The sequence below is a fragment of the Pantoea sp. SGAir0180 genome (assembly GCF_043546245.1).
Map to the genome: position 1 here is coordinate 3,039,029 of NZ_CP028071.1, position 57,671 is coordinate 3,096,699.

44 protein-coding genes and 1 riboswitch (1 of these 45 cut by a window edge) are annotated in these 57,671 nt (G+C 54.4%); of the genes, 18 read left to right on the forward strand and 26 right to left on the reverse strand.

Annotated features, from left to right (window positions below):
• The 8 genes from murE to ilvI all read right to left on the reverse strand — a co-directional run.
• Positions 1-1,349, reverse strand: the 5' portion of a protein-coding gene (murE, locus tag C1N58_RS14395; RefSeq protein ID WP_054634504.1) for a UDP-N-acetylmuramoyl-L-alanyl-D-glutamate--2,6-diaminopimelate ligase. Its footprint begins 139 nt before the window's first position; the window shows 1,349 of its 1,488 coding nt (coding positions 1-1,349); it begins with the start codon at positions 1,347-1,349; its stop codon lies off the left edge, out of view.
• Positions 1,336-3,102, reverse strand: coding sequence for a peptidoglycan glycosyltransferase FtsI (locus C1N58_RS14400; protein WP_394564267.1), 1,767 nt, complete (start codon positions 3,100-3,102; stop codon positions 1,336-1,338). Before C1N58_RS14400 ends, murE begins: the two co-directional genes overlap by 14 nt.
• A gap of 16 nt (positions 3,103-3,118) precedes the next feature.
• The gene (gene ftsL, locus C1N58_RS14405) at positions 3,119-3,439 is read right to left on the reverse strand and encodes a cell division protein FtsL (RefSeq protein WP_006117670.1); all 321 of its coding nucleotides are present in this window, start codon (positions 3,437-3,439) and stop codon (positions 3,119-3,121) included.
• Positions 3,436-4,377, reverse strand: coding sequence for a 16S rRNA (cytosine(1402)-N(4))-methyltransferase RsmH (gene rsmH, locus C1N58_RS14410; RefSeq protein ID WP_054688155.1), 942 nt, complete (start codon positions 4,375-4,377; stop codon positions 3,436-3,438). Before rsmH ends, ftsL begins: the two co-directional genes overlap by 4 nt.
• 2 nt (positions 4,378-4,379) lie before the next feature.
• Entirely contained in the window at positions 4,380-4,838 is a 459-nt protein-coding gene (gene mraZ / locus C1N58_RS14415) for a division/cell wall cluster transcriptional repressor MraZ (protein ID WP_006117668.1), read from the reverse strand.
• Positions 4,839-5,331: 493 nt separating this feature from the next.
• Positions 5,332-6,342 carry a catabolite repressor/activator gene (gene cra, locus C1N58_RS14420; RefSeq protein WP_006117666.1) on the reverse strand — a complete coding sequence of 337 codons (1,011 nt, stop codon included), beginning with the start codon at positions 6,340-6,342 and terminating at the stop codon, positions 5,332-5,334.
• Positions 6,343-6,528: 186 nt separating this feature from the next.
• Positions 6,529-7,020, reverse strand: a complete 492-nt coding sequence (gene ilvN, locus C1N58_RS14425; protein ID WP_006117664.1) for an acetolactate synthase small subunit — start codon at positions 7,018-7,020, stop codon at positions 6,529-6,531.
• Positions 7,021-7,022: 2 nt separating this feature from the next.
• Positions 7,023-8,747: an acetolactate synthase 3 large subunit gene (gene ilvI / locus C1N58_RS14430; protein WP_006117663.1), complete on the reverse strand. Its 1,725-nt coding sequence runs from the start codon at positions 8,745-8,747 to the stop codon at positions 7,023-7,025.
• A gap of 903 nt (positions 8,748-9,650) precedes the next feature.
• Here ilvI and leuA point away from each other — a divergent pair.
• From leuA to leuD, 4 genes are read left to right on the forward strand one after another with little or no spacing between them, the layout of a single operon-like run.
• Positions 9,651-11,213 (forward strand): 2-isopropylmalate synthase, encoded by a 1,563-nt coding sequence (leuA, locus tag C1N58_RS14435; protein WP_394564268.1) that lies wholly within the window; start codon positions 9,651-9,653, stop codon positions 11,211-11,213.
• Between the two features lie 2 nt (positions 11,214-11,215).
• The gene (gene leuB, locus C1N58_RS14440; protein ID WP_394564269.1) at positions 11,216-12,307 is read left to right on the forward strand and encodes a 3-isopropylmalate dehydrogenase; all 1,092 of its coding nucleotides are present in this window, start codon (positions 11,216-11,218) and stop codon (positions 12,305-12,307) included.
• A gap of 4 nt (positions 12,308-12,311) precedes the next feature.
• Positions 12,312-13,709 (forward strand): 3-isopropylmalate dehydratase large subunit, encoded by a 1,398-nt coding sequence (gene leuC / locus C1N58_RS14445; protein WP_006117660.1) that lies wholly within the window; start codon positions 12,312-12,314, stop codon positions 13,707-13,709.
• 10 nt (positions 13,710-13,719) lie between these two features.
• Positions 13,720-14,325, forward strand: coding sequence for a 3-isopropylmalate dehydratase small subunit (gene leuD, locus C1N58_RS14450; protein WP_033740246.1), 606 nt, complete (start codon positions 13,720-13,722; stop codon positions 14,323-14,325).
• Positions 14,326-14,398: 73 nt separating this feature from the next.
• On the opposite strand, the gene C1N58_RS14455 is transcribed toward leuD, so the two are convergent.
• Positions 14,399-15,577: an MFS transporter gene (locus tag C1N58_RS14455; RefSeq protein WP_033740244.1), complete on the reverse strand. Its 1,179-nt coding sequence runs from the start codon at positions 15,575-15,577 to the stop codon at positions 14,399-14,401.
• A 253-nt stretch (positions 15,578-15,830) separates the two neighbouring features.
• On the opposite strand from C1N58_RS14455, the gene sgrR reads away from it, so the two are divergent.
• From sgrR to thiQ, 4 genes are all read left to right on the forward strand, one after another.
• Complete coding sequence (gene sgrR, locus C1N58_RS14460) at positions 15,831-17,492, forward strand: HTH-type transcriptional regulator SgrR (protein ID WP_033740242.1); 1,662 nt, start codon at positions 15,831-15,833, stop codon at positions 17,490-17,492.
• Positions 17,493-17,527: 35 nt separating this feature from the next.
• Positions 17,528-17,632: riboswitch (TPP riboswitch) on the forward strand.
• Positions 17,633-17,675: 43 nt separating this feature from the next.
• A complete protein-coding gene (gene thiB, locus C1N58_RS14465; RefSeq protein ID WP_054634688.1) occupies positions 17,676-18,662 on the forward strand; it encodes a thiamine ABC transporter substrate binding subunit in 987 nt (328 codons plus the stop codon).
• Positions 18,638-20,248, forward strand: coding sequence for a thiamine/thiamine pyrophosphate ABC transporter permease ThiP (gene thiP / locus C1N58_RS14470; RefSeq protein WP_054634506.1), 1,611 nt, complete (start codon positions 18,638-18,640; stop codon positions 20,246-20,248). Before thiB ends, thiP begins: the two co-directional genes overlap by 25 nt.
• A complete protein-coding gene (gene thiQ, locus C1N58_RS14475; RefSeq protein ID WP_006117655.1) occupies positions 20,232-20,933 on the forward strand; it encodes a thiamine ABC transporter ATP-binding protein ThiQ in 702 nt (233 codons plus the stop codon). The genes thiP and thiQ overlap by 17 nt, the downstream gene beginning before the upstream one ends.
• Here the strand turns inward: thiQ and C1N58_RS14480 are convergent.
• Positions 20,930-21,694: a DedA family protein gene (locus tag C1N58_RS14480; protein WP_006117654.1), complete on the reverse strand. Its 765-nt coding sequence runs from the start codon at positions 21,692-21,694 to the stop codon at positions 20,930-20,932. The genes thiQ and C1N58_RS14480 overlap by 4 nt on opposite strands.
• 167 nt (positions 21,695-21,861) lie before the next feature.
• Here C1N58_RS14480 and polB point away from each other — a divergent pair, with 167 nt between their 5' ends.
• The 3 genes from polB to rluA all read left to right on the forward strand — a co-directional run bounded on the left by polB (position 21,862) and on the right by rluA (position 27,975).
• Positions 21,862-24,222 carry a DNA polymerase II gene (gene polB / locus C1N58_RS14485; RefSeq protein ID WP_164482943.1) on the forward strand — a complete coding sequence of 787 codons (2,361 nt, stop codon included), beginning with the start codon at positions 21,862-21,864 and terminating at the stop codon, positions 24,220-24,222.
• 155 nt (positions 24,223-24,377) lie between these two features.
• The gene (gene rapA / locus C1N58_RS14490) at positions 24,378-27,284 is read left to right on the forward strand and encodes an RNA polymerase-associated protein RapA (protein WP_394564270.1); all 2,907 of its coding nucleotides are present in this window, start codon (positions 24,378-24,380) and stop codon (positions 27,282-27,284) included.
• A 37-nt stretch (positions 27,285-27,321) separates the two neighbouring features.
• Positions 27,322-27,975 (forward strand): bifunctional tRNA pseudouridine(32) synthase/23S rRNA pseudouridine(746) synthase RluA, encoded by a 654-nt coding sequence (rluA, locus tag C1N58_RS14495; protein WP_394549906.1) that lies wholly within the window; start codon positions 27,322-27,324, stop codon positions 27,973-27,975.
• A 55-nt stretch (positions 27,976-28,030) separates the two neighbouring features.
• On the opposite strand, the gene djlA is transcribed toward rluA, so the two are convergent.
• Entirely contained in the window at positions 28,031-28,843 is an 813-nt protein-coding gene (gene djlA / locus C1N58_RS14500) for a co-chaperone DjlA (RefSeq protein ID WP_394564271.1), read from the reverse strand.
• A 182-nt stretch (positions 28,844-29,025) separates the two neighbouring features.
• On the opposite strand from djlA, the gene lptD reads away from it, so the two are divergent.
• The 6 genes from lptD to apaH are packed head-to-tail and all read left to right on the forward strand — an operon-like array spanning position 29,026 to position 35,838.
• Positions 29,026-31,398 carry an LPS assembly protein LptD gene (gene lptD, locus C1N58_RS14505; protein WP_277285029.1) on the forward strand — a complete coding sequence of 791 codons (2,373 nt, stop codon included), beginning with the start codon at positions 29,026-29,028 and terminating at the stop codon, positions 31,396-31,398.
• 54 nt (positions 31,399-31,452) lie between these two features.
• A complete protein-coding gene (gene surA / locus C1N58_RS14510; RefSeq protein WP_162286070.1) occupies positions 31,453-32,748 on the forward strand; it encodes a peptidylprolyl isomerase SurA in 1,296 nt (431 codons plus the stop codon).
• The gene (gene pdxA / locus C1N58_RS14515; protein WP_054634510.1) at positions 32,738-33,730 is read left to right on the forward strand and encodes a 4-hydroxythreonine-4-phosphate dehydrogenase PdxA; all 993 of its coding nucleotides are present in this window, start codon (positions 32,738-32,740) and stop codon (positions 33,728-33,730) included. The genes surA and pdxA overlap by 11 nt, the downstream gene beginning before the upstream one ends.
• Positions 33,723-34,544, forward strand: a complete 822-nt coding sequence (gene rsmA, locus C1N58_RS14520) for a 16S rRNA (adenine(1518)-N(6)/adenine(1519)-N(6))-dimethyltransferase RsmA (RefSeq protein ID WP_033740232.1) — start codon at positions 33,723-33,725, stop codon at positions 34,542-34,544. The genes pdxA and rsmA overlap by 8 nt, the downstream gene beginning before the upstream one ends.
• A gap of 3 nt (positions 34,545-34,547) precedes the next feature.
• On the forward strand, positions 34,548-34,925 hold the full coding sequence (gene apaG, locus C1N58_RS14525; RefSeq protein WP_006117645.1) for a Co2+/Mg2+ efflux protein ApaG: 378 nt from the start codon (positions 34,548-34,550) through the stop codon (positions 34,923-34,925).
• A 55-nt stretch (positions 34,926-34,980) separates the two neighbouring features.
• On the forward strand, positions 34,981-35,838 hold the full coding sequence (gene apaH / locus C1N58_RS14530) for a bis(5'-nucleosyl)-tetraphosphatase (symmetrical) ApaH (RefSeq protein WP_033740231.1): 858 nt from the start codon (positions 34,981-34,983) through the stop codon (positions 35,836-35,838).
• A gap of 53 nt (positions 35,839-35,891) precedes the next feature.
• On the opposite strand, the gene folA is transcribed toward apaH, so the two are convergent.
• From folA to ribF, 10 genes are all read right to left on the reverse strand, one after another.
• Positions 35,892-36,374 carry a type 3 dihydrofolate reductase gene (folA, locus tag C1N58_RS14535; RefSeq protein ID WP_006117643.1) on the reverse strand — a complete coding sequence of 161 codons (483 nt, stop codon included), beginning with the start codon at positions 36,372-36,374 and terminating at the stop codon, positions 35,892-35,894.
• A 230-nt stretch (positions 36,375-36,604) separates the two neighbouring features.
• On the reverse strand, positions 36,605-37,744 hold the full coding sequence (locus C1N58_RS14540) for a porin (RefSeq protein WP_033740230.1): 1,140 nt from the start codon (positions 37,742-37,744) through the stop codon (positions 36,605-36,607).
• Positions 37,745-38,115: 371 nt separating this feature from the next.
• Positions 38,116-41,346: a carbamoyl-phosphate synthase large subunit gene (gene carB, locus C1N58_RS14545; RefSeq protein ID WP_006117641.1), complete on the reverse strand. Its 3,231-nt coding sequence runs from the start codon at positions 41,344-41,346 to the stop codon at positions 38,116-38,118.
• A 13-nt stretch (positions 41,347-41,359) separates the two neighbouring features.
• Entirely contained in the window at positions 41,360-42,508 is a 1,149-nt protein-coding gene (gene carA / locus C1N58_RS14550; protein ID WP_006117640.1) for a glutamine-hydrolyzing carbamoyl-phosphate synthase small subunit, read from the reverse strand.
• 468 nt (positions 42,509-42,976) lie between these two features.
• A complete protein-coding gene (gene dapB, locus C1N58_RS14555) occupies positions 42,977-43,792 on the reverse strand; it encodes a 4-hydroxy-tetrahydrodipicolinate reductase (RefSeq protein ID WP_033740228.1) in 816 nt (271 codons plus the stop codon).
• 212 nt (positions 43,793-44,004) lie between these two features.
• Positions 44,005-44,955 carry a 4-hydroxy-3-methylbut-2-enyl diphosphate reductase gene (gene ispH / locus C1N58_RS14560; RefSeq protein ID WP_054634514.1) on the reverse strand — a complete coding sequence of 317 codons (951 nt, stop codon included), beginning with the start codon at positions 44,953-44,955 and terminating at the stop codon, positions 44,005-44,007.
• Positions 44,936-45,406 (reverse strand): FKBP-type peptidyl-prolyl cis-trans isomerase, encoded by a 471-nt coding sequence (gene fkpB, locus C1N58_RS14565; protein WP_033740226.1) that lies wholly within the window; start codon positions 45,404-45,406, stop codon positions 44,936-44,938. The genes ispH and fkpB overlap by 20 nt, the downstream gene beginning before the upstream one ends.
• Positions 45,407-45,409: 3 nt before the next feature.
• The gene (gene lspA / locus C1N58_RS14570; RefSeq protein WP_006117636.1) at positions 45,410-45,913 is read right to left on the reverse strand and encodes a signal peptidase II; all 504 of its coding nucleotides are present in this window, start codon (positions 45,911-45,913) and stop codon (positions 45,410-45,412) included.
• Positions 45,913-48,732: an isoleucine--tRNA ligase gene (gene ileS, locus C1N58_RS14575; protein WP_394564272.1), complete on the reverse strand. Its 2,820-nt coding sequence runs from the start codon at positions 48,730-48,732 to the stop codon at positions 45,913-45,915. Before ileS ends, lspA begins: the two co-directional genes overlap by 1 nt.
• A 29-nt stretch (positions 48,733-48,761) precedes the next feature.
• Positions 48,762-49,688: a bifunctional riboflavin kinase/FAD synthetase gene (gene ribF / locus C1N58_RS14580; protein ID WP_394549910.1), complete on the reverse strand. Its 927-nt coding sequence runs from the start codon at positions 49,686-49,688 to the stop codon at positions 48,762-48,764.
• A 317-nt stretch (positions 49,689-50,005) separates the two neighbouring features.
• On the opposite strand from ribF, the gene rpsT reads away from it, so the two are divergent.
• On the forward strand, positions 50,006-50,269 hold the full coding sequence (gene rpsT / locus C1N58_RS14585) for a 30S ribosomal protein S20 (protein WP_006117633.1): 264 nt from the start codon (positions 50,006-50,008) through the stop codon (positions 50,267-50,269).
• Positions 50,270-50,613: 344 nt separating this feature from the next.
• Here the strand turns inward: rpsT and nhaA are convergent, their stop codons facing one another.
• From nhaA to mog, 5 genes are all read right to left on the reverse strand, one after another.
• Positions 50,614-51,792: a Na+/H+ antiporter NhaA gene (nhaA, locus tag C1N58_RS14590; protein WP_006117632.1), complete on the reverse strand. Its 1,179-nt coding sequence runs from the start codon at positions 51,790-51,792 to the stop codon at positions 50,614-50,616.
• A gap of 236 nt (positions 51,793-52,028) precedes the next feature.
• On the reverse strand, positions 52,029-53,171 hold the full coding sequence (gene dnaJ / locus C1N58_RS14595) for a molecular chaperone DnaJ (protein WP_006117631.1): 1,143 nt from the start codon (positions 53,169-53,171) through the stop codon (positions 52,029-52,031).
• Positions 53,172-53,273: 102 nt separating this feature from the next.
• The gene (gene dnaK / locus C1N58_RS14600) at positions 53,274-55,184 is read right to left on the reverse strand and encodes a molecular chaperone DnaK (protein WP_039338776.1); all 1,911 of its coding nucleotides are present in this window, start codon (positions 55,182-55,184) and stop codon (positions 53,274-53,276) included.
• A gap of 408 nt (positions 55,185-55,592) precedes the next feature.
• Complete coding sequence (locus C1N58_RS14605) at positions 55,593-56,900, reverse strand: MFS transporter (protein WP_394564273.1); 1,308 nt, start codon at positions 56,898-56,900, stop codon at positions 55,593-55,595.
• A 104-nt stretch (positions 56,901-57,004) separates the two neighbouring features.
• Complete coding sequence (gene mog, locus C1N58_RS14610; protein ID WP_006117627.1) at positions 57,005-57,592, reverse strand: molybdopterin adenylyltransferase; 588 nt, start codon at positions 57,590-57,592, stop codon at positions 57,005-57,007.
• Positions 57,593-57,671 lie beyond the last annotated feature (79 nt).

A 57,671-nucleotide genomic window follows, 5' to 3' on the forward strand; every position in this document is an offset into this window, starting at 1 on the left:
CTGGTGACTGCCTGTGCACGGCCCGCAACAACGCGAGCGCGGCCCGGATCAAGAAGGCCGCTCAGAATGTCCTGCACAATCGCCGCAGGATCTTCGCTGCGCGGATTATCGTCAGTAATCACGACCACATCGGCAAACTGTTCCGCAATGGCACCCATAAGTGGGCGCTTACCTTTGTCACGATCGCCGCCACAGCCGAACAGGCACCATAGTTTACCTTTACAATGCAGGCGGGCGGCGGCCAGTGCTTTCTCTAATGCGTCGGGCGTGTGGGCATAATCCACCACGACAGTGGGTTTGCCCGGCGCGGTGAAGACTTCCATCCGTCCGGTAACCGGCTGCAGTTTTGCGGCAACGCGCAGTAAATCATCCAGTGCATAACCCAGCGCCAGCAGTGTGGCCAGCGCCAGCAACACGTTACTGACGTTAAAAGCCCCCATCAGACGACTGTCCAGTTCGCCATCGCCCCAACTGGAGCGGAAACGAATGTGGGCACCATTGTCGTGATAGTTCACCTCGGTTGCGCGAAGCCAGCGACCGTGGCAGCCAGGCTGCAGGTTATTTTCCATCGAGACAGCAACCGCATCAGGCAGGTTTGCCAGCCAGCGGCGTCCGACTTCATCGTCGGCATTCAGGATGGCCACGCCCACCTGATGTTCAGAAAACAGCAGCCATTTAGCTGACTCGTACTGTTGCATATCGCCGTGATAATCCAGGTGATCACGACTGAGGTTGGTAAAGACAGCAGCAGCGAACGGCAAGGCTGCGACACGATGCTGCACCAGACCGTGGGAGGAGATTTCCATGGCGGTCAGCGACGCGCCCTTGCTGGCCAGTTCATCCAGAGTATGCTGGACGTCCACAGCGGAGCCGGTGGTGTTTTCGGCAGGCACGAGCTGGCCGACCAGACCATTTCCCACCGTCCCCATCACCGCGCTGGTTTCACCCAGCAGCTCAGCCCACTGGGCCAGCAGCTGACTCGTGGTCGTTTTGCCATTAGTGCCGGTGATGCCAATCAGTTTTTGTCTTTCGCCCGGCTGTTGGTAAAAACGCCCCGCCAGAGCGGAAAGACGCTGGGGCAACTGTGCAAGATAGATAACCGGCACGCCGTGCATTTCGCGTATTTCACCATCGCTCGCTTCCCCTTCGGCTTCCGCAATCACGGCGGCCACACCCTGGGCAATGGCCTGAGGAATGAAGCGGCGCCCATCAACCTGATGGCCGGCGATAGCGACAAACAGATCACCCGCAGCCGCCACGCGACTGTCCAGCGTCATGTCACGCAACGGGCGCGCAGGTGCACCGGGCACCCACGGTCCGAGTAAGTCGCGCAGGTTACGATCTGTCACTTGTTTCCTCACTTCTGTTTGTCACCAACTCGTTCTTGTCATTGGTCGGCAGCGCATCCGGCTCGATGTTCATGGTGCGCAGTACGCCGCCCATGATGGCACCAAACACCGGTGCAGAAACCGCACCACCATAATATTTACCGGCCTGAGGATCGTTGATGACCACAACAAGCGCAAAACGAGGACGGCTGGCAGGTGCCACGCCTGCGGTATAGGCGATGTATTTGTTCACATAACGCCCGTCCGGTCCGACTTTTTTCGCCGTACCGGTTTTAATGGCGACGCGATAACCTTTAATGGCGGCTTTGACGCCGCCCCCGCCCGGCAATGCAACGCTTTCCATCATATGCACCACGGTTTTCACCAGAGCTTCAGGAAATACGCGCTCACCGCCCACCGGCGGATCCACTTTGGTGATTGAGAGCGGGCGGGCGATACCAAAGCTGCCAATCGTTGCGTAGACTCGCGCTAACTGTAACGGCGTTACCATTAGCCCGTAGCCGAAAGAGAAGGTGGCCCTCTCTATGTCAGACCACCGTTGTTTTTTAGGGTATAAGCCACTGCTTTCCCCGACCAGCCCCAAATTGGTCGGTTTACCCAGACCAAAGCGCGAGTAAGTTTCTACCAGCGCTGAGGAGGGCATCGCTAACGCCAGTCGGGAAACACCGACGTTACTCGATTTCTGTAGTACGCCAGTCAGCGTGAGTTCGTTATAGCGCGCTACGTCTTTAATCTCATGACCATTTACGCGATACGGCACGGTGTTCAAAACGCTGTTCTCTTTCACCACGCCGCGTTGCAGCGCGGTCATCACCACCATCGGTTTTACCGTCGAGCCGGGTTCGAAAATGTCGGTGATGGCCCGGTTGCGCATCAGATCTTTTGGCGTGTCGCTGAGGTTATTGGGGTTATAGGCAGGGCTGTTCGCCATCGCCAGGACCTCACCGGTATTCACATCCACCAGAACCGCCGTTCCCGATTCGGCTTTGTTAAAGGCGACCGCATTATTCAGCTCACGGTACACCAGCGCCTGTAAACGCTCGTCAATGCTCAGCGTGAGGTTATGTGCCGCACGACTGTCCACCGATGAAATGTCTTCGATAACGCGCCCATAGCGATCTTTACGCACGGTACGCTCGCCGGGCTCACCCGTCAGCCATTTGTCAAAGCTCTTTTCGATGCCTTCGATTCCCTGACCATCGATATTGGTGAAGCCAATCAGATGTGAGGTGACCTGTCCGGCAGGGTAATAACGGCGTGATTCTTCGCGCAGATGGATACCGGGCAGCTTGAGTTTTTTGACGTATTCACCAATGGCGGGATTGACCTGGCGGGCCAGATAGATGAACCGGCCTTTAGGATTGGCATTTACGCGGGCGGCCAGTTGATCAATAGACACAGAAAGCGCATCTGAGAGCGCACGCCAGCGACTGTCGAGCGTGACACCGCCCGCATCATGCAGCTCTTTGGGATCGGCCCAGATGGCGTTAACCGGCACGCTGACCGCCAGCGGACGCCCGCCGCGGTCGCTGATCATCCCCCGCGAGGTGGGCACGGCCTGAACGCGCAGTGAACGTAAATCGCCCTCTTTAACCAGTTTGTCCGGATTAATCACCTGCAGCCAGGCCACGCGTGATAACAGCCCACCTAAGGCCAGTAAAATGCAACCGCATAACAACGCAAAACGCCAGCTTACAAAGCTGGCTTTATCTTCTGGTTTTTTTAACTTCAGCGTTCTTTTTACGCCGCTCATTAGCAGTAACAGGTCCTTATTTTTGCACCACGATGTTTTCCTGCGAAGGATCAACGTGCTGCATCTGCAGCTTCTCGGTGGCGATCCGCTCAACGCGGCTGTGATCGCCAAGGGCATTCTCTTCCAGAATCAAGTTGCGCCACTCAATGTCCAGCGCATCACGCTCAAGCACCAGTTGCTCTCGCTGGGCAGTCAGCAAGCGTGTTTTGTGCGTCGTTGTCACGACCAGCACGGCAGAAACCAGCACAGCAATCAGCAACAGAAAAGGGAGTTTCCCTTTACGCATAATGTCGCCCGCGATGACCGCGGGTAAGCTGTGCCGTTCGTTGCCAATCATGCGTCAGTTCGCTCCGCAATTCGTAAAACGGAACTGCGCGCACGGGGGTTCTCTTTCACCTCCGTGTCGCCAGGTACCATTTTGCCCAGCAGCTTCAACTGACGCCCACCCAGTGCATTCAGTTGCTGCTCGGTCATGGGTAAGCCATGGGGCACCTGCGGCCCGCGGCTCTGATCGCGCATAAACCGCTTCACCAACCGGTCTTCCAGCGAATGGAAGCTGATGACAGACAAACGCCCTTGCGGAGCCAGCACATCGACTGCACCTTTTAATGCGGTGTCGATCTCTTCCAGTTCGCTGTTGATCCAGATGCGAATGGCCTGGAAACTACGGGTCGCCGGGTGTTTGAACTTGTCTTTGACCGGTGTTGCTGCGGCAATCACCTCTGCCAGTTCTTTCGTGCGCGTCATCGGTTCATCCCGGTTGCGTTCCACAATCGCCCGCGCAATCCGCTTCGCAAATCGTTCTTCACCATAGGTTTTCAGCACAAAGGCGATATCGGCCTCTTCTGCCTGCATCAACCATTCGGCGGCAGAGTGGCCGCGCGTGGGATCCATGCGCATATCCAGCGGCCCGTCACGCATAAATGAAAACCCGCGTTCGGCATCATCCAACTGCGGGGATGACACGCCCAGATCCAGTAATATGCCGTCAATCTGACCTGCCAGTTCACGCTCTGCCACATACTCCGCCAGCGCGGAAAAGGGGCCATGAACAATGGAAAAACGCGGATCCTTTATTTCAGCGGCCGCGGCGATAGCTTGCGGATCACGGTCAATGGCGATGAGCTTTCCGTTGGCGCCAAGCTGCGCCAGAATCAAGCGTGAGTGACCGCCACGACCAAAGGTGCCGTCAATATAGATTCCGTCTTCCTTGATGTTGAGGCCATTCACTGCCTCATCCAACAGCACGGTGGTGTGTTTATAATTTTCCTGCATAGCTATAGCGATAAATCCTGCAACCGCTCAGATAAAGGCGACTGAGCTGACTGTTCTGCGTCAATATCATCCCTGACTTGTTGATACCAGGTCTGTTCATCCCACAGTTCAAACTTGTTGAACTGCCCAACCAGCATCACTTCTTTGCTTAAATTTGCATGCTGGCGAAGGGTATTCGCCAGCAATAAGCGGCCCGCATTATCCATCTGACACTCACTGGCATGTCCCAACAGTAAACGCTGCACGCGGCGCTCCATCGGATTCATGCTGGACAGACTCGCCAGTTTTTTCTCAATGATTTCCCATGCGGGTAAGGTGTAAAGCAACAGGCATGGCTGATGGAGGTCGATGGTACAAACCATCTGCCCCTGCGATTCCTCGTTCAGCAAATTACGGTAACGGGTTGGTACCGCCAGTCGTCCTTTGCTGTCGAGATTGACTAACGTTGCTCCACGGAACATGTCAGTCTCACCCCTCAGTTACCCATTTGCACCACTTTATCCCACTTTTTACCACAAAACGAGTTTAAGGATCGTAGGAAATCATTGTCAAGCCGGAGCGGCAGTAGAATATGATTATTTACCGAGGCGGGAATTAACACTGAAAAGGTTTCAAAACGCCGGAAGATGATTAATCAAAATTAAACTAATGAATAATTGAATAAAAAATTCAGCTCTGAAAAAAAACGGCGAAAATTAACACGTTTATTACGGTTGAATAATCCGATGCCGTTTTGAGACAGGGGACGCATTTTAGGGGATTTCTTAACGGAAGCCTAGCCACTCGCCTGATGTTAAGGGGCTAAACCAGCGTTAAGTTGTAAGTAAACAAGAATGGTCTGTTAACTTAATTTGTTAGAATGAATGTTAAACGCTTACGCTTTTTTACTTTGGACAAGAAAGAGTTTAAAAACAGCATTTAAACATCGGGGCAGACAAATCGCTGCCCGTATTATTAATTAGAAATTCTGCTTAATTGTCCGCGACGTAATAAATTGCGGCGAATACGCGTTAATCCAGGCTTGGGTTTACGCGGTTCATCGAGAGACGCTAATACCAATTCCAGTACCCGTTCGGCTACATCACGATGACGCTGGCCTACCGATAACACCGGGCACTCCAGGAAGTCCAGCAGCTCATGATCGCCAAAGGTGGCAATCGCCAGATTGGACGGCAGGCGGCCGTTACGCTTCAGAGTCACATCCATCACGCCCTGTAACAGGCCGAATGACGTGGTGAACAGCGCGTCTGGCATTGAGTGATCCTGCAAATACTTTTCGAACACGGCGGCCGACGCCGTGCGCTCAAAACTATTGCAATAGAGGAAGTCGATGGGACGCTCATCCCCTTTCCAGGCTTCTCTGAATCCCAGTTCACGCAGAAAGCTGACCGATAATTCTGGTAACGCGCCCATGAACAGAACGTTGCTGACCTTAAGCTGACGCAGTTCAGCCGCCAGGGCATACGCATCGTCCTGGTCAGCACCGACCACGCTGGTAAAGTGTTCACGATCCAGCGCGCGGTCCAGTGCGATGATGGGCAGGGGATTGTTAATCCAGCGCTGATAAAAAGGATGCTCAGGAGGAAGTGAAGTGGATACGATAATGGCGTCCACCTGGCGTTGCAGCAGATGCTCAATACAGCGCATTTCATTGTCAGGCTGATCTTCAGAACAGGCGATCAATAACTGGTAGCCACGCTGGCGGGCCTGACGCTCAAGATAGTTAGCAATACGTGTATAACTGGTGTTTTCCAGATCGGGAATCACCAGACCGATCGAGCGCGTGCGCCCGGCGCGCAGCCCTGCCGCCACAGCATTAGGATGATAGTTATGCTCGCGGACCACCGCCATGACTTTCTCAACGGTTTTATCGCTGACACGATACTGCCGTGCCTTTCCATTAATGACGTAACTGGCCGTGGTGCGCGATACACCCGCCAGGCGCGCAATTTCATCCAGTTTCACTGTAACCCCACCGTTAAGCGGGTCTGATAACCCGCAGATAAGCTATGGACATTCTTTTATCACATCTAACAGCAGAAAAGTGCGCGGAGCAACCGCTTTTCTGATGGTAAACCTTGTTCTGCACAAAAAAGAAAAAACCCGGCATTTCGCCGGGTTACATTCGTTTTAGATCGTTACGGCGCGTGATTAACGCATTATCCGTTCGCCACGTGAAACACCAACGATGCCGGAGCGCGCGACTTCTACAATTTCAGCCACTTCGCGTACCGTGCTTAAGAATGCATCCAGCTTATCACTGGTGCCTGCCAGCTGAACCGTGTAAAGCGAAGGCGTCACATCAATAATCTGGCCCCGGAAAATTTCTGCGCTGCGCTTTACCTCTTCGCGGCCATAACCTGTCGCCTGAATTTTCACCAGCATAATTTCACGTTCGACGTAAGCGCCCTGCCCTAACTCGGTCACACGCAAAACATCGACCAGTTTGTGCAGCTGTTTCTCAATCTGCTCCAGGACTTTCTGGTCGCCAACAGTCTGAATCGTCATGCGTGACAGCGTAGGATCGTCCGTGGGCGCAACCGTCAGGCTCTCAATGTTGTAGCCACGCTGTGAAAACAGGCCAACAACACGAGACAATGCGCCGGATTCGTTTTCCAGCAAAACCGATAAAATGCGACGCATAATTAAGTCCTCTCCGTTTTGCTCAACCACATCTCATCCATACTGCCACCGCGAATCTGCATCGGGTAAACATGCTCACTGCCGTCAACGTTAACATCAACAAACACCAGTCGTCCTTTTGCCAGAGTTTCCAGTGCCAGCGTCAGCTTCTCTTCCAGCTCCGCAGGATGACTGATGGCAATGCCTACGTGACCATAGGCCTCCGCCAGGCGAACGAAATCAGGCAATGATTCCATATAAGACTGAGAATGGCGGCCAGAGTAAATCATGTCCTGCCACTGTTTCACCATGCCCAGGAAACGGTTGTTCAGGTTCAGCACTAATACCGGCAGATCATACTGGAGCGCGGTCGAAAGCTCCTGAATGTTCATCTGAATACTGCCATCGCCCGTCACGCAAATCACGGTTTCGTCAGGCAGCGCCATTTTGACACCCAGCGCGGCAGGCAGGCCGAAGCCCATGGTGCCGAGGCCACCAGAGTTAATCCAGCGACGGGGTTTATCAAAGGTGTAGTAGAGCGCGGCAAACATCTGATGCTGCCCTACGTCCGATGTCACGTAAGCATCACCATTAGTAAGACGGCAGATGGTTTCGATCACGGCCTGGGGTTTGATTTTGTCACTGGTACGATCGTAGGCAAGGCACTGACGCCCGCGCCAGGTCTCAATCGACTGCCACCAGTCACGCAGACTGTCTAACTGCTGCTTCGCCTCCGTGTGATCAAGCAGTTCCAGCATCTGCTGTAACGTCTGTTTTGCATCGCCCACAATCGGAATATCCGCGGAAACCGTTTTGGAAATCGACGTCGGATCGATATCAATATGCATCACGGTGGCGTTCGGGCAGTATTTTGCCAGATTGTTGGTGGTGCGATCGTCAAAACGTACACCAACGCCGAAGATCAAATCGGCATTGTGCATCGTCATATTCGCTTCGTAGGTGCCGTGCATACCGAGCATACCTACGCACTGGCGATGGCTGCCAGGGAACGCACCCAGCCCCATCAGTGAAGTCGTGACCGGAATATTCAGGCGCTCAGCCAGCTGCAACAGCTCGGCTTCACACGACGACGTAATGGCACCGCCGCCGGCATAGATAACCGGCTTATGCGCCGCCAGTAAGGTTTGTAACGCACGCTTAATCTGGCCTTTATGGCCCTGAATTGTCGGATTATACGAGCGCATGCTCACTTCCTGCGGATAGTGATAAGGCAGCTTATTCGCAGGATTAAGGATATCTTTTGGCAGATCGATAACCACCGGTCCCGGGCGACCGCTGGATGCCAGCCAGAAAGCTTTTTTCAGTACCGTCGGGATCTCTTCGGTGTTTTTCACCAGAAAACTGTGTTTCACCACCGGGCGGGAAATCCCCACCATGTCACATTCCTGGAAGGCATCATAACCAATCAGCGAAGACGGCACCTGACCCGACAGAATGACTAACGGAATAGAATCCATATAGGCGGTCGCGATACCGGTGATCGCATTGGTTGCACCCGGCCCGGACGTCACCAGCACCACACCGACTTCACCGGTTGCGCGTGCCAGACCATCGGCCATGTGGACCGCACCCTGCTCGTGGCGGACCAGAACATGGTCGATGCCCCCCACAGTTTGCAGTGCATCATAGATATCGAGTACTGCGCCACCCGGATAACCGAACACTTGCTTCACGCCCTGGTCGATCAACGACCGGACGACCATTTCGGCTCCTGACAACATCTCCATTTTCTGCCTCCCGGCTTGAGGAACTGAATCCACTGGCGACGGCTTTTCCGCTAGCCATATGCATCCTGCCCTGTTTCGCCAATTAAAATCAAAACCTTATGTTTTTGCTAAGACCGCAGAACTCATTTCTGCGATCCAGATACAGAGAATTCTGCTGGGTTAATTTTTCTAAGAGTAGGTCGATTACCATAACCGTAGAAAAACGGGCTGGCAAACGCCAAACGCATTTGATGAAAGGCGGCGGGATTCAAAGCCTCTGCCCGCCAACTTTTGCCTGCGATTATTAAACTAAATAGGTTCAATAATGGCAGAGGAAAATGCTGTGAATGATATTTTTTGTAGCCATATCTAAGAAATAAAAAAAACCTATGACGAACGGACTCAGCCAGCCATCTTTTCCTCATGCGTTTTTATGGCGTAATTATCTTATAAAAATTTAAAGCGCATGAGATTATGCTGCCTGAGATGGCCTGATTATGGATAAAGCGATACTGGAATATTAATTTGTCATTATATTTCATCACCTTAAAAAGCAGCCTTTCTTCTGTAACCCCGTATCAGCAGTAATGAACGTCATGGGTTCTGTCCGCCTCGTTTAATACTCTGTGAGCGTCAAAAATATCAGAACATTTTTCTTTGTGGCGGCTGAAAATAACCCTTCGCTTATGGTTGACATCGATTGTTGATTCCAGTACCAATAGATGCAGCAAAAAATTCACGGGGTTTGAAACATGTCACGTTCTTTTCGTCTATCAGGTCTACTACTTATCGCAAATTCTCTGCGCGGTAGACTTGTGGGCGAAATCAAACACTGATTCGAACCTGCTAAAAGTTAAAAACCCGCGCCTGTCGCGGGTTTTTTTATGCTCGTTGCAAGGCAAGAAACGCAAAAGGATGAACACGATGAGCCAGCAAGTTATTATTTTCGATACCACTCTGCGTGATGGTGAACAGGCCTTACAGGCCAGCCTGAGTGTGAAAGAAAAACTGCAGATTGCGTTAGCGCTGGAACGTATGGGCATTGATGTGATGGAAGTCGGCTTCCCCGTCTCGTCACCAGGTGATTTTGAATCCGTACAAACCATTGCGCGTACTATTAAAAACAGTCGGGTTTGCGGCCTGGCGCGCTGCGTTGAGCAGGACATTGATGCCGCCTACGAATCATTGCGGGTTGCCGAGGCCTTCCGAATCCATACCTTTATTGCCACCTCGCCGATGCATATCGCCACGAAACTGCGCAGCACCTTACCCGAGGTAATTGAGCGGGCGGTGCGCATGGTAAAACGTGCCCGTAACTATACGGACGATGTTGAATTCTCCTGTGAAGACGGTGGTCGTACGCCCATTGACGACCTGTGCCGCATGGTCGAAGCCGCCATAAATGCGGGCGCAACCACCATCAATATCCCTGATACCGTTGGCTATACCCTGCCGAATGAATACGCCAACATTATCAGCCAGTTAATCAATCGCGTACCGAATATCGACAAAGCGATTCTGTCTGTGCACACACACGACGATTTAGGCATGGCCACCGGTAATGCGATTGCAGCGGTGCAGGCCGGGGCGCGTCAGGTGGAAGGGACATTGAACGGCCTGGGCGAACGTGCCGGTAACTGTGCGCTGGAAGAAGTGATCATGGCGATTAAAACCCGCCAGCAGATCATGAATGTTCATACTAACATTCACCATCATGAAATTTATCGTACCAGCCAGATGATTAGCCAGATCTGCAATATGCCGATTCCGGCCAACAAAGCGGTTGTCGGATCGAACGCGTTTGCCCACTCGTCGGGCATTCATCAGGACGGCGTGATTAAGAATCGTGAAAACTATGAAATCCTGACGCCAGAATCCATTGGCCTGCATAAAATTCAGCTTAATCTGACATCCCGTTCCGGTCGTGCAGCGGTAAAACATCGCATGGAAGAGATGGGCTACACAGAGAGCGAATACAATCTGGATTCCCTGTATGACGCTTTCCTGAAACTGGCGGACAAGAAAGGTCAGGTTTTTGACTACGACCTGGAAGCGCTGGCTTTCATCGACAAACAAAACGAAGAGCCTGAATTTTTCCAACTGAATGATTTCACTGTGCAGTCAGGCTCCAGTATTACGGCGACCGCGTCGGTTAATCTGGGCTGTGGCGAACAGACGAAATCAGAAGCGGCGACCGGGAACGGTCCGGTTGATGCGGTTTATCAGGCCATTAACCGAATTACCCAGTTCAATGCCGAGCTGGTTAATTACAAGCTGACGGCAAAAGGCCACGGCGAAAATGCCCTGGGCCAGGTCGATATTGTGGTGAGCTACAACAACCGCAAATTCCACGGCGTTGGCCTGGCAACAGATATCGTCGAATCGTCTGCCAAAGCGATGGTGAACGCCTTAAACAACATCTGGCGAGCCAAACAGGTCGAGAAAGAGTTACAGCGCAAGTCTAAAGATCAGAAGGAAACGGTGTAATCATGTCAAACTCTTCACATATCGCAGTACTGGCGGGCGACGGTATCGGCCCGGAAGTGATGGCGCAGGCTATAAAGGTATTAGATGCCGTTCGTCAGCGCTTTAATCTGCGTATTACCACCAGCGAATACGATGTGGGCGGCATCGCCATTGACCGCCATGGTGAACCGCTCCCCCCGGCCACTGTAGCCGGTTGTGAGCAGGCTAATGCGATTCTGTTCGGTTCCGTGGGCGGGCCAAAATGGGAGCACCTGCCCCCGGCTTCCCAGCCCGAACGTGGCGCGCTGCTTCCCCTGCGTAAGCATTTTAAACTGTTCAGTAACCTGCGCCCGGCGGCGCTGTACAGCGGTCTCGAAGCGTTTTGTCCACTGCGCAGCGATATCGCGGCACGCGGTTTCGACATTCTGTGTGTCCGTGAACTGACCGGCGGCATCTATTTTGGTCAGCCGAAAGGACGTGAAGGCAGCGGTCCGCATGAACGCGCGTTTGATACCGAAGTCTACCATCGCTTTGAAATCGAACGTATTGCACGTCAGGCTTTCGAGTCCGCCCGCAAGCGCCTCAACAAAGTGACCTCCGTGGATAAAGCCAACGTACTGCAAACCTCGGTCATGTGGCGCGAGATCGTCAACGAGATCGCGAAAGATTATCCCGATGTGCAGTTGAGCCATATGTACATCGACAATGCCACCATGCAGCTGATTAAAGATCCTTCTCAGTTCGACGTGCTGCTGTGCTCAAACCTGTTTGGCGACATTCTGTCAGACGAGTGCGCGATGATCACCGGTTCTATGGGCATGCTGCCCTCAGCCAGCCTGAGCGAAGACGGCTTTGGCCTCTACGAACCGGCTGGCGGCTCCGCACCGGATATCGCCGGGCAGAACATTGCCAACCCGATTGCTCAGATTTTGTCGCTGTCACTGCTGCTGCGCTACAGCCTGAACGCCGATGAGGCCGCTGCCAGTATTGAACGCGCCATCAGCCGTGCGTTAGCCGAAGGTTACCGCACCAAAGATTTAGCCGGTGATGGCCCTGCGATTAGCACCGATGAGATGGGCAGCATCATTGCTCGCTTTGTCGCCGAGGAAAAATAATAAAATGAAAACTTTATACCAGAAGTTATTTGATGCACATGTCGTTCACGAAGCGCCGAATGAAACGCCGCTGCTCTATATTGACCGTCACCTGATTCATGAGGTGACCTCACCGCAGGCGTTTGATGGCTTGCGGGCGCACGGTCGTAAAGTGCGCCAGCCGTCGAAAACCTTCGCCACCATGGATCACAACGTTTCTACCCAGACCAAAGATATTCATGCCTCGGGTGAAATGGCCCGTATTCAGATGCAGGAGCTGATCAAGAACTGTGCGGAATTTGGCGTGCAGTTATATGACCTGAATCACCCGTTCCAGGGCATCGTGCACGTCATCGGTCCGGAACAAGGCATGACCTTACCGGGCATGACCATTGTCTGCGGTGACTCGCACACGGCTACACACGGCGCTTTTGGCTCGCTGGCCTTCGGTATCGGTACCTCTGAAGTCGAGCACGTTTTTGCCACTCAAACCCTGAAACAGGGCCGTGCTAAAACCATGAAGATTGAAGTGACAGGTACGGTTGCGCCGGGCATTACGGCGAAAGATATCGTGCTGGCCATTATCGGCAAAACCGGCAGCGCGGGCGGTACCGGCCATGTTGTCGAATTCTGTGGTTCCGCGATCGAAGCGCTGAGCATGGAAGGCCGCATGACGCTGTGTAACATGGCTATCGAGATGGGCGCAAAAGCCGGTCTGGTGGCCCCCGATGAAACCACCTTCGCCTACCTGAAAGGACGCCAGTTTTCACCGGAAGGTGAGAAATGGGCGCAGGCCGTTGAATACTGGCGCACGCTGAAATCCGATCCGGACGCGAAATTTGACCGCGTCGTGACGCTGCGTGCAGAAGAGATCGCCCCGCAGGTTACCTGGGGAACGAACCCTGGGCAGGTTATCGCGGTGGATGCGCAGATTCCCGACCCGGCCTCGTTTGCGGATCCCGTGGAGCGGGCATCCGCAGAGAAGGCGCTGGCTTATATGAACCTGCAACCCGGTATCAAACTGACCGACGTCAGCATCGATAAAGTCTTTATTGGTTCCTGCACTAACTCGCGCATTGAAGATCTGCGCGCCGCCGCCGCGATTGCCAAAGGGCGTAAAGTTGCGCCGGGCGTTCAGGCTCTGGTGGTGCCAGGTTCAGGCCCGGTTAAAGCCCAGGCCGAAGCCGAAGGGCTGGATAAGATCTTTATTGAGGCCGGATTTGAATGGCGCCTGCCTGGCTGCTCCATGTGTCTGGCGATGAATAACGACCGCCTGAATCCCGGCGAGCGTTGTGCTTCAACCAGTAACCGTAACTTCGAAGGCCGCCAGGGCCGTGGCGGACGGACACATTTGGTCAGCCCGGCGATGGCCGCTGCTGCTGCCGTTAATGGCCATTTCGCTGATATTCGCAGCCTGACATAAGGACGCCATCATGGCAGAAAAATTTACGCAACATACGGGTTTGGTGGTGCCACTGGATGCCGCTAACGTCGACACCGACGCCATCATTCCAAAGCAGTTTTTGCAGAAAGTGACGCGTGTTGGTTTCGGTGCGCATCTGTTTAACGACTGGCGTTTCCTGGACGATCACGGCCTGGAGCCTAATCCGGATTTCGTGCTCAACTTCCCGGAGTACAAAGGGGCATCCATCCTGCTGGCACGTGAAAACTTTGGCTGTGGTTCGTCACGTGAGCATGCGCCATGGGCACTGACCGATTACGGTTTTAAAGTCGTCATCGCGCCGAGCTTTGCCGATATTTTTTATGGCAACAGCTTTAATAACCAACTGCTGCCGGTCACGTTGACTGAGGAGCAGGTAGACGAATTGTTTACCCTGGTAAAAGCCCGTCCGGGCATCCGCTTCGAAGTGGATCTGGAAGCGCAGGTGGTTAAAGCCGGCGACAAGACCTACAGCTTTAAGATTGATGATTTCCGTCGCCACTGCATGCTGAATGGACTGGACAGCATCGGCCTGACGCTGCAGCACGAAAGCGCGATTTCAGCTTACGAAAATAACCAGCCCGCCTTTATGCGCTAAGCTTCGTTATCACCGTACGGCCCGGTCTGCTGACCGGGCTTTTTTTTTGCCCTGCGCATCTCACAGGCGCGGATCACGCCTCTTTGACTCTTCTGATCATCACCAACGTAACCAGCGAAATCGCTGCAATCACCCAGTACACACTGCCGTGCCCAAAATGTTCAACCAGCGCACCCTGACATAGCCCCGCCAGGATAATCCCGGTCGAAATGCTGTTAGTAAACAGGGTGGTGGCCGCGCCCGCCCGTCCAGGCATCAGATCCTGAAACCACAACATGCCAATGCCTGCGACCACGCCGATAAACAGGGCGTTAAACACCTGCAGGATCAGCAGCGCCAGATGGCTGTGAAACAGGATAAGGCCGCTGTAGAACACGACGGCAGCAGCCACGGCGGCGGCCATCATATTCCGCTTGCCCCATCGTTTGGCGTAAAAGCCCGCCACGATCATGACCGGGATCTCCAGCCCGGCAGCCGTGCCCATTAAGATTCCGGCCAGATTTTCAGGTAAGCCCAGATCCGTACTGATCCATAACGGCATGTCGATGATATACATGGTGTTGCAGGTCCACATCAGCGTCGATGCGGCAAACAAAATACGCACATCACGAATACGCCAGCCACTCAGCGGAATTCCGCCTGACTGCATCAGGGACGCGGTGCGCGGCACCGAGGGCACCGTGAACCAGATCAGCAGAAAACAGAGAAAAAACAGCCCGGCGGCCACGCTGAACAACGTGACAAAGCCAAAATTCAGCGCCAGCGCAAATGACAATGGCGGGCCAATCACCCAGGCCAGCGAGACCTGAGCACGCATGACAGAGCTGAACATCACCACTTCGCGCGAAGCACTGTCGGCATATTCACGCGCCAGGGCAAAAAGCTGCGGCATGGCGACATTCGCCAGCGACGACAGCAGTACGCCCAGCGTTATCAGCGTCAGATAATGGCGGGTAAAGGCGAACAGGAGCGCGTTTGCCAATGCCAGCATGCAGCACAGCAAGATGATATTGCGGCGATCGCCGACCCGGTCAGAACGTTTTGCGATCATCATGCTCACCACAATCCCGGCAACGGCATTGAGGGTAAAAAACAGCCCAACCCACAGCGGCGGCACCTGCACTTCTCGCGATAAAAACAGGCTCAGCGTCGGTGCCTGAAGCGCGCCCGCTACGCCGAGGATAAAGGCGGTCACCATAAAAGCGAAAAACACCGGATTGAAACGGCGCGAGAATGCTAACAAAGATTTCATGCCTTATCCCTGACAGAACAACAATAGAAACGGGAAGCGTGTCCCCCGACCATAACCTGCAACGTAAAAAAAACCAGCAGAATAACTCTGCTGGCAAAATCGTAGCACACTACTCAGAAGGGACGGGCATCGCTGCCGTCCATGTCAGAGCGCCATCCATCGCTGAATGCCTCCCGCTCTTCCAATGCGAGAAAGTTTGCCTCTAAAATAGGGCAGGAAAAACAGAGCAGGTTTCAGAGGGAGTTCCTCTTTTATGTCGTCATCACGTCTGAAGCAGCAGTTCATTCGTCTGTGGCAGAGCTGTCAGGGGCAATCGCAGGAAACCACCCTGGGTGAGCTGGCCGACGCCCTGCACTGTTCACGTCGCCATATGCGGAACCTGCTTAACAGGATGCAGGAAGCCGGCTGGCTCACCTGGCAGGCGGAGGCCGGACGGGGCAAGCGATCCGTGCTCACCTTCTGCTACACCGGACTAACCTTGCAGCAGCAGCGCGCTGAAGACCTGCTGGAACAGGATCGTATTGATCAACTGGTGCAGCTTGTCGGCGATAAAGATCAGGTCAGACAGATGATCAGCGCGCATCTGGGCCGCAGTTTCCGGCAGGGAAAACATATTCTGCGCGTCCTCTACTATCGCCCTCTGCTCAATCTGCTGCCTGGATCGCCCCTGCGTCGGTCAGAAACCCATATCGCTCGTCAGATTTTTAGCGGTCTGACACGCATAAATGAGGAAAAAGGGGAAATCGAAGCCGATATCGCTCATCACTGGCAGCAACATTCGGATCGACACTGGCGCTTTTATTTACGTCCGGCTATCCGTTTCCATCATGGCCGGGAACTCGACATGGACGATGTGATTGCCAGCCTTGAGCGCCTGCGCCAGCATCCGCTGTTTTGCCATCTTCAGCGACTTGACTCCCCTGCCCCCTGGACGCTGGATATCTATTTAGATCAGCCCGACAGCTGGCTACCCTGGCTGTTGGGCAGCGTCAGCGCCATGATTCTGCCGCGCGAGTGGCCCGATATGCGCGATTTTGCCCGTCAGCCCATAGGGACAGGGCCCTATCGGGTCATCCGCAATCAGCAAAGTCAGCTGAAGATCGAAGCCTTCGACGACTACTTTGGCTATCGCGCCTTGATCGATGACGTGTCGGTATGGGTGCTGCCCGAGATCAGTGACGAAGTGGTTTATGCCGGTGTTCGCCTGCAGGGCGAACAGGCCGATGAGAAACAGGAAGAGAGTCGGCTTGAAGAGGGCTGCTACTTTTTACTGTTTGACCAGCGCTCCGCGAAGGCAGGCGAACCGGGCATTCGACGCTGGCTTAGCTTCCTGCTTAACCCCATCGCCTTACTGAACAATGCGGATCTGGGCTACCAGCGTTACTGGTTTCCTGCTTACGGCCTGCTGCCCCGCTGGCACCACCGGCGTGATTTGACACCGGTAGAAAAACCCGCAGGCCTGACACACCTGACGCTGACCGTTTATAACCAGCACATTGAGCACGTCAGTATCACCGATGCCTTGCGTCCACTACTGGCGCAACACGACGTGACGCTGGACGTGCGTGAGGTCAGTTATGAATCCTGGCATCAGGGCACAGGTGAAAGCGATATCTGGCTCGGCAGCGTCAACTTTACCCTGCCCCTGGACTATTCTCTGTTTGCGCTGTTATACGAAGTCCCGTTGTTGCAGCACTGCCTGCCGGTGAACTGGCAGCAGGATGCTGCGCGCTGGCGTGAGAAAACGCTCCCCCTTGCTGAATGGGCGAAACAGCTGGTTGAAAGCAACTGGCTTCATCCGTTGTTTCATCACTGGCTGCTGCTGGAAGGCCAGCGCAGTATGCGCGGAGTACGGATGAATACGCTGGGGTGGTTTGACTTTAAATCCGCCTGGTTTGCACCGCCCACGCTGTGATCCTTTCCCGGCGGGCATTAAATGACTAGAATGTGACGTTCTCAACGGGGTGCCTCTTTCCATCATGCCAGAGCGCTGAGATATACCCGTCGAACCTGAATCGGTTAATGCCGACGTAGGGATTTGAGAGGCAACTTTGCTCAGATCCTTTGCGACTCAACCCTGCCGCTATAGGAGCGCAAAGTGTTAAAAAACGTCCTGCCCGTGCTGCTGTTACTCTCTGCCCCGGTCTTCGCGGCCAAACCTGTCCTGACGGTTTACACCTATGATTCGTTTTCCGCTGACTGGGGACCGGGTCCGGCCGTTAAAAAAGCCTTTGAAGCCCAGTGCGGTTGCGAACTGAAATATGTGGCCCTGGAAGACGGGGTTTCGCTGCTGAATCGCGTCCGTCTGGAAGGCAAGAACAGCAAGGCCGATGTGGTCTTAGGGCTGGATAACAACCTCCTGCAGGCCGCGCAACAAACCGGGCTGTTTGCCAAAAGCGACGTTGATACCGGTAAATTGCAGGTTCCCGGCGGCTGGAAGGACACCACCTTTGTGCCCTTCGATTACGGCTACTTCGCGTTCGTCTATAACAAAAACACGCTGAAAAACCCACCAAAGAGCCTCAAAGAACTGGTCGAAAGCCCCGAAAAATGGCGCGTGATTTATGAAGATCCCCGCACCAGCACGCCGGGCCTTGGCCTGCTGCTGTGGATGCAAAAAGTCTACGGAGACAAGGCGCCTGAAGCCTGGCAAAAGCTGGCAAAGAAAACCGTCACGGTGACCAAAGGGTGGAGTGAAGCCTACGGTCTGTTTCTGAAAGGCGAGAGCGATCTGGTGTTGAGCTATACCACGTCGCCGGCTTATCACATTATTGAAGAGAAGAAAGATAACTATGCCGCGGCACCGTTTGCCGAAGGCAACTATCTGCAGGTGGAAGTGGCAGCCCGCCTGGCTAACAGCAAACAACCAAAACTGGCAGAGCAGTTTATGCAGTTCATGGTCACGCCCGCTTTCCAGAATACGATTCCAACCGGCAACTGGATGTACCCGGTGATCAAAACCGACCTGCCTGCAGGCTTTGCTTCACTCAGCGTGCCGAAGACGGCATTACAGTTTTCGCCTGAAGCCGTCGCCAGCCACCGTTCACAATGGGTCAGCCAATGGCAACGCGCCGTGAGTCGCTGATCCCCTTCTGGCTGATTCCGGGTTCACTCGCCACGTTGCTGCTTTGCAGCGTGGCGTTGTCAGCTTTTGCTGCACTGTGGATGGCGGCCCCGGCGACCGACTGGCGTGCGGTTCTGCAGGATACCTATCTGCATCATGTGATTGGCTTTTCATTTACGCAGGCGCTGCTCTCCGCCCTGCTCTCTTTGCTGCCGGCCATTCCGCTGTCCCGGGCTCTCTATCGACGCCGTTTTCCTGGCCGTCAGGGATTATTACGCCTGTGCGCCATGACGCTGGTCTTGCCGGTGCTGGTCGCGGTATTTGGTCTGCTCACTGTCTATGGTCGGGTGGGCTGGCTGGCCCGGCTTTGCGCCTGGTTTGGCGTGGACTATCACTTCTCGCCTTACGGGCTTCAGGGCATTTTACTGGCCCATGTTTTTTTCAACCTGCCGCTGGCCACGCGCCTGATGCTGCAGGCGCTGGAAAGCATTCCGGCCGAACAGCGTCAGCTTGCTGCACAGCTGAATATCCGTGGCTGGCATCACTTTCGGCTCCTTGAATGGCCGTGGCTACGTCGCCAGTTACTGCCTACCGGTGCGTTGATTTTCATGCTCTGCTTCGCCAGTTTTGCCACGGTTCTTTCACTGGGTGGCGGGCCGCGGGCCACCACTATCGAACTGGCCATTTTTCAGGCTTTAAGTTACGACTACGATCCGGGACGCGCCGCACTCCTGGCGTTGATTCAGCTTTGCTGCTGCCTGGTATTGGTGCTTCTCAGTCAGCGCTTCAGTCACGCCATTCCCGCTGGCAACACGCAGCGCCAGGGCTGGCGCGATCCGCAGGATTCCGTGCTGGCGCGCATCAGTGACATTGCTCTCATCGGTTTAGCCTTGCTGTTACTGCTACCGCCCCTGATCGCAGTGATTATTAATGGCCTGGACGGCGGACTGCGCGGCGCCTTGCAACAACCGGCGTTGTGGCAGGCAACATTCACCTCACTGCGCATCGCCCTAGGCGCTGGCGTGCTGTGCGTGTTACTGACGACCATGCTGCTCTGGAGCAGCCGCGAACTGCGCCTGCGCCAGCGTAAACTTGCCGCACAATTTATGGACACCAGCGGCATGCTGATTCTGGCCATGCCGGGTATCGTGCTGGCAACCGGCTTTTTCCTGCTGCTGAATGCCACTACAGGGCTGCCCGATGCGGCGGATGGCGTAGTGATGTTCGCCAATGCACTGATCGCCATTCCCTATGCCCTGAAAGTGCTGGAAAACCCGATGCGGGATATCGCAGAACGCTACAACCACCTGTGCGGCGCATTAGGGATCAGCGGATGGAACCGCCTGACGCTGATAGAACTCCGTGCACTGAAGCGGCCACTGGCACAGGCGCTGGCGTTTGCCTGCGTACTGTCAATTGGAGACTTTGGCGTCGTGGCGCTGTTCGGTAACGCCGATTTCCGTACGCTGCCGTTCTACCTCTATCAGCAGATTGGTGCCTATCGTGGGGCCGACGGAGCCGTTACCGCATTACTGTTGCTGGTGCTCTGCCTGTCTCTGTTTACTCTGATGGAAAAATTACCGGGTCGCCATGCTGACACTGAATAATCTGACTTACCTGTATCAGCATTTGCCGATGCGTTTTTCCCTTCACGCCGGGCGCGGCGAACGGCTGGCGATTCTTGGTCCAAGCGGCGCGGGTAAGAGTACGTTGTTAAATCTGATTGCCGGCTTTCTGCCCGTCAGCCAGGGCAGTCTGATAATGGATGGCGTCGATCATACCCACAGCGTGCCCGCTCAGCGCCCGGTATCGATGCTGTTTCAGGAAAACAACCTGTTTCCGCATCTCAGCGTGGAACAGAATCTGGGGCTGGGCTTACATCCCGGGCTCAGGCTGACTGCGGACCAGCGTCAGCAGGTAGCCACCATTGCACAGCAGGTCGGGCTCAGTGAGATGCTGTCGCGCCTGCCAGGCCAGCTCTCAGGTGGACAACGTCAGCGCGTAGCGCTGGCACGCTGCCTGCTGCGCGAGCGGCCGGTATTACTGCTGGATGAACCTTTCTCGGCGCTTGATCCGGCACTGCGTGGCGAGATGCTCAACCTGGTGCGTACCGTCTGCGAAGCCCGTGAAATCACATTACTTATGGTGTCGCACAGTCTTGAAGATGCGCAGCAGATTGCGCCACGCAGCGTGGTGGTGGTAGATGGACGGGTTTACTGGGATGGCGCAACAGACCGGCTGCTGTCAGGGGACGTGCGGGAAGCCGATGTACTCGGCATCCCACGTCGTTAACCGATAAAGACCTGCCACAGCAGGTGGCGGAAAACTGGCATCATCGGGTGAAACTGAATACCGACGAAGGCCGCAACGGCCACGACCAGGCCCAGTGGCGCAAGCCAGCGCAGTCGTTCAGGCGGCAAATACGCGGTGGCCCAGTCGCGGGTCTTTTCACCGCGCCACCAGCGCCAGCACAGCCAGCATCCCAGCCACACCACAAGGGCAACGGCAACCAGCAGCCAGATAAAGTGACCGCCCTGGGCTTCTTTCGGGACATCAATCGCCACGCCTGCCAGAATCCCCGGCAACAGATAAAGCGGGGGCCATAAAATACAGCCGATCAGATTGGGGGGCAGAAACTTGCGTACCGGCAATTCCAGCATACCTGCCGCCAGCGGGATCAGCGGGCGAGTGGGTCCCACAAAACGGCCGACCAGAATGGTAAACATGCTGTGCTGATACAGCGCATGTTCGGTTTTATCCAGCAGCCCTTTGTATTTTTGCAGGTATTTCCAGCGATGAAGCGGCCCCTGAAATTTCCAGCCAATCCCGTAAGAAACCCAGTCGCCAAGCAGACAACCGACGAAGCCAGCGGCCCAGGCGGGATACAAACCGATCTGCCCACTGCCCACCAGCGCGCCAAGGCTCGCCATCATCACGGTGCCGGGGAGCAGCAGCCCCACAAACGCCAGTGACTCCAGAAACGTCACCAGCGCCACGGCAAACAGCGCCCACTCCAGCGACTGTGTAATCAGGTGTTGAACCCAGGCTTCCATATCAATCCTCAGAAAAAGCAGAAGGCTGGATTGTCCAGAGCAGACATCACAGCGTCAAGGCAAGAATTGTAGGCCAATATTGACAAAACGCACCGGGAGACACTGTATAAATATCCATGTTATACTTTTTAACCGCATGCCCGATTCGCTATCAGCCTGGAGAATACGTGAATAAGCCCCGCGCAGGGTTTCTGCTGAGCCGTCACTGGCGCGATACGCCGCAAGGCACCGAAATTACGCTCTGGCTGGCCACCGATGACGGTGCTCAGCGCGTCGTGCTGCCCGTGCAGGAATCGGTGACGTTTATTCCCTGCGAGTACCAGGCGCAGGTCGAAACGCTGCTACAGGACGAGCGCCAGGTGCGCATGCAGCCTCTCCAGTTAACCGATTTTCGCCGCCGGCCGGTATTTGGCCTTTACTGCCGCCAGCATCGCCAGCTTCAGTGGATTGAAAAGAAACTGCGCGAAAACGGCATTCCCCTTTACGAATCCGATATTCGTCCACCTGAACGCTATCTGATGGAACGGTTTATCACCGCGCCCGTGTGGTTCGATGGTGACGCGCAGGGCGATGCGCTGGTTAACGCCCGGCTCAAACCGCATCCTGACTACCGCCCACCGCTGAAATGGGTCTCACTGGATATCGAAACCACCCAGCATGGTGAGCTTTACTGCATTGGCCTTGAAGGCTGCGGCCAGCGTCAGGTTTACATGCTGGGACCGCCTAACGGCGATGCCAGCGCACTGGATTTCGAACTCATTTACCTGGAAACCCGCCCTCAACTGCTGGAGGCGCTCAATCGCTGGTTTGCCGACCACGACCCCGATGTGGTGATCGGCTGGAACGTGGTGCAGTTTGACCTGCGCGTTCTGCAGAAACATGCCGACCGCTATGGCATTCCGTTACGCCTGGGCCGCCAGCAGGCTGTACTGGAATGGCGTGAGCACGGTTTTAAACCCGGCGTGTTTTTTGCCCAGGCGCCAGGTCGGCTGATCATTGACGGTATTGATGCGCTGAAATCCGCCTTCTGGGATTTCCCCTCTTTTAGTCTGGAGTCGGTTTCACAACAACTGCTCGGCGAAGGCAAAGCTATCGATAACCCGTGGCAGCGCATGGAAGAGATCAACTGGCGTTTTGCCAACGATAAACCGGCGCTGGCACGCTATAACCTGAAGGACTGCGAGCTGGTCACACGCATCTTCCATAAAACCGAAATCATGCCGTTTTTGCTGGAGCGCGCCGCTGTTAACGGGCTGGCGGTCGATCGCCACGGCGGCTCTGTGGCGGCCTTCAGCCATCTGTATATTCCCCGCATGCATCGGGTCGGTTTTGTCGCCCCCAATCTCGGCGATGTTGCGCCGGAAGCCAGCCCCGGCGGCTATGTGATGGATTCCCGGCCAGGCCTGTATGATTCCGTATTGGTGCTGGATTACAAAAGTCTTTATCCCTCGATTATCCGCACCTTTCTGATCGATCCCGTCGGCCTCATCGAAGGGCTGGCGCACCCAACGGATGCGGATTCGGTGCCCGGCTTTCGTGAGGCGCGCTTCTCACGCGAAACGCATTGCCTGCCCGCGATTGTGGAACAGATTTGGCAGGGACGCGAAACCGCGAAAAAACAGGGCAATAAGCCCCTGTCGCAGGCCCTGAAAATCATTATGAATGCGTTTTATGGCGTGCTGGGCACCAGTGCCTGCCGCTTTTTTGATCCTCGCCTGGCCTCGTCGATTACGCTGCGCGGTCATGCCATCATGCAGCAAACCCGCGAACTCATTGAAGCCGAAGGCTATGATGTGATCTATGGCGATACGGATTCTACCTTTGTCTGGCTGAAGTCCGCCCGGGATGAAGCCGAGGCGGAAGCAACAGGCCGCGCACTGGCCGCGAAGGTCAATGACTGGTGGCGTGAACATCTCCAGCAGCAATATGGCCTGACAAGCGCACTCGAACTGGAATATGAAAATCACTTTTGCCGTTTCCTGATGCCAACCATTCGCGGTGCCGAACAGGGCAGTAAGAAACGCTACGCGGGATTAATTCGTGAAGGCGACAGTGAACGTATGGTATTTAAAGGGCTGGAGTCCGTCCGGACCGACTGGACGCCACTGGCGCAGCAGTTTCAGCAGGAACTCTACAGCCGGATATTTCATCGTCAGCCCTGGGAAGAGTACGTCCGCACGACCGTGACACAGCTGCTGGCGGGCGAACTGGACGATCAGCTCATTTATAAGAAACGCCTGCGTCGTCCGCTGAAGGAGTATGAACGCAATGTTCCGCCTCACGTGCGCGCCGCCCGTCTGGCGGATGAACACAACCGTAAACTGGGTCGGCCGCTGCAATATCAGACCGGTGGCCGTATTCGCTATGTGATAGCGACGGGCGGCCCCGAACCCGTTGAAGCCCGGACCACGCCGCTCGACTACGATCACTACGTTACGAAACAGCTGCAACCTGTTGCCGAAGGCATTTTGCCTTTCGTCGAGGGTGACTTTGCTACACTGATTACCGGGCAACTGGGGCTTTTTTGACAGGTGACGAATGCCCTGCCATCCAGTACCATAACGCCCTTCCTCAAAACTCACTGCTCTGACATACGCACCAGGCCCCTTTTGCCTGGTTGACATGCTATTGCCTGAGAATGGGGAACACCTTCAAAAACGTTAAAAATTCGAGCAAAAATTATATGGTTTTTACATTAGGTCAGCGTTGGATTAGTGATACAGAAAGTGAACTGGGATTAGGTACCGTGGTGGCGATCGATACTCGCATGATCACGCTGCTCTTCCCGGCCACAGGGGAAAATCGCCTCTACGCTCGCAGCGACTCGCCCGTCACCCGCGTGATTTTTAACCCGGGCGATACCGTGACCAGCCATGAGGGCTGGCAAATGCGGGTGGATGAAGTCCGTAATGACAATGACCTGATAACCTATATCGGTACGCGCCTGGATACTGAAGAAACCAACGTGATGCTGCGTGAAGTCATGCTCGACAGCAAACTGGTGTTCAGCAAGCCCCAGGATCGTCTGTTCGCTGGCCAGCTCGATCGCATGGATCGCTTCGCCCTGCGTTTTCGTGCGCGTAAATATCAAAGTGAACAGTACCGCCTGCCCGTCAGTGGCCTGCGTGGGATGCGTACCAACCTGATTCCCCACCAGTTGCATATCGCCCATGATGTGGGCCGTCGCCATGCACCGCGCGTTCTGCTGGCGGATGAAGTGGGTCTGGGTAAAACCATCGAAGCCGGTATGATCATTCAGCAGCAGCTGTTGGCTGGCCGCGCTGAGCGCGTACTGATTGTGGTACCAGAAACGCTGCAACATCAGTGGCTGGTTGAAATGCTGCGCCGCTTCAACCTGCGCTTTGCGCTGTTCGATGACGATCGTTACGCCGAAGCCCAGCACGACAGCGACAATGCCTTCGACACGGAACAACTGATTATCTGTTCGCTGGACTTTGTTCGTCGCAATAAGCTGCGTCTTGATAAGCTGGCCGACGCGGACTGGGATCTCCTGGTGGTCGATGAAGCGCATCACCTGGCCTGGTCTGAAGGTGAGCCAAGTCGTGAATATCAGGTCATTGAAAAGCTCGCCGAAAACACACCAGGCGTCCTGCTACTGACCGCCACGCCAGAACAACTGGGCATGGAAAGCCACTTCGCACGCCTGCGCCTGCTCGATCCCGATCGTTTTCACGACTTCGCCGCCTTCATCGAAGAGCAACAGCATTTCCGTCCGATTGCCGATGCGGTCACCTCCCTGCTGGCGGATAATCCCATCTCGCAAGACGAGATGAATATGATCAATGAGCTGGTTGGCGAGCAGGATATCGAACCGCTGCTACAGGTCGCCAACAGTGACCGCGAGGGCAAACAAGAGGCGCGCCAGGAACTCATTTCCATGCTGATGGATCGCCACGGCACCAGCCGCGTGTTGTTCCGTAACACCCGTAACGGCGTGAAGGGCTTCCCGAAACGGGAATTGCATACCATTCGCCTGCCGTTGCCGGCTCAGTACCAGACGGCCATCAAAGTTTCCAGCATCATGGGCGCGCGTAAAAGCGCCGAAGAACGCGCGCGCGACCTGCTCTATCCGGAGCAGATTTATCAAGAGTTTGAAGGCGACACCGGCACCTGGTGGAACTTCGATCCACGTGTAGAATGGCTTATGGGCTATCTGACCAGCAACCGTAAAGAGAAGGTGCTGGTGATTTGCGCGCAGGCCGCAACCGCTCTGCAACTGGAGCAGGTATTACGCGAGCGTGAAGGTATCCGTGCCGCCGTGTTCCACGAAGGGCTGTCGATTATTGAACGCGATCGGGCTGCGGCCTGGTTTGCCTCAGAAGAAAACGGCGCACAGGTTCTGCTGTGTTCAGAAATCGGCTCTGAAGGCCGTAACTTCCAGTTCGCCAGCCGCCTGGTTATGTTCGATCTGCCGTTTAACCCGGATCTGCTGGAGCAGCGCATCGGTCGTCTGGATCGTATCGGTCAGGCGCATGACATTCAGATTCTGGTGCCATGGCTGGAAAAAACCGCTCAGGCGGTCCTGCTGCGCTGGTATCACGAAGGGCTGGATGCCTTTGAGCACACCTGTCCGACCGGCAGAACCCTCTATGACAGCGTGCACGCTGAACTGATTAATTATCTGGCTGCCCCTGAAAACAGTGAAGGCTTTGATGACTTTATCGACGCCTGCCGTAAACAGCATGACGCGCTGAAATCTCAGCTTGAACAAGGTCGGGATCGGTTACTGGAGCTGAACTCGAACGGCGGCGACGCCGCGCAGATGCTGGCGAATACCATTGCCGAGCAGGATAACGACACCGAGCTGGTCAACTTTGCCCTGAATCTGTTTGATATCGTGGGCATCAATCAGGAAGATCGTAGCGATAACCTGATTGTGCTGACGCCGTCAGATCATATGCTAGTCCCGGATTTCCCGGGCTTACCTGAAGACGGTTGCACCATCACGTTCAACCGCGATCAGGCCCTGTCGCGTGAAGATACCCAGTTTATTACCTGGGAACATCCGCTGATCCGTAACGGCCTGGATCTGATCCTGTCGGGCGACACGGGCAGTTGTGCGCTGTCGCTGCTGAAGAATAAGGCATTGCCTGTCGGCACGCTGCTGGTAGAACTGATTTACGTGGTGGAATCTCAGGCACCTAAGCATCTGCAGTTAACCCGTTTCCTGCCGCCAACGCCTGTGCGTTTGCTGTTAGATCGCAAGGGCACTAACCTGGCAGGTAAAGTGGAGTTCGAGAGCTTCAACCGTCAGTTGAATGCGGTCAACCGCCATACAGGCAGTAAGCTGGTGAACGCCGTTCAGCAGGATGTTCACGCTATTCTTACCCTGGCGGAAAAAGAAGTCGTCAGTGAAGCACGTGCCATAATCGATACGGCACGGCGCGAAGCGAGTGAAAAGCTGGGGGCCGAGTTATCGCGTCTGGAAGCCCTGAAAGCCGTCAACCCCAATATTCGTGACGATGAAGTTGACGCGCTGGAAAGCAATCGCGAGCAGGTGCTGGAAAGTCTGGATGAAGCCACCTGGCGCCTGGATGCGCTGCGTCTGATTGTGGTTACGCATCAGTAAGTTCAGGGCCGCAAGGCCCTCTTTTTTGGAATAATGTATGGAACCCTATAATCCGCCGCTTGAGCCCTGGCTGCACATTCTCTATCAGGATGCGCACATCATGGTGGTGAATAAGCCCAGCGGCCTGCTTTCCGTGCCGGGTCGACTTGAGACGCACAAAGACAGCGTGATGACGCGGATCCAGCGGGATTATCCTGAAGCCGAATCGGTGCATCGGCTGGATATGGCCACCAGCGGCGTGATTGTCGTCGCACTGACGAAAGCCGCTGAGCGTGAACTAAAACGTCAGTTTCGCGAGCGCGAACCCGCCAAAACCTATGTCGCTCAGGTCTGGGGACATCCGGCAGAGGAAAAAGGCCTGGTGGATTTGCCCTTGATTTGTGACTGGCCCAACCGGCCAAAACAGAAAGTGTGTTTTGAGACGGGTAAGTCGGCACAAACCGAGTATCAGGTGGTGGAATATCGGGACGATAACAGCGCACGCGTCACGTTGAAGCCCATTACCGGCCGTTCGCACCAGTTGCGCGTGCATATGCTGGCGCTGGGCCATCCGATACTTGGGGACGGGTTTTATGCTCACCCGGAAGCCAGGGCAATGGCAAGCCGGCTTCTGCTGCATGCCGAATCGCTGACCATCACGCATCCTGCTTTTGGCAGTGCGATGACCTTCAAGCAGCCCGCCGATTTCTGACCGGCCCGTTTATGACTCGCGCGCCCCGCGGATGAATCACCGGGGCGCACGCCGCTTACTTAAAGCCTTTTTCTTTGCGAATCAGATCGTAAGCCGACTGAATGTCCTGCGCTTTCTGTTTGGCCATTTCCATCATTTCTGGCGGTAACCCTTTTGCCACCAGCTTATCGGGATGGTGCTCACTCATCAGTTTGCGATAGGCTCGCTTGATGGTAGTGGCATCATCACTGCTTTTCACGCCCAGCACATTACAGGCATCGTCCAGCGTAGGACCGCGTTGTGCCTGCTGGAAACCACCTTGAGAATAACTGCGGCCGCCGCCAAACTGCTGGCCGCCTTCCATCATGCGCAGAAACTGATCGAACTGGCTGTGTGAAATGCCCAACTCTTCACCAATCACGTACAGGACCTGACGTTCGTTGGGATGCAGTGTGCCGTCGGCAAACGCGGCCTGAATCTGAATTTCCAGAAACATCCGAATCAGGTCAAAACGACCAAAGCAGGCACTGCGTAATTCGCGCAGTTTGGTCCGCAACGGATATTCGCCCTGTTTGCCCTCACGAAAAGCATGTTGTGCGGCAGTACGCGCCTCACCGTGAAGCTGCATGCGGTCCATAAACAGAGACGCAATCTGGATGTCCGCTTCCGTTACGCGCCCTTTCGATTTGGTTAAATGCCCCATCACCTGAAACGTGGTGCTGAAAAACAGTGACTGTCGGGTCTGGGTGTTTGAAAAGTACGCCTTGCTTTGTGCGCCGCGAACCTTGTCAAATCCATGCCCAATGATCAGGCCGATTACAATTCCCCAAAAGCCCGCGCCAGACAATAATCCCAGCACCAGACCTATAACTTTTCCCCAGTAGCGCATAAACTCCTCAATTCGCCATGCTTACGGCTGAAAATTGCATTATCATACCTGTCATTTATCTCAGCGCCTAACGGCAGCGCGGACAGAAAAGGATTAACACTGGCGCAACGCCAGGCAGTGCGTTAGTCTCTGACCCGATTGTCGGCATGATGCCAGTTTTCATGGAATTCTCGATACCGCGTATGAAAAAACGTATACCTACTCTGCTGGCCACCCTGATCGGCGCAGCCATTAGCCAGCAAGCCTTCGCCGACGATTTAATGTCGCAGTGTATGTTAGGCGTGCCGAGTTATAATCGCCCTCTGGTCAATGGCGATCCCAATCAGTTGCCCGTTACTATTCACTCGGATTCCGTGAAAGGCAACTATCCTGATGATGCCATTTTCAAAGGTGATGTAGACGTCAGCCAGGGCAACAGCCGCATGCTGGCTGATGAGGTGCAACTTCACCAACGCCAGCCAGAAGGCCAGACGACGCCCGTCCGGACCGTCGATGCGCTAGGTAATGTGCACTACGACGATAATCAGGTCATCCTGAAAGGTCCGAAAGCCTGGTCGAATCTTAACACCAAAGATACTAACGTCTGGGACGGTGATTATCAGATGGTCGGCCGCCAGGGGCGGGGTACGGGCGATCAAATGAAGCTGCGTGGACAAAACCGTTACACCATCATGGAAAACGGCACCTTCACGTCCTGTCTGCCCGGCAGTAACAGCTGGAGCGTGGCGGGGTCCGAAATCATTCAGGATCGCCAGGAAGAAGTGGCAGAGATTTGGAATGCGCGCTTTAAACTCGGTTCCGTCCCGGTATTCTACAGCCCGTATCTGCAGTTGCCGCTGGGCGACCGTCGCCGCTCAGGCTTCCTGATCCCTAATGCCAAATACGGCAGCAATAATGGTTTCGAGTTTATTCTGCCTTACTACTGGAACATCGCGCCTCAGGCCGATGCCACCATTACGCCGCACTATATGAGTAAACGTGGTCTGCAATTGCAGAACGAATTCCGTTACCTCACAGAAGCGGGCGCAGGTCTGGTCGAATTTGATTACCTGGCGTCGGATAAGCAGTACGACAATGAAAAAGCAGCGCGCGGCATAGCCCAAAGCGACAGTTCAGACCGCTGGTTATTTTACTGGCGTCATGCCGGTGTATATGACCAGCACTGGCGCTTTAACGCCGACTATACCAAGGTCAGCGATCAGTATTACTTCAACGATCTGACGTCGCCTTATTACAGCTCGACTGACGGCTATGCCTCACAGAAATTTAGCGTCGGTTATGCGGATACTAATTGGGACGCAACCCTGTCGACCAAAGATTTCCAGATTTTTGGTAATACCAGTAACAGCAATGTCTATCGTGCCTTTCCGCAACTGGACCTGAACTGGTACCAGAATGATGTCGGCCCGTTTGACACCCGCATCTATGCCCAGGCCGTGAAGTTTACTAACGTGAACAGCAGTTTCCCCGAAACCACGCGTTTACATGTTGAACCTACGCTCGATCTGCCGTTATCAAACAGCTGGGCCAGCCTGGATACTGAAGCCAAATTTCTGGCCACGCACTATCAGCAAAAAGATGTTGATTACTACAACGCTAACTTTGCCCCCACCAGCACTACCAGCGGTGTCCTGAAAGACTCCGTCAACCGCACATTACCGCAGTTTAAAGTCGATGGGCGCATGGTATTTGATCGTGATATGGACTGGGCGCAGGGTTACACCCAAACGCTGGAGCCAAGGGTTCAGTACCTGTATATCCCGTATCGGGACCAGAGCGACATCTATCCTTACGACTCCACGCTGCTGCAAACGGACTACACCGGCCTGTTCCGCGATCGCTCTTACAGCGGTCTGGATCGCATCGCCTCAGCGAACCAGGTCGCGACCGGTGTGACTACACGAATTTATGATAATGATCTGGTTGAACGTTTTAACGTTTCTGTGGGTCAAATCTATTCGTTCACGCCTTCGCGTACAGGCGTTAACCAGACCAACAAAGATGACGATACCGGCAGTCTTCTTTGGGCCGGCGATACGTACTGGAAGATCAGCGAACGCTGGGGCGTGCGTGGCGGGCTGCAATACGATACCCGCCTGAATAACGTGGCGCAGGGCAATACCGTGCTGGAATACCGTCGTGATGCTGACCGTATGGTGCAGTTGAGCTACCGTTACAGCAGCCCGGAGTATGTTGCTTCTGCGCTTAACGACAGCTCACTGGTGAATAACCCGATTTATAAAAACGGGATTTCACAGGTTGGCACCACGGCAAGTTGGCCAATTCATGATGCCTGGTCGGTGGTTGGCGCGTATTACTACGATACGCGCAATAATCGCCCGGCATCACAGCTGGTTGGCCTGCAGTACAGCTCGTGTTGCTACGCGATTCGTCTGGGATATGAACGTAAAATCAACGGTTGGGAAAACAACGACAGTAAGTACGACAACCAAATCTCATTCAACATTGAGTTACGTGGCCTGAGCTCGAATTATGGCCTGGGCACTGGCCAGATGCTGAGTCAGGGGATCATCCCTTACCAGCGTGCATTCTGATGTTGTGATGTTTGACAGGCAATCCCGCAGTGCGGAACCAATAATGGATAAAGTATGAAGAACTGGAGAATGCTGATTCTTGGTGTGGCGATCAGTGCCAACACCGTGTTCGCAGCACCACAAGTGGTTGATAAAGTTGCAGCTGTGGTTAATAACGGCGTGGTCCTTGAGAGTGACGTGGACAGCATGATGAACACCGTTAAATCTCAGGCGAAACAGGCCGGCCAGCAGCTACCGGACGATAAAACCTTACGCCATCAGATCCTTGAGCGTGAGATTATGGACGCGATCATTCTGCAGTTAGGCGATAAAGCCGGTTTGCAAATCAGCGATCAGCAGTTGGATCAGGCCATTCAGAATATTGCCGCACAAAACCACATGACCCTCGATCAACTGCGCAGTCGTCTGGCCTATGACGGTATGGACTACAACACGTATCGGTCGCAGATTCGTAAAGAGATGCTGATCTCTGAAGTCCGTAATAACGAAGTCCGCCGTCGCGTCACCATCCTGCCGCAGGAAGTGGATACGCTGGCAAAACAGGTGGGTGCGCAGAATACTCAAGGGACTGAGATGAATATCAGTACCATTCTTCTGCCGCTGCCTGAAAACCCGACACAACAGCAGGTTGACGACCAGGAAAAACTGGCAAAACAGCTGGTGAGCGAACTGAAGGGCGGTGCTGATTTCGGCAAACTGGCCGTTACCTACTCCGCTGACTCCCAGGCCCTGAAAGGCGGCAATATGGGCTGGTCAAAAATTGAAGAGCTGCCGACGCTGTTTGCTCAGGCTCTGGCCACGGCAAAAAAAGGCGATATCGTTGGTCCGATTCGTTCCGGTGTGGGCTTCCATATTCTGAAAGTGAACGATTTGCGTGGCGAAAGCAAAAACATCTCTGTCACCGAGGTGCATGCACGCCATATTCTGCTGAAGCCGTCACCGATCATGACTGACGATCAGGCCCGCGCGAAGCTGGAACAAATTGCCGCCGATATCCGCAGCGGTAAAACCACTTTTGCGGCCGCCGCAAAACAATTCTCTGACGATCCGGGCTCGGCTAACCAGGGCGGCGATCTGGGATGGACCTCGCCTGAAGTCTTTGACCCGGCGTTCCGCGATGCGCTGCTACGCCTGAAAAAAGGGGAAATGAGCCAGCCCGTTCATTCCTCTTTCGGCTGGCATTTGATTCAGTTGCTGGACACGCGTCAGGTTGATAAAACGGATGCAGCCCAGAAAGAGCGTGCTTACCGCATGCTGTTCAACCGCAAGTTCGCGGAAGAAGCGCAGACCTGGATGCAGGAGCAACGTGCAGGGGCTTACGTGAAAATTCTGGATAACAATGCGCAGTGATTGTCGTGTGGTGATTACGCCCGGCGAACCCGCCGGGATTGGTCCCGATCTGGCTGTGCAACTGGCTCAACAGGCCTGGCCTGTTGAGCTGGTCGTTTGTGCGTCTCCCCAGCTCTTGCTGCAGCGCGCCGCATTGCTGGGTTTGCCTCTGACCCTTCGTCTTTACGATTCTGCCGAGCCTCCAGTGCCCCAGCAGGCCGGTACACTCACCGTCCTTCCCGTTGAACTCCCGCAGCCCGTCACACCCGGTACGCTTTGTGTCGACAACGGTCACTATGTACTGGAAACGCTGGCTCGCGCCTGCGACGGCTGCTTGTCCGGTGAGTTTGCTGCATTGATTACCGGCCCTGTGCATAAGGGCGTGATCAATGACGCGGGGATACCGTTTACAGGCCATACCGAATTCTTTGCCGAGCGTGCAGGCGCGCACCGCGTGGTCATGATGCTGGCAACAGAGCAGTTACGCGTCGCGCTTGCGACCACGCACCTGCCGTTAAAAGCGGTCGCTGACGCCGTCACCCGGGATTGCCTGCATGAAGTGATCACGATCCTGCATCAGGATCTCAAAGAGAAATTCGCGATCGCCCAGCCGCATATTTTTGTTTGTGGGCTGAATCCTCATGCGGGTGAAGGCGGCCACATGGGTCGGGAAGAGATAGACACGATTATCCCGGCCCTGAATGAACTCCGCCAACAGGGTATTCAGCTGACTGGCCCATTGCCCGCGGACACACTTTTCCAGCCCAAATATCTGCAACATGCCGATGCGGTGCTGGCGATGTATCACGATCAGGGCTTACCGGTCCTCAAATTTCAGGGATTTGGTCGCGCGGTGAATATTACCCTCGGCCTGCCGTTTATCCGTACCTCAGTCGATCACGGCACCGCGCTTGAACTAGCCGGGCTGGGTCAGGCTGACGCGGGCAGCTTTATCACGGCGCTTAATCTCGCCATCACTATGATCAAGAGCAGTAATGAATAATCGCGTCCATCAGGGGCACTACGCCCGTAAACGTTTCGGGCAGAACTTCCTGAACGATCAATACATTATCGACAGCATTGTCTCCGCCATTCATCCGCAACGCGACGAAGCGTTAGTCGAGATTGGGCCGGGCCTCGGTGCCCTGACAGAACCGGTCGGCGAACGTCTCGACAGCTTAACGGTTGTGGAGCTTGACCGCGATCTGGCAGCCCGCCTGCAGACACATCCGTTTTTAGGTCCTAAGCTGACGATTTATCAGCAGGATGCCATGACCTTTGATTTTGCCGCGCTGGCTAAAGAGAAAGGCCAGCCGCTACGCGTCTTTGGTAATCTGCCCTACAACATTTCGACCCCGCTGATGTTTCATCTGTTCAGCTATACTGGTTCGATTAAAGATATGCACTTCATGCTGCAGAAAGAAGTGGTTAATCGCCTGGTGGCCGGTCCGGGCAGCAAAGCATATGGTCGCCTGAGCGTCATGGCGCAGTATTACTGCCAGGTCATCCCAGTGCTGGAAGTGCCACCGCACGCTTTTACGCCGCCTCCTAAGGTGGATTCAGCGGTAGTACGTTTGGTGCCTTTTATGACGCCACCGCATCCGGTAAAAGACGTGCGTATTTTAAGCCGTATTACCACGGAAGCGTTCGGCCAACGTCGTAAAACGCTGCGTAACAGCCTGAGCCATATGGTGACTGCGGGTGCGCTGGAAGACTTGTCGATCGATACGGGCCTGCGTGCAGAAAACGTGTCGGTTGCGCAATATTGTCAGTTAGCAAACTGGTTGGCAGACCATCTGGATAAACCGCAGGAGTAACCTATGAGTGAACCGGCCCGCGTATCGATCCACGTCCAAAGCCTTTATGTCGCCTCGCAATCCTCACCGGAAGAAGAGCGTTATGTTTTTGCTTATACCGTTACGATCCGCAATTTAGGCCGCTCCTCTGTGCAACTGCTCGGGCGCTACTGGTTGATCACCAACGGCAATGGACGTGAAACAGAAGTTCAGGGTGAAGGCGTAATCGGTGAACAACCACACATTGCGTCCGGTAGTGAATACCAATATACCAGTGGCGCGGTGCTTGAAACGCCTATGGGCACGATGCAGGGCCACTATGTGATGGTGGATGAGCAAGGCGATACGTTTCACGTCGACATCCCCGTTTTCCGCCTGGCTGTTGAAAGCCATATTCACTGAACCTGATGCCTTTCGCCCGACTAACGGGCGACTGTTTTTAGTTGGATAATTCACAATGAATACTTACCTGATTGGCGACGTTCACGGTTGTTATGATGAATTACGTGCTCTGCTAAACCAGGTGAACTATGATCCTGGTCAGGATACCTTGTGGCTGACAGGTGATCTGGTCGCACGTGGGCCCGGCTCGCTGGAGGTACTACGCTACGTCAAATCGCTGGGAGACAGCGTCCGCCTGGTTCTGGGCAATCACGATCTGCATTTGCTGGCCGTTTATGCCGGCATCAGCCGCAATAAACCTAAAGATCGCCTGACGCCGCTGCTGGAAGCGGAAGACGCAGATGAATTGATCAACTGGCTACGTCGGCAGCCTCTGCTGCAGGTTGATGAAGAAAAGAAGCTGGTGATGGGCCATGCGGGCATTACGCCGCAGTGGGATCTGGAGACGGCGCAACGCTGCGCGCGTGAAGTCGAAGCCGTCTTGGCCAGTGACAGCTATCCGCTGTTCCTTGATGCCATGTATGGCGACATGCCGAATAACTGGAGCGAATCCCTGTCCGGCCTGGCGCGGCTACGTTTCTCTACTAACGCGCTGACCCGTATGCGTTTTTGCTTCCCAAACGGACAGCTCGATATGATTTGTAAGGATGCGCCTGAATCAGCGCCGCCACCGCTTAAACCCTGGTTTACGATTGAAGGGCCCGTTGCCCGCGATCACACCATTGTGTTTGGGCACTGGGCATCACTGGAAGGCAAAGGGACACCAGAGGGCATTATCGGTCTGGATACCGGTTGCTGCTGGGGTGGGAATCTGACCCTGCTGCACTGGGAAACGCAGCGTTATTATGTTCAGCCTTCCAACCGCCAGCTTTCTGTACCAGACGATCTGTCACCCCAACAGTCAGCCAGCTGATCCACCGCCATAAAAACGCCTTGTCCCAACAACAAGGCGTTTTTCGATCCCCATTAACGACGTCGTTCGAGGATCTCGAAGCAGTAGCTGTGCGAATTCTGCTCGTCAGCGTCATGGAATTCGCTAAAGGTAGAATGCCATTCATCCGGTTCGTAGTCCGGGAACTGGGTATCCCCTTCTACTTCAGCATCAATATGCGTCAGATAAAGGCGGTCAGCGCGGGCTAACATCTGTTCATAAATGCGGCCGCCGCCAATGACCATGATCTCTTCAGCTTCGCCCGCAGCATTTACTGCGTCATCCAGCGACGTTACCCAGGTAACGCCTTCTGCGTGACCGGGTTTACTGCTGACCACAATATTCAACCGGCCCGGTAAAGGCCGGCCAATCGATTCAAAAGTCAGCCTGCCCATAATGACGGGCTTTTTCAGTGTGTTGCGCTTAAACCACGCCAGATCTGCAGGCAGGTCCCACGGCATGGCGTTTTCCATTCCAATAATGCGATCTGCTGCTAATGCCGCGATAAGACTAATCATGTTAAAAAGCTCGCTGAAAAAAACAGGCGCCATGATACGTAAAGGTTAAACCTTCGTCGATAGCAGGAACGGGCTTCTTAAATAAAGCGGCATAGACACCGCCTTTCAGAGTTTGTACAGGGTTTTACTCCGCAAAAATCGCGGTTATAACCCTTAAATCGCCAGATAATGACGTGAGTGCGTGATAAACACAGAGAATAAAACGGCTCCAGACGGAGCCGTTGGGATTATCAGAAATCGTAGCGGAAACGAACCAGATTCATGTCGCCTTGATTATCCGTGCTGGACGTGAAGACATGTTCGTAATCCACACGGAAACCATAGTCAAGGAACAGCGTTACGCCCAGACCATTGTCGATACGCTGGTAGTTACGGCCATTCGCATATTCTAAACGGTCACCCATGACATAAGGCTGAACGGCTTTGACACCATATTGCGCCACCGGGATTTTATATCCGGCGTAATATTCGATGCCCCAGGCATCATCCGCAAAATAGTTATTCACGTTGCGCTGTTTGGTGGTCAGGAAGTTTTGGTACCAGCCCCCCCCTGCTGACAGGGTCCAGTTACCTGGCGTCCAGCTCAATGCTGTTCCAAAAATGTTTTGGTCGTAATCTTTACTGTTGCCAGTAGCAGGATTACGCATGCTGGCGCGGGTGTAGTTCCAGGCCGTACCCCATGCCAGGGTAGGCGTAATATTGTAATTCACACCCAGCGAGCCACCGCCCTGGCGCTTATAGCGCAGCCCGTTGCCCGGCAGATACTCGTTATCGCTAAACAGGTAAGAGGCGTAAAGATCGACTGCCCCATAACTGTTTTTGTATTTCAGCTGTTTACGAGAACGGTAGGAACCATCGTAATCACCGTTAATGCCGTTGCCCGGCGCCTGGGCCAGCATGTCGTAATCCCAGATATCCGTCTTGGCACCCACAACATCGTAATAAACGCTGTTCTGCTGACCAAAGGTTAACTGGCCCCAGGTTTTACTTTTCAGGCCGGTATAAAGCTGGCGGCGAGTAGTCTCGTGCGCACCTTCAGCGTAGTGATTATCCCAGTTAAACACGGCCGGAATGTTAACGCCCAGTTCATAGTAGCTGGTCCAGCTAATATCATCGAACAGATAGTAGTCGGCGCTGAAACGGAAACGGGATCCGCCGTCAAAACCATTACGCTTGTAAGATTTATCGTTGACGCCGGTTTGATGATTAAACTGGGGGCGAATGCTGCCACCAAATTTGAAATCGAGACGGCTAAGGGGATCGCCTGCTTGTGGGTCTTGTTTAAGAAGAGTGATTTCAGCCTGGCTGGAAAACGTGACCAGAGCCAACAGTGCAGCCACTGCACTCAGTGCAAAATTACGCGCTTTCATTGTTATGAATATCCTGTTTATGCTCTCTTCATGAGCGGGCAGGATATTACATTGGCCATGCATGAGTTGGTAGTACTTTGTATTATAAATTCGTGCGAAAAAGCGAATCAGGCATGATTTGATAATAATTAAATCAAATTCTTTTGGCCTGAATTCGTTACAGTTGGGCTATATGACTTTTATTCAGTCCGCTTTTAAATCAGACGTTTTAAAATTTGGGTTAAAGGTAACGATAATATTATTTATCCGAAGTCTGACCCTCTTTCTTCTTACAACACCGCATTGAAACTAACCGATTTTAAAAAGCCCCTGCCAGAAGCGCTCTGCTGATGGCAGATGCTCCAGACAGGGGCCTGAGCGCTCAGTCTGCGCTATTTATGCGCAAGGATTTGCGCATGCATCTCCTGCACCGAAATGACTTTTTCGGTTGGATCGGCATTTAGCGCCATTGCCGTTGCGAAGCCACCGTTCAGCGTCGTATCGTAATGCACCTTATATTGCAGTGCGCTGCGACGAATCAGCTTGGAGTCTTCAATCGCCTGACGACCTGCTGTGGTATTTACGATATAGGCGTACTCACCGTTTTTCAGGCGGTCCTGAATGTGCGGGCGGCCTTCGTGAACCTTATTCACCAAACGCGGGTTAATACCGGCCTCGCCCAGTACCACAGCCGTACCGTGCGTCGCATCCAGTTCAAAACCAAACTTCTGCAACTTCGCCGCGAGGTCAACGATACGTTTCTTGTCGCCTTCACGAACGGACAGCAGCGCACGTCCGGTTTTCTTCATGTTGCTTTGCGCACCCAGCATCGCCTTGGCAAACGCCTCGGCAAAGGTACGGCCCACGCCCATGACTTCCCCGGTTGAACGCATTTCAGGTCCCAGAATCGGGTCAACGCCCTGGAATTTGTTAAACGGCAGCACCACTTCTTTGACAGAGTAGTAAGGTGGAATCACCTCTTTGGTGACGCCCTGCTCCGCCAGCGTTTTGCCTGCCATTACGCGGGCTGCCACTTTTGCCAGCGGAACGCCGGTTGCTTTTGACACGAACGGGACGGTACGCGCCGCACGCGGGTTAACTTCAATCAGGTAAACTTCGTTGTCTTTGACCGCAAACTGTACGTTCATCAGGCCACGCACATTCAGCTCAAACGCCAGTTTTTCAACCTGCTGACGCATGACATTCTGAATATCCTGACTCAAGGTGTAGGCCGGCAGTGAACAGGCCGAGTCACCCGAGTGAACGCCAGCCTGCTCGATATGTTCCATGATACCGCCGATCAGCACGCGCTCACCGTCGCAGATAGCATCCACATCGACTTCGACGGCATCATCCAGGAAGCGATCCAGCAAGACCGGCGCATCGTTGGACACTGACACCGCCGTCTGGAAATAGCGTTTCAGGTCGATTTCGTCGTAGACAATTTCCATGGCGCGTCCGCCCAGGACATAAGAGGGGCGGACCACCAGCGGATAACCAATGCCCGCCGCTTTTTCAACCGCCTGCTCCAGCGTGGTGACGGTGGCGTTAGCTGGCTGCTTCAAACTCAGACGGTCAACCGCCTGCTGAAAACGTTCACGGTCTTCTGCGCGATCAATGGCATCCGGGCTGGTGCCAATGACCGGCACACCTGCCGCTTCCAGCGCGCGAGCCAGTTTCAGTGGCGTTTGTCCACCGTACTGCACGATAACGCCTTTCGGTTTTTCGATGCGCACGATTTCCAGCACGTCTTCCAGCGTGACAGGTTCAAAGTAGAGGCGGTCAGAAGTGTCGTAATCGGTGGACACGGTTTCCGGGTTACAGTTGACCATGATGGTTTCATAGCCATCTTCACGCAGCGCCAGTGCTGCGTGGACACAGCAGTAGTCAAACTCAATGCCCTGACCAATACGGTTTGGTCCACCACCCAGCACCATAATCTTGTCGCGATCCTGATTAGGATGAGCTTCGCACTCTTCTTCATAGGTGGAGTACATATAAGCGGTATCTGTTGCAAATTCCGCCGCACAGGTATCCACGCGCTTATAGACTGGGTGAAGATGATGCTGCTGACGCAGTTTACGAATCTCGCCTTCCGCGACGCCCGCGAGGGCTGCCAGACGTGCGTCGGCAAAACCTTTGCGCTTCAGCGCGCGCAGGAAATCCGCGTTAAGGCCATTGATGCCTTCACGCGCTACCTGCTCTTCCAGGCGAACCAGCTCTTCAATCTGCACCAGGAACCAGCGATCAATATTGGTAAGATTAAATACGCCATCGACCGACATGCCTGCACGGAACGCGTCCGCGATGTACCAGATACGATCCGAACCGGCATCTTTCAGCTCACGACGAATGCGGGTCAACGCTTCCGCATCATCCAGATGCACTTTCGGGTCAAAACCATTAGCTCCCACTTCCAGACCACGCAGTGCTTTCTGCACCGACTCCTGGAAAGTACGGCCAATCGCCATGACTTCACCCACCGATTTCATCTGGGTGGTCAGACGGTCATTCGCACCGGCAAATTTTTCAAAGTTGAAGCGAGGAATTTTTGTCACGACATAATCGATAGACGGCTCGAACGAGGCTGGTGTGCGTCCCCCAGTGATATCGTTCATCAGCTCATCCAGCGTAAAGCCTACCGCCAGTTTCGCGGCCACTTTGGCAATCGGGAATCCGGTGGCCTTCGATGCCAGCGCTGAAGAGCGTGACACACGCGGGTTCATCTCGATGACGATCAGACGGCCATTTTTCGGGTTCACCGCGAACTGGACGTTGGAGCCACCGGTTTCCACGCCGATCTCACGCAGTACCGCCAGCGAGGCGTTACGCATGATCTGGTACTCTTTGTCGGTCAGCGTCTGTGCGGGCGCCACCGTAATGGAGTCACCGGTGTGAATGCCCATGGCGTCAAAGTTTTCGATAGAGCAGACAATGATGCAGTTGTCGTTTTTGTCACGCACAACTTCCATCTCATACTCTTTCCAGCCAATCAGCGATTCGTCGATTAACAGCTCGTTGGTGGGCGAAAGATCGAGTCCGCGTTCGCAGATCTCTTCAAACTCTTCGCGGTTATACGCGATACCGCCACCGGTGCCGCCCATAGTGAACGACGGACGAATAATGCAGGGGAAGCCGACATCGGCAGCCACCGCCAGCGCTTCTTCCATCGTATGTGCGATACCGGAGCGCGCCGTATCCAGACCAATGCTTTTCATCGCCACGTCGAAGCGGCGGCGGTCTTCCGCTTTATCGATCGCATCGGCCGTGGCACCGATCATGGTTACGCCAAACTCGTCAAGAACGCCCTGACGTTCCAGCTCCAGCGCACAGTTCAGCGCCGTCTGGCCGCCCATGGTTGGCAACACCGCATCCGGACGCTCTTTCTCAATAATCTTACGTACCACTTCCCAGTGAATCGGCTCGATGTAGGTTGCATCGGCCATTTCCGGGTCGGTCATAATGGTCGCCGGGTTCGAGTTCACCAGAATGACGCGGTAACCCTCTTCGCGCAGGGCTTTACAGGCCTGGGCACCGGAATAGTCGAATTCGCAGGCCTGACCGATCACAATCGGACCGGCACCAAGAATCAGGATGGATTTTATATCTGTACGTTTTGGCATGATTAGCTCCTGATTACTTTGCTTTCGAACGGAATGCGTCAATCAACTCGATAAAGTGGTCAAATAACGGTGCGGCATCACCCGGTCCCGGGCTGGCTTCAGGATGGCCCTGGAAGCTGAACGCAGGCTTGTCGGTGCGATGGATACCCTGCACGGTTTTATCAAACAGCGAAATATGCGTTACCCGCAGATTGGCGGGCAGATGGGTTTCATCCACCGCAAAGCCGTGGTTCTGTGCCGTAATCATGACGCGATTGTTATCGAGATCTTTCACCGGGTGGTTACCACCGTGGTGACCCAGCTTCATTTTTACGGTTTTTGCGCCACTGGCCAGTGCCAGCAACTGGTGGCCAAGGCAAATGCCAAACACCGGAATGTCGGTTTTCAGAAAGGCTTCAATCGCCTCAATGGCGTAATCGCAGGGCTCCGGATCACCCGGACCGTTTGACAGGAAGATGCCATCCGGATTCATCGCCAGAACGGTTTCGGCGGGCGTTTTCGCCGGGACAACCGTCAGACGGCAGCCGCGGTCAACCAGCATGCGCAGAATATTGCGCTTAGCGCCATAATCGTAAGCCACAACATGGTAGGGCAGCGCTTCTGCTGACGTCTGCGCAGGTAAATCCCCTTCCAGCGTCCAGCTCCCCTGCAACCAGGTATAGGTTTCTGCCGTTGTCACTTCCTTCGCCAGATCCATCCCTTTCAACCCCGGAAACGCCTGCGCTTTCTGTAAGGCCAGAGCGGCATCCGGATTGTCGCCCGCGATAATGCAGCCATTCTGTGCGCCTTTCTCGCGCAGCAGACGTGTCAGCTTACGTGTATCAATATCGGCAATAGCAACAATGTTATTGCGCTGCAGATAGGCTGACAGGCTCTCTTCGCTGCGGTAGTTGCTGGCAATAAGTGGCAGGTCGCGAATGACAAGACCCTGAGCGTGAATCTGACTGGATTCTTCATCGGCGGGGTTGGCACCAACGTTGCCGATATGGGGATAAGTGAGAGTAACGATTTGACGAGAATAGGAAGGATCAGTGAGGATTTCTTGATAACCAGTCATTGACGTATTGAAAACGACTTCCCCCACTGCCGACCCTGTAGCCCCGATGGCCCGACCGTGGAATTGGGTTCCGTCTTCCAGAACCAAGAGCGCTGACTTAATCAAAACATCCTCCAGGGAATAAACAGTCACAATATCTGCATATTAATTCATAATAATGATCTGAATCAATGCAAAAACGGCCTGAGTGGTCAATTTTTGGCAAATTGCGCGCATTCTAATGATCGCTCTGCTACTTGTCCACCCTGAAGCCACTTTTTTAACATCTTTTCAGGCTCAGAGCGAAAAAAAAGAGGATAAGGGACAAAAACAGGGGCAAACATAATCAAATAATCGTTTGCTCACCGGGGAGAATCATTATTCTGCCTGAGAAGGCTATGAATTTTGACCAAATGGTCAAAATTAACAGGTTTACCGTTAAGATGAAGAGAGAAGAAATAAGTTTATGAGCATTTATACAGAAAAAATAAACAAGAGGCTTATTTTTTACAAAATTAAGGGCAATAATATTATTGCCCTTTTTCAATCAATGAATTAGCGATTGAAATCACCACATCACACAGGTAAAACCCATTACAAACTGGCTAAATCAAGGACATCACGCATATCGTAAAGCCCTTTTTTCTTCGCACTTACCCATAATGCCGCCTTAACCGCGCCATTAGCAAACGTCATACGGCTTGACGCCTTATGAGTAATCTCTACACGCTCTCCGTCATCTGCAAACATGGCCGTGTGTTCGCCGACAATGTCACCGGCTCGCACTGTTGCAAAACCAATGGTTTGAGCCTTACGTTCGCCGGTGTGCCCTTCGCGACTGTAAACGGCATGATCAGCCAGTTTCCAGTCCATGGCGTCGGCAATCGCTTCCCCCATGGCCAGCGCCGTTCCTGAAGGGGCGTCCACTTTGTGACGATGATGCGCTTCGATAATCTCAATATCCGCATAATCGCCCATCACGGTAGCGGCTTTCTCCAGCAGCTTCAGAACCAGATTGACGCCAACGCTGAAGTTCGCCGCAAAGACAATCCCCGTCTCTGTTGCCGCATCACGAATCGCCGCCTTACCGGCTTCGTCAAATCCGGTCGTACCAATAATCATTGCCTTGCGGTGTTCACGGCACAGTGCCAGGTAGGCCAGCGTCCCTTCGGGACGGGTGAAATCGATTAAAACGTCAAAATCATCCATCACAGCACGTAAATCATCGACAACGGGAACGTCCAGTTTGCCCACGCCCGCCAGTTCACCAGCATCGGTGCCGATTAATGACGAGCCCGGACGTGCCAGTGCCGCGCCCAGATCCACGCCGTTGGCATGAACGACCGCCTGAATCAGGTTACGGCCCATGCGTCCCGGCGCACCCACGATGGCAATGCGGATATTCTTCATATTTATTCATTCCTAAAACAAAACTATGCATGCAAGCGCAATCAGGTTAACCATGAGATAACAACTGCGCCACTTTTTCTCGGGGATAATAAGAATTTTTATGCCAGGCGAAGGCGATTATCAGTAAAAGCAATTTCACCTCGTCGTTGGCCGGGCGGCGGATAGCAAAAAGGCCGAACAGAGTCGGCCTTTTTGCTACTACAGGTTTGTTGTCACTGCACGTTGCGGACATCAACCCGCAACTCTTTGGGGACTTCAAACACGATATTTTCTTCCCGCCCTTCCAGGACTCTGGCTTCGCCGCCACCTAACGCCTGCAGACGGCTGATGACATTCTGCACCAGAATATCCGGTGCCGATGCACCCGCGGTGACGCCAACACAGCGGGCCGCGGCGATCCATTCGGGCTGGATATCCTCTGCATCGTCGATCAGATAAGCCGCTTTACCCATGCGCTGCGCCAGTTCGGCCAGACGGTTAGAGTTTGACGAGTTTTTAGATCCGACTACCAGCACGACATCCGCCTCTTCAGCGAGTGCCCTTACCGCTTCCTGCCGGTTTGTCGTGGCATAGCAGATATCATCTTTACGTGGGCCGACAATTTTCGGGAAACGGGCACGCAACGCATCAATCACTTCAGAGGTATCATCGACCGACAGCGTGGTTTGCGTCATGAAAGACAGCCGGTCATGATCTTTAACGTCCAGTTTCCAGACGTCATCTGGGGACTCCACCAGATACATGCCGCCCTTGGGGTTATTGTACTGCCCCATGGTGCCTTCGACTTCCGGGTGCCCGGCGTGACCAATCAGCACCGACTCTTCGCCCCGGCGGCTGGCGCGCGCGACTTCCATGTGCACCTTGGTCACCAGGGGGCAGGTCGCATCAAAGACCGTGAGATCACGGCTTTTCGCTTCGTTACGTACCGCCTGAGAAACGCCATGGGCAGAAAAAATCAGGATAGCACCATCCGGCACTTCGCTGATTTGCTCAATAAAAATTGCGCCGCGCTGGCGCAGGCTGTCCACCACGTAGCGGTTATGTACCACTTCATGACGCACATAGACCGGCGCACCAAACAGCGTCAGTGCGTTTTCAACAATGCTGATGGCGCGATCGACGCCAGCACAAAAACCACGTGGATTAGCCAGCAGAATTTGCATGGTTCGCCTCCAGTACCGGATCGATTTCCAGCACCTCAATGTCAAACTGAACGCGATGGCCTGCCAGCGGATGGTTAAAATCAACGGTGATTGAATCACCATTGATTTCGCGAATCACGCCCGGCATTTCACTGCCGCCCATGCCGGTAAACAGCATAATAGCCCCAATCTCAGGCTCGCCCGCTTCATTAAAGTCGCGACGCGAAAAGTACTGGATCAGATCAGGACTGACACCGCCAAACGCCTCTTCCGGTGCCAGTGAGAACTGATGTTTATCCCCGGCTTTTAAGCCCAGCAGTGCCTGTTCCAGCGCGCCGGACAGGCTACCGTCACCCAGACGAAACAGCGCAGGTTTACCGCTGGCGCGGGTGGATTCCGCCACTGAGCCATCTTCCAGCTTCAGAACGAAATGCAACAACACCGCGCTGTCGCGCTGTACAGACTCAGTCATGGTTTACCCTTTTTTAACCTGCTTGCTGGACGGATTAAAAAACCCTTCCAGCACCACCAACGCCGCACCGATACAGATGCCGCAGTCAGCGATATTAAATGTAGCAAAGTGCCAGTTACCGATATAGAAATCGATAAAATCCACCACGAAGCCATGATACGCACGATCAAACAGATTACCGACAGCGCCGCCGATAATGAGCGCATAAGCACTGTTGGCGATCTTCTGTTGAGCGCTGTTGCGATACATCATCACCAGCAGCGACACCACAATCGCCAGCGCAATACCGGCGAAGAACCAGCGCTGCCAGCCGCCTTTATCCGCGAGGAAACTGAACGCCGCGCCGTAATTGTGCGCGTAAAACAGGTTAAGGAACGGCATCAGCGGCTGCGTTTCATGCAGCATCATGTTGTTCATTACCCACTGCTTGCTGACAAAATCAACAACGATAACAACCAGCACCAGCCACAGCCAGCGCAATCCGGTGGAGAAAACAGGTCTACTCATCAGGCAAACTTACGCTCTTCACCGTTTCCGGCTACGTTAGTGTAACAGCGACCGCACACCGCAGCGTGCTCAGGGTTCTGACCGACGTCAGTAGTGTAGTGCCAGCAGCGCGGACATTTCTCGCCTTCGGCTTTGTGCAGGCCGATTTTCAGACCTTTTACCAGTTCACTTTGCTGCGCATCAGCGTTAGCCTGAGCGTAGTCGGCAACCTCAGCACCGGAGGTCAGCAGCACAAAGCGCAGCTCATCACCCAGCGCCTTCAGCTTCGCCGCCAGCTCGGCATCAGCATACAGCGTGACAGAGGCTTCCAGCGCGCCACCAATGCGTTTATCGCTACGTGCCTGCTCAATCACCTTGTTCACTTCACCGCGCACTTTAAGCAGTTCAGCCCAGTACGCATCGTTCAGCGCTTCGTTTTCAGGCAGACCAAACAGGCCGGTGTACCACTCTTCAGTGAACACATACTTCGCGCGCTCGCCCGGCAAATAGCCCCAGATCTCATCAGCTGTGAAAGACATGATCGGCGCCATCCAGCGCACCAGCGCTTCCACAATGTGCCACAGCGCAGACTGACAGCTACGGCGCGCCAGGCTGTCACCTTTCGCGGTGTACTGACGGTCTTTGATGATATCCAGATAGAAGGAGCCCATCTCAATGGAGCAGAACTGCATCAGGCGCTGAATCACTTCGTGAAAATCGTAGTGCTCGTAGGAAGCCACGATATCCGCCTGCGCCGCCTGCGCACGTCCTACCGCCCAGCAATCGACCACCACCATCTCTTCGGGTTTAACCAGATCGTTGGCCGGATTAAAGCCGCTCAGGTTCGCTAACAGGAAACGCGCCGTGTTACGGATACGACGATAGGCATCGGCAGAGCGCTTCAGGATTTCGTCAGAAACGGCCATTTCGCCCGAGTAATCGGTCGAAGCAACCCACAGGCGCAGAATGTCTGCCCCGAGCTTATCCATCACATCCTGCGGCGCAACGGTATTACCAATGGATTTGGACATCTTGCGGCCCTGACCATCAACGGTAAAGCCATGCGTCAGCACCTGACGATAAGGCGCTTTGCCTTTCATCGCTGTCGAGATCATGAGCGAGGACATAAACCAGCCACGGTGCTGATCCGATCCTTCCAGATACATATCCGGCGTATTACCGCCAAATTCCGGGCGCGCATCCACGACGGAATAGCTGGTCGATCCTGAATCGAACCAGACGTCCAGCGTATCCGGCACCTTCACATAGTTGTCGGCATCATCGCCCATCAGATCGCGGGGATCGAGATCCCACCATGCCTGAATACCGTCCTGCTCAACGCGCTGCGCCACTTTTTCCATCAACGACAGGGTGTCCGGGTGCAGTTCTTCGGTCTCTTTATGGACGAACAGCGCCATTGGGACGCCCCAGGTACGCTGACGGGAAATACACCAGTCAGGACGGTTGGCGACCATGGATTCAATACGCGCCTGGCCCCAGTCCGGGATCCACTGAACGCCTTTAATCTCTTTCAGGGACTGCGCGCGCAGGCCTTTCTGATCCATGCTGATAAACCACTGCGGGGTAGCACGGAAGATGATCGGGGTTTTATGGCGCCAGCAGTGCGGGTAGCTGTGCAGCAGTTTTTCAACATGCAGCAACGCGCCCTTCTCTTTCAGCAGTTCAACGATCAACTCGTTAGCTTTAAAGACGTTAATGCCGTCAAGCCCGGGATAGGTACCGGGCAGGTAGGCGCCATCAGGCCCAACCGGATTCGCCGTTTCCAGACCGTATTTCTGACCGATCACATAGTCATCCGGACCGTGACCCGGTGCTGTGTGAACCGCACCGGTACCGGCATCCAGCGTCACGTGATCGCCCAGAACCACCTTCGACTGGATCTGCGCCAGGAAAGGGTGCTGGAACAGTTGAAGCTCCAGTGCTGCGCCCTGGCAGGTGCCCAGCACAGTCCAGTGGCTGACGCCCGCGCGTTTCATGACGCTCTCAACCAGATCCTTCGCCAGGATTAGGCTGCGGCCCTCAATCTGCAACAGCTGATAGTCAAATTCGGGGTGCAGAGAGATGCCGCGGTTAGCAGGCATGGTCCACGGCGTGGTTGTCCAGATGACCAGCGAAACGGGGCCTTCTGAGGCCGTTACTCCAAATGCCGCACGCACGGCATCCGCATCCACGGCATTAAACATGACATCGATGGAGGGCGACGTTTTGTCATAATACTCAACTTCCGCTTCCGCCAGCGCAGAGCGGCAATCCATGCACCAGTGCACCGGCTTGGCGCCTTTGTGCAGGTGGCCATTACCGATGATTTTGCCCAGCGCACGAATGATATTCGCTTCGGTCGTGAAATCCATCGTCAGGTAAGGACGATCCCAGTCGCCCAGCACGCCCAGACGAATAAAGTCGGCTTTCTGTCCTTCAACCTGTTCGGCCGCGTATTTACGGCAGGCTTCGCGGAATTCGGCGGCGGTGACTTTCTCGCCCGGCTTACCGATCATCTGCTCAACTTTGTGCTCGATAGGCAAACCGTGACAGTCCCAGCCCGGCACATACGGTGAATCGTAGCCCGCCATGCCTTTCGACTTGACGATAATGTCTTTCAGAATCTTGTTAACAGAGTGACCAATATGAATGCTGCCGTTCGCATAAGGAGGGCCATCATGCAGGATAAAGGTTTTTTTCCCTTTTTTGGCTTCGCGGATGATGCCGTAAAGATTGTCATCATACCAACGCTGCAGCATTCCCGGTTCGCGTTTGGCCAGATCGCCACGCATGGGGAACCCCGTTTCCGGCAAATTCAGGGTAGATTTATAGTCACTCATCAGATTCTCGATTCCGTTTTTTGCTCAGGTTACAGGCCAAAAAATTGTCGGGCCGTTACCGTGTCTTTCGCAATTTGCTCTTTCAACGCGTCCAGTGAAGCAAAGCGCTGCTCGTTTCGTATTTTCTGCTTCAATACCACATCAATGTGGCGACCATAGAGATCCATATTGATGTCCAACAGGTGAACTTCAAGCTGTTGGCGTAAACCTTTTACTGTCGGGCGCGTGCCAATGTTGGCGACGCCGGGCAGGGGGTTCGGCCCCAGGCCCTCGACTTCTACCGCATACACGCCTTTGACCGGCGAGACGCAGCGGCGTAAAGGGAGATTGGCAGTAGGGAATCCCAGCGTGCGTCCCAGTGCATCACCGTGCACCACGCGCCCTGAGATACTGAAAGGATGGCCCAACAGCGACTGCGCCAGCGCCAGATTGTCCTCAGCCAGCGCCTGACGCACCGCCGTGCTGCTGATGCGTTTACCGCCGTCGCAAAACGTTTCTGTGCTGACGACGTCGAAACCGTATTCTACTCCGGCTTTCTGTAATAGCAGGAAATCCCCCTGCCGACCAGCGCCAAAGCGGAAATCATCCCCAACGGCCAGGTAGTTCACGCCCAGTTTGCTCACCAGCAATTCGCTAATAAAACTTTGCGCCGAGAGTGCGGCGAAGCGATGGTCGAACCGCACGCACAGCACATAATCCACGCCGATTTCTGCCAGGTACCTGAGTTTTTCGCGCAGGCGGGTCAGTCTGGCAGGGGCATTGCCACCGGCAAACAGCTCCAGCGGCTGAGGTTCAAACACCATCACCATGACCGGCAATTGACGTTTCCGGCCTTCTTCCATCAACCGCCCCATCAGCGCCTGATGGCCGCGGTGCACACCATCGAAATTACCAATGGTCAGAACGCAGCCGTGATGCTGCGCATTAAGATTATGAATACCGCGGATAAACTTCATGGCTGACTCAAACCGGTGGAAATCGGCGGATTATACCCTCGAAAGCCGCCGAGGTTAACCCGTGAACACGCCTTTCATGCGTAACAGGCCGTATTTACCGGCACGCAGAGCCACAAAGAGAATTTTGTTGCGAAATACTGTATTCAGGACACAGAAGCTGGTAGAATCTTGCGCCATCAAATACGTAACCGAGTGTCGTGCAGGTTATCACTTGTGAACGACGCTTATTTGCACAAATCCATTGACAACAGAAGGTCCAAAAGGCATAGTCCTCGGCCTTTGATTTGTCTCTATCGAACATATTTGGGAGTTGGACCTTGGCTAATATCAAATCAGCTAAGAAACGTGCCGTAACATCTGAGAAACGTCGCAAGCATAACGCAAGCCGTCGCTCTATGATGCGTACCTTCGTTAAGAAAGTATACGCGGCGATCGCTTCAGGCGACAAAGCTGCTGCGCAGAATGCATTTAATGAAATGCAACCAATCGTGGACCGTCAGGCTGCTAAAGGTCTGATCCACAAAAACAAAGCTGCACGTTATAAAGCAAACCTGACTGCACAGATCAACAAACTGGCTTAATCGCCTTTTGTTTATCGCTTTGTTGAAAGAACCGGCTCTGAGCCGGTTTTTTTATGTCTGCGATTCACCGCTGACCTTCCTCTTTCCCGCTTCCTTGCCGGACAGCCCGCGCAGATGGCGAACCGCTTCAAAGCTCGCCTTTCTGTGACAACGGATAGCCCATGGACGACGGGAAAACGCTATCAGGCATAAGCGGTAGGTGCCCATAATTCAGCCTGTGCCGTCCCGATCCGATATCTGCCCTTTTCGCGTTATCCCCGTACGCAAAAAGGTAATCTGTTATGTTCGCCCTGGCTGCATAACCGCGTCGGGGAAGGCAAAAGGAGGCTTACGCCTCCTTTCGTTTAACGCAGTTTATATCGCAATAACGTGTAACCCAGTACGGCCGAGAGCAGTGAACCGCTCAGAATCCCCAGCTTCGAGAATGTCACCAGCTGTTCATGAGCCGCATCAAAAGCCAGCGAGCTGATAAAGATCGACATCGTAAAACCAATGCCGCACAGCACGCCAATCGCCATGATATCGCGCAACGTCGTGCCATTGGGCAGCACCGCCAGCCTCAGCGTCACCGCCAGCCAACAGAACAGGGTAATCCCCAATGGCTTACCGATCAGCAGGCCAAGGATGATGCCCAGCGGCTCGGGTGACAGCACATCGCCAAAGGTAATCCCCGTCAGGGAAATCCCGGCGTTGGCGAAGGCAAACAGCGGCAGAATCAGCCAGTTCACCCAGGGCATCAAGCCATGCGCCAGATGTTCAGCCGGCGAGTGACCGTCTTTCTCTTCCAGCGGGACAAAGAAGCCGACGACGACGCCCGCAAGCGTTGCATGGACGCCGGACTTCAGTACCGCAGTCCACAGCACCAGCCCAACCAGCATATAAACGGCGATATTACGCACGTTACACCGGTTCAGGATGGCCAGCACGACAATGGCTCCTACCGCCACGCTGAGGGACGTGACTGAGAGATCGCTGGTATAGAACAGCGCGATAATGATAATCGCCCCCAGGTCATCGATAATTGCCAGCGCCATCAAAAAAACTTTCAGGGCCGTCGGGACACGGCTGCCCAGCAGGGCCAGCACGCCCAGCGCAAAAGCGATATCCGTCGCGGTGGGAATGGCCCAGCCATTGCGGGCGATCTCATCCCCGTGATTAAACAGTAAAAACAGGATGGCAGGCGCCGCCATTCCCCCTAAGGCGGCAATAACCGGGAAGACGGCCCGATCGCGGCTGGCCAGTTCACCCGAGATGAGTTCACGCTTCACCTCCAGACCAATCAGCAGGAAGAACAGCGCCATCAGGGCGTCATTGATCCATAACAACAGGTTTTTGCTGATATCCAGCTCACCGAAGCGAATCTGCACCGGTGTCTCCAGCAGCGCCTGGTAGCCCTGAGCGGTGGACGCACTGTTCGCGAGAACCATCGCCACCACGGCAGCCAGAATTAACACCATACCGTTGCTGGCATCACTCTCAATAAAACTTTTAATTAAATGCCTGATACGACGAGGTTTTGACAAAATGCACTCCTCCTGAGCGGAAAACACAATGCTGAGCAGTGTAACGATTCACTGAACCTGATAAAAAGCTAATTTATCCGCTTTTACGTAATGTCGACATTTTGGCGACAGCAAAGAGAAGAAGGAAAGCAGGCAAGAGAAGGCAGGGCCCTAAGTAACGGCGTACCTCCGCCCTGGTGCTGGCATAAAAAAAGCGGAGAATGTCCTCTCCGCTTTAGTGACATACGTCCGTGCGATTAACGGGTTAAATCGTCAAAAAACTTTTTCACGCCGTCAAAGAAGCTTTTGGAACGCGGGCTGTTGTGCTCGCCGCTGGGTCCACCAAAGCTCTCTTCCAGTTCACGCAGCAGCGCTTTTTGCTTGTCATTCAGACTGACTGGGGTTTCCACCACGACACGGCACAGCAGGTCACCTACCGCACCACCGCGCACCGATTTCACACCGCGACCGCGCATGCGGAACAGCTTACCGGTCTGAGTCTCTGCCGGTACCTTCAGCTTCACGCGTCCGTCCAGGGTAGGCACTTCAATCTCACCGCCCAGCGCCGCCATGGCAAAGTTGATCGGCACTTCGCAGTAGAGGTTGTTCTCTTCACGTTCAAAGATTGGGTGTTTTTTCACCGTCACCTGAACGTACAGATCGCCCGCGGGTGCGCCCTGCTCACCGGCTTCACCTTCACCGCTCAACCGAATACGGTCACCCGTGTCGACGCCCGCCGGAATTTTCACCGACAGCGTTTTGGATTTCTCGACGCGGCCATGACCATGACAGGCGTTGCACGGATCTTTGATCACCGAACCCCGGCCATGACAGGTTGGACAGGCCTGCTGCACGGTGAAGAAGCCCTGGCGCATTTGCACCTGGCCTGCGCCATGACAGGTTGAACAGGTTTGCGGTTTGGTCCCCGCTTTGGCACCGCTGCCGTGGCAGACATCGCACTCTTCTAACGTCGGAATACGGATCTCTTTGGTCACGCCGCGAACCGCTTCTTCCAGCGTCAGCTCCATGTTGTAGCGCAAATCTGAACCACGGGCTGCGCGCTGACGGCGGCCACCACCAAAGATGTCACCGAAAACGTCGCCAAAGATATCGCTGAAATCTGCACCGCCGCCGCCAAAGCCGCCGCCGAATCCACCTCCGCCCATACCGCCTTGTTCAAAGGCGGCATGACCGTACTGATCGTAGGCCGCGCGCTTCTGGGCGTCCGTTAAGATTTCGTAGGCTTCTTTTGCTTCTTTAAACTTGGTTTCGGCGTCTTTATCGCCTGGATTACGGTCCGGGTGATATTTCATCGCCAGGCGTTTGTACGCCTTTTTGATTTCACGCTCGTCTGCAGATTTGGCGACGCCTAAAATCTCGTAGTAATCACTCTTCGCCATTTATTTAGCCCTTAACATGATCGCACGGGCGTGGAGAAAACTCCTACGCCCGTGCTGGTTTCAACGGCTGTCAGGGCAACCGTCGCGCCCGGTCAGGGGCAATTATTTCTTATTGTCTTTTACTTCTTCGAATTCAGCATCGACCACATCGTCATCTTTCTTCGCTGACGCATCGTGGGCATCCGCTGCACCCGCCTGAGACTGCTGTGCGGCTTCCATCAGTTTGCTGGAAACTTCCATCAGCGCCTGCATTTTGGCATCGATCTCTGCTTTATCTTCGCCTTTCAGCGCCGTTTCCAGCGCGCTCAGCGCCGCTTCGATTGGGGCTTTGTCATCCGCTGACAGTTTGTCGCCCGCTTCATCCAGCTGCTTACGTGTGCTGTGAGCGATCTGGTCACCCTGGTTGCGGGTCTGCACCAGCTCTTCGAACTTACGGTCAGATTCCGCGTTCGCTTCAGCATCACGCACCATTTTCGCAATCTCGTCCTCGTTCAGGCCGGAAGACGCTTTAATGGTGATCTTCTGCTCTTTACCGCTGTTTTTGTCCTTCGCTGATACGTGCAGGATACCATCCGCATCGATGTCGAAGGTCACTTCGATCTGCGGCATACCGCGTGGCGCAGGCTGAATGCCGTCCAGGTTAAACTGGCCCAGTGACTTGTTGTCGCTGGCACGCTTACGCTCACCCTGCAGCACGTGAATCGTTACCGCAGACTGGTTGTCTTCTGCCGTCGAGAACACCTGGCTGTGCTTGGTTGGGATGGTGGTGTTCTTGCTGATCAGCGAAGTCATCACGCCGCCCATGGTTTCGATACCCAGTGACAGCGGAGTCACGTCCAGCAGCAGAACGTCTTTCACGTCGCCACCTAACACACCGCCCTGTACCGCAGCACCGACCGCCACCGCTTCATCCGGGTTCACGTCTTTACGTGGCTCTTTGCCAAAGAACTCAGTCACTTTAGCCTGAACCAGTGGCATACGTGTCTGACCACCCACCAGGATAACGTCGTTGATGTCCGAAACGGACAGGCCCGCATCCTGCAGTGCGACTTTCAGCGGCTCGATAGAGCGCGCAACCAGATCTTCAACTAACGACTCCAGTTTAGAACGAGTCACTTTGATGTTCAGGTGCTTAGGACCGGTAGCATCCGCCGTAATGTACGGCAGGTTAACATCGGTCTGCTGCGCAGAAGACAGCTCGATCTTGGCTTTCTCGGCGGCTTCTTTCAGACGCTGCATCGCCAGTGGATCGTTGTGCAGATCGATGCCCTGGTCTTTCTTAAATTCTGCCACCAGGTAGTTGATCAGGCGGCTGTCGAAGTCTTCACCACCCAGGTGCGTATCACCGTTGGTTGCCAGAACTTCGAAGGTTTTTTCGCCATCAACGTCGTCGATTTCGATGATAGAGATATCGAAGGTACCGCCACCCAGGTCATAAACTGCGATGGTGCGGTTGCCCTGGCCTTTATCCAGGCCGTACGCCAGCGCTGCTGCCGTCGGTTCGTTGATGATACGTTTGACTTCCAGACCTGCGATACGGCCAGCATCTTTGGTTGCCTGACGCTGAGCATCGTTGAAGTAAGCCGGAACGGTGATAACCGCTTCAGTTACGGGCTCACCCAGGAAATCTTCAGCCGTTTTCTTCATTTTTTTCAGCACTTCCGCAGAAATCTGCGGCGGTGCCATTTTCTGGCCTTTCACTTCCAGCCATGCGTCGCCGTTATCAGCACCCACAATTTTGTAAGGCATGATTTTGATATCACGCTGTACTTCTTCGTCCTGGAAGCGACGGCCAATCAGACGCTTGATCGCAAACAGGGTATTCTGCGGGTTGGTCACAGCCTGACGTTTAGCCGGTTGTCCGACCAGAGTTTCACCATCCTGTGTGTAAGCGATGATCGAAGGCGTGGTGCGATCGCCTTCGGCGTTCTCAAGCACACGCGCTTTGGTGCCGTCCATGACCGCAACACAAGAGTTGGTTGTACCCAGGTCAATACCAATAATCTTACCCATCTAAACATCTCCCACTTAAATTCGTTGCCAGTTTGGGTTGTGAACCTTTTATGTGGGCAGGTTGATGACATTCAACCCGACCTCACATGCTTTTTTTTCCAACGTCCACAACGCTCGATGACAAGTAAATGGGGTCGCTTAGAAGCGCATCAAGGGTGAAATGAAAAAAAATTTTCAACGGCCGCTCAGGCTGCCTTAACCAAGATAATAAACTGACGCGCTCCCTGACGAGAGTGCGGCAAAATGCCGCCTCGAAACAGTCCACGTTTCGGTTCTGTTCATCCATACAATGGGCAGTCCGGGTACGGTACGCTTTTATCTGGCGCAGGGCGCGGCGGCGAGCATCAGACTGCACGCCGCGACTGGCAAAGAAAAAGAAAGCGCGGAGCCGGGCTCCGCGTACAGGGTTCAGGCCTGATTGATGCCTTCACTCAGGCAAGGCTCGTGGCTGATATCCTGTCTCAGCCAGACGCTGACGATCAGTCCCACCAGCGCCAGCGCCATGGCATACCAGCCAGGCGCCAGGGGAGACACATTCATTAGCAATGTTACGCAAATCGGCGTCAGCCCGCCAAACACCGCATAGGAAAGGTTGTAGGAAAAAGACAGGCCGGTGAAGCGAACCTCGGCGGGGAACGCGCGCACCATGACAAAGGGCACAATCCCGACAACACCCACGCTAAGACCTGCCAGCCCGTAAAGCAAAAACAGGTAATCGGGATGCTGCGGTGCCAGCGAATAGAACAGCCCGCTGCACAGTGCGAGCAATACGCTTCCTGTGCTTAATGTCCGGCTGGTACCGAAGCGGTCCACCAGCAGTCCGGATACGATACAGCCCACACACAGCATAATAATCGCAATGCTGTTGGCTTTTAAGGTCAGCGCCGGCGCCATTCCATGCTGTTTCTGCAACCAGAGCGGTGCCATCAAAATCACCACAACGATACAGGCCGACAGCATCCAGGTCAGCAGAATTGAAATCGCTACCGATTTTCGATGTTTCATGACCACGGTTTTCAGCGGCAGTTCCTGCGCCAGCGTTTTGCGCTGCTGCATCTCCACGAAAACCGGCGTTTCATGCAGCCAGCGGCGTAAATACATGGCGCCTAAGCCAAACGCCCCGCCCAGAAAGAAAGGAATGCGCCAGCCGCCATCGTGAATCGCCTGTTGCGTCAACGTTGTATTAATTAAGGTTGCCACCACCGATCCCAACAGGATGCCAATCGTCAGTCCGGCGGTCAGCGTGCCGCAGGCGATACCAATGCGTTTGTAAGGCACATGCTCCGCCACAAACACCCATGCACCAGGCACTTCACCACCGATAGCCGCCCCCTGCAGCATGCGCAGAAGCAGCATCAACAGCGGCGCGGCAAGACCAATCGACGACCAGGTGGGCAACGCGCCCATTGCCAGGGTGGGTAAGGCCATCAGCAATATGCTCAGGCTGAACATTTTTTTACGGCCCACTTTGTCGCCAAAGTGCGCCATGATGATGCCACCAAGCGGACGCGCCAGATAACCCGCGGCAAAAATGGCGAACGTCTGTAACTGACGAAGCCAGTCGGGGATATCGGCGGGAAAGAAGAGTTCACCGATAACGGCGGCGAAAAAAACGAAGATGATAAAGTCGTAAAATTCCAGCGCGCCACCCAGCGCAGCCAGTGCCAGCGTTTTATAGTCCTGAGGTTTCAGGCGCGGCGTCTCAAGTGTGGTCATAGGCGTCCAGAGATAAAGAGAACGGTTGTAAAGCTGTGCTTACTATACCGTCAATTTATCACCACACCAGCCAGGCTGTAGCTTATTCCTGAAAAGCAGAATATTTAGTTATTTATCTCACGTATAGCGCTTTTTGGGCGAAAAGCTGCTACGCATTCCGCGTGGGTTTCGACATAAGGTCCGTCGAGCAACTGTAAACAATAAGGTACAGCTGCAAAAATTCCTGGGACCAGGACGTTGCCCTGCGCGTCTTTCAGCCCCTCCAGCGTTTCTTTAATGGATTTCGGCTGACCGGGCAGGTTAAGGATCAGGGATTGTTTACGAATCACGCCCACCTGGCGCGATAGAATCGCGGTCGGCACAAACTTCAGGCTGATTTGCCGCATCTGCTCGCCAAATCCTGGCATCTCGCGATCGGCCACCGCTAACGTCGCATCCGGCGTCACATCACGACGTGCCGGACCGGTTCCACCGGTGGTCAGCACCAGATGACAGAAGCGTTCGTCCACCAGCTCGCAAATGGCCTGCTCAATCATGGGCTGCTCATCCGGGACCAGTCGCGTTTCCAGTTCAAAAGGCGTGCTGATCGCACCGCTCAGCCAGGCTTCCAGAGCCGGAATGCCCTGATCCTGATAAATGCCGTTCGCTGCGCGATCGGAAACCGAGATCAATCCGATACGTAATGTGTTCATGATGTTGTTCGCTGTGGTTTACCGCAGTGCGGTGATAAGGAAAGGACGTAGTGAAAAGAATAACAAACCGTGACGGAAA

Bases quoted from the DNA above. Each gene is read 5' to 3' on its own strand.
- dapB (WP_033740228.1), bottom strand. From the start codon at position 43,792: ATGAAGAATATCCGCATTGCCATCGTGGGTGCGCCGGGACGCATGGGC.
- ftsL (WP_006117670.1), bottom strand. From the start codon at position 3,439: ATGATTGGCAACGAACGGCACAGCTTACCCGCGGTCATCGCGGGCGAC.
- thiP (WP_054634506.1), top strand. From the start codon at position 18,638: ATGGCAACGCGCCGTGAGTCGCTGATCCCCTTCTGGCTGATTCCGGGT.
- ilvN (WP_006117664.1), bottom strand. From the start codon at position 7,020: ATGCGTCGCATTTTATCGGTTTTGCTGGAAAACGAATCCGGCGCATTG.
- lspA (WP_006117636.1), bottom strand. From the start codon at position 45,913: ATGAGTAGACCTGTTTTCTCCACCGGATTGCGCTGGCTGTGGCTGGTG.
- rapA (WP_394564270.1), top strand. From the start codon at position 24,378: ATGGTTTTTACATTAGGTCAGCGTTGGATTAGTGATACAGAAAGTGAA.
- ispH (WP_054634514.1), bottom strand. From the start codon at position 44,955: ATGCAAATTCTGCTGGCTAATCCACGTGGTTTTTGTGCTGGCGTCGAT.
- mraZ (WP_006117668.1), bottom strand. From the start codon at position 4,838: ATGTTCCGTGGAGCAACGTTAGTCAATCTCGACAGCAAAGGACGACTG.
- dnaK (WP_039338776.1), bottom strand. From the start codon at position 55,184: ATGGGTAAGATTATTGGTATTGACCTGGGTACAACCAACTCTTGTGTT.
- rsmA (WP_033740232.1), top strand. From the start codon at position 33,723: ATGAATAATCGCGTCCATCAGGGGCACTACGCCCGTAAACGTTTCGGG.
- ribF (WP_394549910.1), bottom strand. From the start codon at position 49,688: ATGAAGTTTATCCGCGGTATTCATAATCTTAATGCGCAGCATCACGGC.
- C1N58_RS14455 (WP_033740244.1), bottom strand. From the start codon at position 15,577: ATGAAATCTTTGTTAGCATTCTCGCGCCGTTTCAATCCGGTGTTTTTC.
- mog (WP_006117627.1), bottom strand. From the start codon at position 57,592: ATGAACACATTACGTATCGGATTGATCTCGGTTTCCGATCGCGCAGCG.
- pdxA (WP_054634510.1), top strand. From the start codon at position 32,738: ATGCGCAGTGATTGTCGTGTGGTGATTACGCCCGGCGAACCCGCCGGG.
- rluA (WP_394549906.1), top strand. From the start codon at position 27,322: ATGGAACCCTATAATCCGCCGCTTGAGCCCTGGCTGCACATTCTCTAT.
- C1N58_RS14605 (WP_394564273.1), bottom strand. From the start codon at position 56,900: ATGACCACACTTGAGACGCCGCGCCTGAAACCTCAGGACTATAAAACG.
- dnaJ (WP_006117631.1), bottom strand. From the start codon at position 53,171: ATGGCGAAGAGTGATTACTACGAGATTTTAGGCGTCGCCAAATCTGCA.
- C1N58_RS14400 (WP_394564267.1), bottom strand. From the start codon at position 3,102: ATGAGCGGCGTAAAAAGAACGCTGAAGTTAAAAAAACCAGAAGATAAA.
- fkpB (WP_033740226.1), bottom strand. From the start codon at position 45,406: ATGACTGAGTCTGTACAGCGCGACAGCGCGGTGTTGTTGCATTTCGTT.
- C1N58_RS14480 (WP_006117654.1), bottom strand. From the start codon at position 21,694: ATGGAAGCCTGGGTTCAACACCTGATTACACAGTCGCTGGAGTGGGCG.
- leuD (WP_033740246.1), top strand. From the start codon at position 13,720: ATGGCAGAAAAATTTACGCAACATACGGGTTTGGTGGTGCCACTGGAT.
- rsmH (WP_054688155.1), bottom strand. From the start codon at position 4,377: ATGCAGGAAAATTATAAACACACCACCGTGCTGTTGGATGAGGCAGTG.
- apaG (WP_006117645.1), top strand. From the start codon at position 34,548: ATGAGTGAACCGGCCCGCGTATCGATCCACGTCCAAAGCCTTTATGTC.
- folA (WP_006117643.1), bottom strand. From the start codon at position 36,374: ATGATTAGTCTTATCGCGGCATTAGCAGCAGATCGCATTATTGGAATG.
- lptD (WP_277285029.1), top strand. From the start codon at position 29,026: ATGAAAAAACGTATACCTACTCTGCTGGCCACCCTGATCGGCGCAGCC.
- ilvI (WP_006117663.1), bottom strand. From the start codon at position 8,747: ATGGAGATGTTGTCAGGAGCCGAAATGGTCGTCCGGTCGTTGATCGAC.
- sgrR (WP_033740242.1), top strand. From the start codon at position 15,831: ATGTCGTCATCACGTCTGAAGCAGCAGTTCATTCGTCTGTGGCAGAGC.
- carB (WP_006117641.1), bottom strand. From the start codon at position 41,346: ATGCCAAAACGTACAGATATAAAATCCATCCTGATTCTTGGTGCCGGT.
- thiQ (WP_006117655.1), top strand. From the start codon at position 20,232: ATGCTGACACTGAATAATCTGACTTACCTGTATCAGCATTTGCCGATG.
- djlA (WP_394564271.1), bottom strand. From the start codon at position 28,843: ATGCGCTACTGGGGAAAAGTTATAGGTCTGGTGCTGGGATTATTGTCT.
- C1N58_RS14540 (WP_033740230.1), bottom strand. From the start codon at position 37,744: ATGAAAGCGCGTAATTTTGCACTGAGTGCAGTGGCTGCACTGTTGGCT.
- surA (WP_162286070.1), top strand. From the start codon at position 31,453: ATGAAGAACTGGAGAATGCTGATTCTTGGTGTGGCGATCAGTGCCAAC.
- leuC (WP_006117660.1), top strand. From the start codon at position 12,312: ATGAAAACTTTATACCAGAAGTTATTTGATGCACATGTCGTTCACGAA.
- apaH (WP_033740231.1), top strand. From the start codon at position 34,981: ATGAATACTTACCTGATTGGCGACGTTCACGGTTGTTATGATGAATTA.
- ileS (WP_394564272.1), bottom strand. From the start codon at position 48,732: ATGAGTGACTATAAATCTACCCTGAATTTGCCGGAAACGGGGTTCCCC.
- leuA (WP_394564268.1), top strand. From the start codon at position 9,651: ATGAGCCAGCAAGTTATTATTTTCGATACCACTCTGCGTGATGGTGAA.
- leuB (WP_394564269.1), top strand. From the start codon at position 11,216: ATGTCAAACTCTTCACATATCGCAGTACTGGCGGGCGACGGTATCGGC.